Here is a 57,151-nt window from a genome sequence, read left to right as displayed (position 1 = left end):
CCAGCATGCGACAGCTTGCGCAACCAGAAGTGGTTTTCAAGCCGATTCATCCGTCACCGCCAGAGATCCCATTATACGCGACCTATCGCGCAGGAGACACGTCACCAACACTTAAGCGTTTTCTGGCGATAATTGGTGAACTGATAACCGAACACCAGATAAACACGGCCTCCGATGAATCAGACCGACAAATCCAATCGGTTTTTGAGGCGCAGGAGAGCAACACAGATTGAAGGCAACAGCATCCTTCATACCAGGGCGCTGAGATGCTAACGCATCACGCCCTGAAAATGCTCAATCGCCGCACAGGCTTAACCAAAACTCGATGAGCCAAACTCATCGAGTTTTGGTATTAGAAGGACGCGCAAAGAGATGGGGCTGAACAATGTCCAGCCCCGCTTGTTCGTTCTTACTTTGCTTCGATAGCCTGAAGACCGGCAAGGGCGCATTCCGCATCGGTCGCACCCGATGGTGCGCCGCCGACGCCAATGCCACCGACCAGCGCGTCGCCGATCTTGATCGGCAGTCCACCCGCCTGAATAACGAAGCGAGAATCCATGTCCCGCATGCCATTATTAGCCGGCTTCGACGCGATAAACTCTGCAAGTTCACCGGAATCGCGACCCAGAGCTGCTGACGTGAATGCTTTTCCTTCAGCGCTTTTACCGGTATGCGGACCGGAAAGATCGGCCTTGAGCAGAACCTTCGTTGATCCATCGCGTGCTACGACTGCGACGCTCACATTGTTGCCCTTGGCGACACAGGCATCCAATGCAGCCTGCGCTGCCTTGGTTGCGAGATCGAGCGGCAGATAAGGCGTGGTTGGAAGCGTTTGAGCAAAAGCGGTAGCGGGAGCCATAGACAGGGCGATTATTGCAAGTTTACGGATCATGGTCGTTCCTCGGTTGTGATGGGGAACACTTAGTCGCCGCCAGCATCCAGCGGAATCCGTAACATTTACGATCTCATCGGTAGTTCTACGGATTCGACTGCCCCTCCAGCCACAAACGCGTCATTTCCGCTTGCGAAGTCGTGCCCAGTTTCGCCCCTATGGCCGCACGATGGCTGTCTATCGTACGTGGCGATACTTCAAGACCATCAGCGATTTGCTTGGTCGTGAAACCTCGCGCAATACGATCGAGCACCTCGCGTTCACGCGCAGTCAACGTGTCCAGCAGTGCCAGCGTTTCGGCTCTTAGCGCCTTGCTCCCGAGCCTATGGTCAAGCAATTGCTGAGCCTTCTGGATTGCGTCGATCAGATCCTGCTCATCGACGGGCTTGGAAAGATAGTCCACTGCACCGTTTCGAAAGGCGCGACGACAGGCTTCGATATCGCCGTGGCCCGAAATGATGATCACCGGCCAGTCAATTTCCTGTTCGGCCAACAGCTCCTGAAGTTTCAGGCCTGTCATGACCGGCATACGAATATCGAAGATCATGCATCCCGGCTTCAGTCGTGGTAGCTGCCCCAGAAACACAGAAGGATCAGCAAAACTCCTGACCTCGATGTCTATGGTCGACAGGAGAAGGCTGAGCGACTTTCGTACTGCTTCATCGTCATCGACGAGATAGACCGGCTGAACCATCCTCTTAACTTCCCGTGTCTTGAGCGATTGGGAGTGCAACGCGAAACAGCGCGCCGCGCTCCTGTGGAATATAGGAAATCTCGCCGCCAAAACGTTCGACCAACCGCTGACTGAGTGCCAGACCGAGGCCGGTTCCTTCAGGGCGACTTGTGGTAAACGGGGTAAACAGGCGCGGCAATAGTTCCAGTGCTACGCCAGGACCATTATCCGCAATTTCCAGAATGGCTATCGGTCCGTCAGCTTTCAGGGATGCATTGACCCGTCGGTCCCGATCTTCGTCATGAAAGGATTCAATCGCATTACGGAGAAGGTTAAACATCACCTGCTCCATTTCCACGGGATCAACCGCAGCCATCAAAGGCGTTTCGGGCATCACAAGTTCAACTTTGACGCCCCGCCGAGTCGCTTCCGAAGCCAGCAAGGTCTGCACATTTTGAAGCGACAGGCGTAGATCGGCGGGTGTCGTCTGCCGACGCTGTGGGCGAGACCAGTTGCGTAGTCGATCCAGAATGGCCGATGCACGGCGCGCCTGGTCCACCATATCGTCCAGCGCTCCAGCGAGAGCCACCGTATTGTTGCGGTTCAACAAGCGGCGCCCTGCCTGCGCGCCAGCGAGAAGTGCCGTCAGAGGCTGTGTCAGTTCATGCGCCATGCCGCTTGCCATCTCCCCCATCGTGTTGACTCGCGAGGCATGGGCCAACCGGGCCTCAAGGCCGCTCAGTTCTGCGCGGCGTTCCGCATGGCGTGTGCGTTGTGTCTGGCGGACGATGACCAACCCACCGAAGAACAGCAGATTGGTAAAGACAAAAATGGCGATCAACTGGTCAAAAGGCAACAGATCGGTCCAGCGCATGGCGAGCGCAGTCTGGAAAAGAAGCGGCTGCGTGGCGCTGCCCAGTTTCTTGGAAAAACGCGCTTCGCCGAACGAGACCGGGCTACTGAACAGAACCGTTCCATCGGGCATGAGAACGCGTCGGGCAACGCCTTTACGGCTCCAGAATGCGTCATCAGATGTAATCAGGCTGCCGGCATTGATCGCCAGCGCCAGGCCGTCGTGAGGATTATCCGTATTCGGACTGCGTTTTACGATCAAATAGTGTCCCGGCCGTGCTGTGGGTGCCAGCAGTTCGGGAACACCGCGTGATGAAAGGGCCGCCGCACGCATGGCATCGGCCAGTTCCGGTTCCAGCTTTCTGGTGCCAGTCACCGAGACGGCCGGGTCCATCGGCACCAATTGAATCTCGTCAATGCGCGGATAGAAACGAACGATCGTTGCCGCCACTTCAAGGAAAACATCGTCCTGAGAGATATCGGCAGTGCGCGCCTTGGATTGAGCAATCGTCGAAAGCGCCGTCAGATGGGCATCGTGCTGGTCGGCGCGCTGCGAAGCCTCACGGTGTAAAGTAAAGCTGGCCGCTTGAAGTTCGGACAACAGGGCGGCGCGCTGATAGACAACGAGGCCACCTATCGCCAGAAGATTGAACAGCAACCACATGAGGATCGGAAGTGCGGCAGACCGGATGCTTCTATTGTGGAGGTTCATAAATTACATCCCGGTATCAGCCGCTGTTCAGACAGAATATCGACCCAACTGACAATCATAGTTCGAACAAGTCTTGCGAAGTTATTGGAGTTTAACAAAGCTGGCAAATGCAGTGTCGGCTGGAGGGCCTATGGCTTCGCGACCGCGCGAAAAGCCGCCGCCAGCTTTTTGAGCGCGATCTCGATTTCCGTCGGTGTGTAAGCTGCAAATCCCATCAGAAAGCCAGCCTTTCCACCACCCTTAGCATAAAGCCCGGACAAGCCAAGGAGCTCGATTCCGACGCGCTGGGCAGCCGTTACGGCATTGCGTTCCGATAGGTCGCCCTTGAGACGGCAAGACATTTGCAGCCCCCCGGCAGGTACATGCGGTTCGACAAAATCCGCAAGATGTCTTTCGATCAAGTCGGCCAGCAGGTCGCGCCGTTCGGCATAGATGCCGCGCATAGACCGGACATGTGCACCGAAATGTCCGCCCTCCATGAACCGGGCAAGCGTCAACTGCGCTATTGGTGCGGAATGCCCGTCGAGCAGAGTGCGCGCAACGGTCATCGGTTTGACCAGTTGCGGCGGCAAGACCATGTAGCCGATACGTAGGCCCGGAAAGAGTGATTTGGTGAAAGTGCCGATATAGATTGTCCGATCATGCCGGTCTAGGCCTTGCACGCAGGCCATCGGCTTGCCAGCGTAGTGAAACTCGCTGTCATAATCATCCTCGATAATCCATGTCTGCTGGCGGGCAGCCCATTCGATCAGTGCCAGGCGACGATCCAGCGACAGGGTCGCACCGGTTGGAAACTGGTGCGAAGGCGTGAGAAACACGGCCTTGGCTTTGCTCGTTTCGCTTACCATCCGCTCGATCACAATGCCCTGGTCATCCACACCGACCGGGATGGCTTCAAGTCCAGCGGCATCGAACGCCTTGCGTGCGCCGTAATAGGCAGGATCCTCGATGAAGATCCGGTCACCGGGATCGAACAGCATGTTTGCACATAAAGTCAGTGCCTGTTGCGAGCTGGTGAGGATCAGCACCCTGTCGGGTGTCGCGCGTCCGCCGCGTTCCAGATTCATGTATTCGGCGACAGCGCGCCGCAAGGGCCCTGTCCCCTGCGGATCGCCATGCAGAAGCACCTGCGTGCCGGTTTCCTTCAACACCTGCCGCTCCAGACGCTCCCAAAGCTGAAGCGGGAAGTTCCGGGTTTCCGGGACGCCGTGGGCGAAAGGCCGTGGCGCAAGGAGCTCGCGCACGCCACCGCTACGAAACATGATCGCTCCGCGCTTGCTTAGATTGGGTGCCTGATTGCGCAAAAGCGCATCGCGCCGGGAAACGCTGTGTCCCGGCGTAAATTCCGTTATCTGCGCCACAAAACTTCCGCTGCCCACCCGGCGGTCGATGAAACCCTCGGCATGCAACTGCGCATAAGCCGCTTCGATCGTGTCTCGGGACACGCCCAGCGATTTGGCGAGACTACGCGAAGCCGGAAGTGCTTTTCCCGGCCCGAGTGCGCCATCGACGATCAATTGCCGGATTGATCGCTGAATGCGGGCGTGGAGCGGCATGGCCGCATGGGCAGGATGGGCAATCCAAGCCTTAACAGATTCAAGTTGGGCGTGCTTGAACAAATGGACTGATCCTGACTGGCAAAATGGATGGGACCATCAGTCCATTAAACGATTAATTGTCAAGACGTCTTGTCGGCCATGCGCCCCGAATCCCAGGAGGTTTCTCAGGATGATGTCATCCCGTGCTTCAACGTCACCGATCCGCTTGAGCGATCTTACCCACCCCATCGTGGCAGGACTGATCTCCGTTGTCGTCAATTATGGCGGCACGTTCATCCTGGTTTTTCAGGCTGCAAAGATTGCGGGATTGAGTCCGGAACTGACTGCCTCCTGGGTCTGGTCGGTCTCCATCGGCGTCGGGCTCACTGGTCTTTATCTCAGTTGGCGTTACCGCGAGCCGATCATTACCGCCTGGTCGACGCCAGCTGCGGCTTTTCTTGTCACAGCCCTTGCTACCACCTCCTACACCGAGGCAATCGGCGCTTATATGATTTCGGCGCTCGCTTTCGTCATCCTCGGTGTGTCGGGTTATTTTGAGAAAGTCATCCGGCTGATACCGCCAGGCATAGCGTCAGGCCTGCTGGCTGGCATTTTGTTGCAATTCGGAATCGGGGCCTTCAGCGGCACCACCGTCGATCCATTGCTGGTCGGGCTGCTGATTGTCGCCTACCTCGTTTTGAAACGTCTATCCGCCCGCTATGCCGTGGTTGGCATTCTCGTGCTCGGACTTGCTTTTCTGCTTCTGCAAAACCGGGTCGACCTGTCTGGATTGAAGCTCGAATTCGCAGCTCCGGTCTTCACCATGCCGGAATTTTCTCTCAATGCGCTGCTGTCCGTCGCTCTGCCATTGTTTCTTATCACGCTGACAGGGCAGTATATGCCGGGAATGCTGGTTCTGCGCAATGACGGTTTCAAGACCAGCGCCAATCCAATCGTTACCGTAACAGGTCTCGGCTCACTCATCATGGCGCCTTTCGGATCACATGCCTTCAACATTGCGGCAATCACGGCGGCGATCGCGACCGGGTCAGCAGCACACGAGGACCCATCAAAGCGCTGGATCGCCGGTTTTGCGGCGGGTATTTTCTACGTTTTCGTTGGCGTGTTCGGCGTAACACTCGCTGCAGTCTTCATGGCATTTCCGGCAAGCTTCATCACAACGCTCGCAGGTCTGGCCCTGCTGGGCACGATAGGCAGCAGCCTGGCTGGCGCCATGTCAGATCCCGCACATCGTGAGGCCGCGTTGATCACTTTTCTGGCCTCGGCCGCAAACATCAATCTTTTCGGCATCGGCGGCGCTTTCTGGGGACTGATAATTGGGCTGGTTGCACATATCGTTCTCAACGGTCGCCTGCCGCATCGTGAACGGGCCGAACTGAGCGTGAGCGAAGGAGCTATGAAATGACGGCCAAAAATATTGGAATGACCACCTCTATTATTTCAATCCAGAGTCAGGTCGTTTACGGGCATGTTGGCAACAGCGCAGCCGTTCTGCCGATGCAAGCCCATGGGTTGAATGTTGCCGCGGTTCCTACGACCTTGCTGTCCAACAATCCGCATTTTGAAACCATGCGTGGGCGTGTTCTCGAATCCGAGCTGGTCGGCGATCTGCTGCGCGGCGTCGAAGAACGCGAGCTGATTGAAACAAGCCGCTATATCGTTTCCGGCTATCTCGGCTCTCAGGCGAACGGGGATGTGGTCGCAGCGTTCGTCGAACGCGCGCGCCAGATTAATCCGGACATCAAATACATTTGCGACCCGGTAATGGGCGATACCAATCTCGGGATTTTCGTCGCCGATCAGGTGGTGGAATGCATCGTTGAGAGGCTTGTTCCACTCGCCGATCTCCTGACACCCAATCAGTTCGAGCTGGGCCTCATTGCACGGACGGATACGACCTCCTGGTCCGCACTTGAAGTTGCGGCTGCTCAAGTGCAGGCAATTCGCGGCGCCAAACTGGTCGTGACAGGCTGCAATCTGGCCGACACACCTGAAGGCTCGCTGGAAAATATCGTCTTCGACTGCACGGCCCGCACGCGCCTGACGTCACAGCGCCTGCCGATCGTACCAGTCGGAACCGGCGACCTTTTCACAGGCCTTCTGACCGCCAAACTGACGCGGGGCAACACGCTGGTCGAGGCAGCGCGCAGCGCCGCTGCCACCGTATCCGAAGTGCTCAAGCGCACCATGGAGGCGGGTGCGCACGACATGCAGCTTGCCAGTGTCATCGATGCGCTCAGCTCTTAGGCACGCAGGAAGCCTCGCCGTTCCTCCAATCCTCCCTGACAAAGGTTCCCGATCCATGCCGACGCGCGACAATCCCGGCAAATACCAACATGCCGATCGCCTCTCTCAAGGTTGCGCGCGAAACCTTGAGATCGTCGGCAAGATCGGATTCATTTGGCAGACGTTCACCATTGCGCCACTGCCCTCCAAGGATCGCAAGCCGCACTTTCTCCGCGACTTGTATCGCAAGCGACTGTCTGTCTAGCGGGCGCAACCATTCTGCTGGCCTGTCGTGTGCCACTTTGTCTTTTGCCATGCTCAGCCAGTCTGCGTGGCAGCGTCAGATGTGGAAAGCTGGATTGCATAGCGGCGCGCCAGAACAGCGCCCACCAAAATCTGGATCTGGTTATAGAGCATGATCGGCAACACGATCATGCCGAAGCCGGGCAGGCCAGCAAACAGGACCTGAGCGAGTGGAAGCCCGGATGCCAGGCTCTTCTTGGACCCGCAGAACACAGCCGCAATCTCATCTTCACGGGTAAAGCCCAACCAGCGCGAGCCAACCATCGTAAGGCCAATCACGCCCGCCAGAAGAACGACGCAAAGCACAATTGCCACGATGAGCCCCGATGGTGGCAGTACCTGCCAGAGTCCGGCGGTGACCGATTGAGAGAAAGCCGAATATATGATCAGCACAATCACCGACTGATCGTAATTCTCCAGCCAGTGCTTGCGCGTCGAAAGGAACGGCCCGAGCCAGCGATGGCTGGCTTGTCCCAGACCGAACGGCAACAGCAATTCAATCACTACATCGCGCAAAGCCTGCCCTAAATCGATAGACCCGGATGAACGCATGAAAATCGTCATCAGAAGCGGCGTCAGCAACAATCCGAAGACATTCGACCCGGCCGAATTGCAGACCGCAGCAGGCACGTTGCCCCTGGCCATGGCAGTGTAGGCAATAGAACTTGAAATTGCCGAAGGCAGAACACCCAAATAGATGAAACCAAGGACCAGGTCAGACGGCAGGATGCTTTCAGGAACGAGCCGCAAAGGCTGCACGATCAACGGGAAAACGATAAATGTCGTCGCGAAAATAAACCCATGCAATTGCCATTGCTTCAAACCCGAAACGATCGCCTTGTGAGACAGGGCCGCTCCGTGGCCGAAAAACAGCAGGGCAACACCGATAGTTCCCAGCATACTGACAATGTCTGCTGCGTTGCCGGTCGCGGGAAAGAGAGTTACCAGAACAACCGCGGCAATCATCAGAATCAAAAAAGGATCAAGGCGCATCTATTCATCCACTATTCGTTCGTCGGCTTGACCGACCGTTGTTTGGGGGGATAGGTCTTTGCGCAATTGGTCTACAAATTGGTATGGATAGCTGCCGGATGACAGATCGCATTCCGACCGCCGAAGCGATGCAACGCATGCGGAAGCTGCTCGTGGAAAAGAATTTCGGCCCGCAGGATAAGATCCCGCCCGAGCGTGTTTTGTCGACGACACTCGGCTGCAGCCGCGAAACGACGCGAAAGGTGCTGCGTCAGCTTGAGATCGAAGGCGCGGTGTGGCGTCATCAGGGCAAGGGCACCTTCATGGGCCCTCCCGAGTCGAACATCGAACGGCCAATAGACCGGATCATCGAATCCGCGTCCGCTCAGGACCTCATGGATGCTAGACTCGTCTATGAGCCAGCCCTTGCCGCGGCGGCGGCCCAACATGCCACGCAAGATGACCTCGCCACCTTGCGCAAGCTTGCTCTGGCGACTGGTACAGCTCGCGATTGGCGGGAATATGAACGTTTGGACGATGCCTTTCACAAGGCAGTTGCGCGCTCGAGCGGAAATGCCCTGCTCGCCGCAATCTTCAGCTCTCTCGCCTCGGTTCGCGGACGCTCAACCTGGCAGCGGAGACATGATGCGATCTTTCGCGAGGCACGCAAGCGTGAATACGCGACCGAGCAAAGCGTGATGCATCTGGCAATCGTCGATGCAATTGAAGCCCAGCAAAGCGACCGTGCCCACCACGCCATGCACACACATCTGGAAGCAATCCGCACGCTGGCCCTTACATCCGGCTGATAAGAGCTACCCGCCGCCAGTGATCGATGGCGACGGGTTTGAAAAATGGCAGTCGCGCCTGATTAGAGACTGTTCACCAGACGGTGCGAAATATTTTTCACGACCGTATAATGATGCAATCCTTCGGCTCCGCCCTCGCGGCCAAGTCCGCTGTCCTTGACACCGCCGAAGGGGGTTTCGGGCACAGACGCTTCGAGCGTGTTGATCGAGACGTTTCCAGCTTCCAGACCCGACATGAGTCGGTCCACATTTTCCGCTGAACTGGCAAAACCATATGCCGCCAGACCGAACGGAAGCGCATTCGCCTTTTCAATGGCCGCATCGAGGGACGCAACCGGATTGATCAGCGCCAGCGGGCCAAATGGCTCCTCCGACATTGCACGGGCATCATCCGGCAATTCAGCCAACGCCGTTGGCGGGAAGAAATAACCATTGTTCTTCAGGCGCCTGCCACCGAAAAGAAGTTTTGCACCTTTGGCTTCAGCATCACCGACCAGTTCTTCCAGCGCCATGACGCGACGATCATTGGCGACTGGGCCCATCTGAACCCCTTCATCCATGCCGTTACCGACGCGGATTGATTGCGCCGTCTCGATGAAAGCAGCAGTAAAACGTTCATAATGGCTTTCATGAACAAAAAAGCGCGTCGGCGATGTGCAGACCTGACCGGAGTTGCGGTATTTACGACGTGCCGAGGCGATACCCGCGACGACCGGATCGGCATCCTCGCAAACGATGACGGGAGCGTGGCCGCCAAGTTCCATCAGCGCTGGTTTCATGTGGCGTGCAGCGATCTCGGTCAGATGTTTGCCAACGACAGTCGATCCAGTGAATGCAATTGCCCGGATTTCGGGACGCGGGATAAGAAATTGCGAAATATCTCCTGGAACACCGAAAACCAGATTCAGCACACCGGCTGGCAAGCCCGCATCTTCGAATGCACGTGCGATATATGTAACCGCCGTCGGCGTTTCCTCGGAAGCTTTCAAGATGATGGAGCAACCGGCAGCAAGAGCCCCCGCAATCTTGCGCGCTGGCTGGCTCATCGGAAAATTCCAGGGTGCGAACGCTGCAACCGGACCGATCGGCTCATGCATAACGATATAACGGATACCGGGTGCACTCGGGATCACACGGCCATAGAAACGAATGCATTCGCCAGCATCCCATTCGAAGAATTCGCAGCCGCGAATAACCTCAAGCCGGGCTTCGGTGATCGGTTTCCCGTTTTCTAGCGTGATCGCACGCGCGATCTCTTCGTGCCGTTCGCGCATGAGCGCCGACGCCTTCATGATGATCGCTGCACGGGCCGCAGGCGCAGTATTGCGCCAGATCTGGTACCCATTCCACGCCGCCTGAAGTGCCGCCTCCAGATCCTCTCGCTCGGCGACTGCAACCTGCCCTATTTCGGTCTCGTCCGCAGGATTGATAATGGGAAGCGTATCGGCGGTCTTGCGCCATTCACCGCCTATGAAAAGCTGCACGTCGGATTTTTGCATCAGAAAGCCTCTGCAATCTAAAAATTCGGGCCCACGCCCAGATCATCGTTACAGTCAGAATGGGATGTTTTAATTCATGCGACAATTCATCTTAAAACTATATATCCATGAGTAATATCACATGAGTTACAATGCGCACTGGTAGGCTTTGCACGTGCGAAACCGCCAGTCGCGTACTGCCACGCGGCTGCAGGATTGCTTTCTGGCATCCAGTCAACCGATGTTGCGAATACCGGCGAGTAGCGCTTGCGACATTTCGGTTTCAGGCGAGCACCAGTCCATCAGAATATTGTAATGGTTCCGGTTTGCCACCTCGATTGCTTTCACCTCTCCACCCGCTGCAGCCCAGCAACCGGCATAAGCGCGCGACTGACGCTTGAAGCCGTCCGCCTCAGCTTGCGACCATGCCACCGTAATCGGACAACCGCGCGCCGGGATGTGCCGTATCGGGCTCAGCTGATGGACATCAGTAGGACTGAGATTCAACCACTCCTGCGGGAAAGTTGCAGCCAGTGGCGCAAGCTCGAAAAGCCCGCTGACCGGCATAGCAAACTTCACAATATCCGACGGCAAACCAAAATCGGCATGCCAGCCTTCCGCAAGAAGCGCACCGGCAAGATGGCCGCCCGCCGAACTTCCTCCAACCGATATCCGGTCCGGGTCGAGGCCGTACTCCCGTCCGTGATGCCAGACGAAGGCAAGAGCAGCACGCACCTCCCGCGTGATTTCCGCGAGCGATACTTCCGGCGCTAGACGATAATCGACAGCAACGGTAGTAATACCTTCGGCTGCAAGCATTGCAGCCATCATGGCGGAATCTTCCTTTGACAGAGCCCGCCAGTAACCGCCGTGAATGAACACGAAAACCGGACTTAGCTCGCTTGGGGAAGGTGGGCCGAAAATATCGATCCGTTGTCCGCTTTCTTCGTCATAAACCACATTGAAATGCCGGCCCCAATCGGCCCGCGGCGTGACACTTGCCTCGCGATAGCGCACCATCTCGGCGGCAAAGGCTTCCGGTGAAACGGTAGCCTTGGCATTGTAATCGCGATCAAGTCGTGCAGGGTTGAAACCTGCTTCTTCAGCCAGTTCTATCATACGTGGAACACGCTAATAACGTTTGCCACATTAGCTGGCTGTTCAAGTGTCGGGAAATGGGTCGTACCAGGCAGCTTCTTAGGCTGGAACCAGGGATTACGCGCCGCAAAATCCACCTGTGCCTGCGTATACTCTGGTTCGAATGGCTGCGAATAAATATGAGTGATTGGTCGGGTTTCGACCATGGCCGCCATGCGCTGCATCGGGCTGCCCCATTTGCGATAGGCTTTGCCGATCTCCCGCCCAGAGCGTGCCCACATTTCATAGGAATAACCCGCCATCTCGTTGTTCACGTGATTGACGATATTGGTATTCTTGGTGTCGCCGATCCAATAATCGAAGAAGCCGGTACGTCCATTCTCCCAGACTTGTCGGTCCTGAATACCGTCGATCAATTCGAAGAAGGTTTCGTTCGGCTGGTTCATGATCCAGTCGATAACGACCGATTTCGGTACGCGGTTGGCCCCCAGCCGATCAGTGACTTCGATATTGGCCCAGCCACCGTGGGAAGTCGAAACTGTAAGGAAGGTCTCAAGTCCCAGTTCGTCAACGAAAGCGACAAGATCGTCGGCTTGCTGGTTGATATCGAAATCGCCGTCGTGTTCGCGATGGTCACCGTGACCGCGCCAGTCGAAGCGGATTACGCGATGATCTTTCGCCAGTTCTGGCACCAGTGACTTGAACAAACGGTGATCCTGGCACCATCCAGAAAGCAGCACGATGGCCGGGCCGCTTCCGGTTTCATCCCATGAAAAAACATTGTTTCCAATTTTCATCGAGTTCATAGAAATCTCCATTGTCCGGTGTTTCAGGCTGCGCCTGTTGGAATATGCAACGCGGTCTTCATACGTTCCGCACCAAGCTGAGCGCATTTCCCGGTAATTTTCAGCACTTGCGACCGTATATCATCGGGCCAGTAATTCATGTCGCCAAGCCGCTCCGCAGTGTCCTGCGTATGTTCGGTCATCGGACGCTCTCGCGCCTCCCAGGCGGCCAGCGCTTTGGTCACGTCCGCATGTTCATCCAGCGCAACGGCCAGCCCCAGCGCGTTCATTAGAGCGCAACCGCCGCCTTGCCCGAGATAGGGCGGCATTGCATGAGCGCCATCACCAAGGATTGCAACTCGCCCCTGGCTCCATGATTTGAGCTTCAGAATATCGAATGCATCCCATCGCCCTGCATCGCCGAAACGAGCGATCAAAGGAGCCAGATGCGGAAAACTTTCAGTCCAGAGCGTCATATCGACAGGCGTGCGATAGGCCATCTCGTCTTCGACCGAAGCGCAAAGCGCTATATAGAGATCGGTCTCACTGGCCGGTGTATAAAGGATACGGCGTGAACCTGAAAAATGCTCAATGTAGCGTGGTAGATCTTCACTTGGTGCATCTGCTGCGTCACGCTTTATCATCATGCGCACGGCTCCATAGCCGAGCGGTTTGCGATACATCATGAGATCGAGTGAATCCCTGACTTTCGAGTTGATTCCATCAGCCCCGATGACCAGATCGGCTGCAAATCGCTCACCGTTGGCCAGTAGCAATTCACCTTCGGGCGTCGCACCGACAGCCTCCGTGCCAGTAACGATCTCGACCCCAGCACCACGCGCAGCATTGAGCAATGCCGTCAACAACGTCTCGCGCAGAATTGTTATGAGACGCGCGGGTCCATTGCCATTAATCGGAATTTCTTCCATCGTTTCATTGAGGTGGTTGCGCGTATGGAACTCCGGTCCCTCATGAGCGCCGATCACGGCCTCATCATAAGCACCTATGGCCTTGAGTACATGCAGGCCATTGCTCCAGATATAAATTCCGGCGCCGAAAGTGCGCAGATTGGGCGAGCGCTCATGCACCCGTACACTCCACCCGCGCTGTGCAAGTGCTGCAGCAGAAGCCAGCCCCGCAATTCCCGCGCCAGCAATCTCTGCGTGACGTTTCGTCATTCCTATTCTCCTCAACCCATTCCCGGCAGAGATTTTCAAGTCCTGCCGACAAAGGAAAGTGAATTCTAACCGCGACAGATATGAGGAAATAGAATATCTGTGGGGAGACATATCCTTGAGGAGGCGATATGGCATTGCTCGCCAACCATCTGACGATCCGGTACATCCGCATCATCGATGCAATCGAGGAGGAGCGCAGTATTGCGCGCGCTGCCGACCGGTTGAACGTTACCCAGTCCGCAGTCACCAAAGCATTACAGGAAATCGAGGCTCTAACCGGATTGCGGCTTTTTACACGCACGAACAGAGGTGTCGTACCAACCCATGCGGGCACTCAGCTAACAACAGATGCCAGGCGGCTCCTTGCGCATCTTATGGTGGCCGAGCAAAATCTTGCCGACCTACGCGATGGCACAGGCGGGCGACTGGCCATCGGAACTCTGCTTTCAGCGTCGGCCGATTTGCTTCCCAGAGCCATCGCCAAAGTCCGTCGCGACAATCGCCGCATCGTGGTCAAAGTCGTGACGGGGACCGATGACGTCTTGATGCCAGCGCTGCGGGCCGGTGAGTTGGACATGGTGATAGGCCGCCTCTCCGAGCGACATGAGCCGGTCAACCTCGTGCAGGAAGTCCTGATTCCGGATAACGCGGTCGTCGTTGTACGCCGCGATCATCCCCTGACGCTGCGCCCCACTCCTCGTCTCCACGATCTGATCGAATGGGATTGGATATTGCCACCCAAGGAAACCAATCTACGCCTTCAGATCGACCGTACCTTCCGCGAGGAAGGCGTGCCACCACCCGCGCAATCCGTCGAATCCGTCTCTCCACTCATCAACAAGGGCCTGCTTTTGCAGGCGGACTATATTTGCGTCATGCCCGCACAGGTAGCGCGGATTGAAGAAGCCTCCGGTCAGCTTGCCATCTTGCCTGTCCAACTTGGTGCCACTTCCGGCTTTCTGGGGATTACCACTCTTCCTGAAAGTAACCGTTCCGCCACTGCAAATCTGTTTATTCAGGCGCTTCGGGAGATTGCACGGACGAGCTAACGACAAGCCTCCTCCCACCAACAATATCTGTGCACCCCATCCTGATATTCCCAAGCTTCATAGCAGTGCGAAGAGTGTTCAGTTTACGGGCTTCAAGTTTCAGCATGAAATGACCGGCAAGACCTCCTGTCCGAAACCGCGCATCCAAGCACGGGACAGAGAAAAGGTCGTGAAGGGCAATCAAGAGAGGAACTTTCATGCTCAAGCTTTCATTGCTTGGTGCTTCGGCACTCTATCTAACGTTGGCCGGGACAGTTGCTGCCTTCGCCAAGGAACCCGTTACTATCGGCATGATCACCACCCTGTCCGGCCCTGCTGGTTACCTCGGGCAGGATATTCGTGACGGTTTCCAGCTGGCAATCGATCAGAATGGCGGTGAACTGGGAGGAAAATCAGTCACGCTCAAGGTCGAGGATGACGGCCTCAAGCCGGGCAATGCCAAGCAGATCGCCGAAGCCATGTTGACCGAACAGGGCGTAAAACTCTTTACCGGCATGGTCTTCGCCAATGTCGCTGGTGCAGCTCTCGCCGATATTCTCGATGAAGGTGGCATCTATGTCAGCCCAAACACCGCCTCTGCCGAATTTGCAGGCAAGGAATGTCATCCAAATTACTTCGTCAGCTCATGGCAGGATGACAGCCAGGGCGAAAGTGCCGGCGCGCTGGCGCAATCGATGAACTATCCATCGGCATTCCTGATTGCTCCTAACTATCAGGCCGGTCGCGAGACGATGGATGCTTTCAAGCGCTTCTACAAGGGCAATATCGTAGGGGAAGTCTATACTCAGATGGACCAGACCGATTTTGCCGCAGAAATCGCCCAAATACGCGCCGCAAAGCCAGCTATGGTCTATGAATTTGAACCGGGCGGCATGGGCATTGCATTTTTGCAGCAATATCAGCAGTCAGGCCTGCTGAAAGAAATCCCGATGGTTGTTCATCCGGCATCGCTCGATCAGGTCATCGTCAATGTGGTGGGAAAAGCAGCCGAGGGCGTGCGGGTGACAAGCCACTGGAACGACGATTTCGACAACCCGGAAAACAAGAAATTCGTTGCAGCCTGGAAAGCGAAATTCGCGGACCGCCCGATCACCTATTATGCTGCACAAGGCTATGACGCAGCGTTAATGATGGGTGCTGGTCTTGCAGGCGTCTCCAGCGATGACATTGATGCCAAGGCGTTCCGCAAGGCATTGCTTTCCGCGCAAATCCCTTCCGTACGCGGGGAATTCAAACTGGGACCAAACCAGCATCCCGTTCAGGACTGGTACGCGCTCGGCGTCGCCGAGAATGCCAACGGCAAGCCCTATCTGAAGACCGAGAAAAAAGTCTTGACCGCGCATGGTGATATCTATGCCGCGCAATGCAAGATGGATGCGGAATAGGATTTACCGAGTAGAAAGCCCCGGCGCTATACGGGGCTTTTCACTTGCGGTAGGCGCATCAAATCACCGTGGTAACAGCCCGGTTCTCAATCAAGCGCACAAGATTAAGTGCCGTCATCTCGGATGATTTCGGATTGGTCGCCAGCGGACCATTTTCGAAACGCAGATGCATCCTGCCGAAAGCGCCTTCGGCAATGATCTCATGTGTGTTGAGGCGCGCTGTTGGATCTGCGACCAATGTGACACGGGTATGATCGATACCAATCCCTGCTAGCGAGGTAATCACGGCGACATTTGCATTTTGCGGAAAGGCATCCGCGGCCTTGCGAGCGGTATCCGTGAAGAAGACCGTGGCTTCACTGATTTCATCGAGCGGTATCAGTTGGGCCGCCGGTGTCCCCTCCCAGGCTTTTGCAGGCTTGATGATGCGATGCTCGACGCTTGCAATCGAAAGTCGGCTTGCTGCCGAAAGCGCATCAATACCGCCCAGCGCGCCGGGTGGAATAATCAGTTTCGCACCACTGGCCGCTGCGACGTCCTTCAGCCTTTGAAACAAAGCATCGTCGACGAAAGCCGATGTCGACGAAACCGCGAAATCCATTCCGGCAGCAAAAGCTGCTTCGCCCCATGGCAAGACGCTGGGGCGGCCTGCCGCCTCCACGACGAGACTTGCACCGGTGGCAGCAAGCTCTGCAGGATCTTCAATAAGCACTGCGCCAGCAGGTATTCCTTCACGAGAAGCAGACCTGTCGCGCACTGCGATGGCACCAATTTTTACACAACTTTTCCGTTCGGCCAGAAGCTCTGCAACCCGCTTGCTGATAGCACCCCATCCAACGAACGCGACTACCTCAGATTCCGACATAGGCGTGCACCTGGTCACGGTCACGATCAAGGTCGGCACTTGTCCCACGCCAGACCGTTCGGCCCTTCTCAACGATATAATGCCGATCCGCCAGCCGCTTCAAAACGGCTATGTTCTTGTCGATCAGGAGGATCGACTGGCCCATTTCGCGCAATTGCATGATGCAGTGCCAGATTTCCGTGCGGATGACAGGGGCAAGACCTTCCGTCGCTTCATCAAGGATCAGAAGATGCGGGTTCGTCATCAGCGCACGCCCGATGGCCAGCATCTGCTGCTCGCCGCCCGAAAGCGTGCCCGCCGTCTGGTCCGCCCGTTCCTGCATGCGTGGGAAAAGCGCATATATCTTGCCAAGATCCCATGGAGACTGCCGCTTGCAGCGGTTCGATGCAGTTGCGACCAGATTTTCCCGCACCGTCAATGTCGGGAAAATCTGCCGTCCCTCCGGTACAAGACCGACACCAAGACGTGCTACTTTTTCCGGGCTGTAGCTGGTCGTGTCGCGCCCTGCGATCTGGACCTGCCCCCCTTTGGCGGTCAGCAGCCCCATCAAAGTGCGTATGGTGGTTGTTTTGCCCATACCGTTGCGGCCCATGAGGGTTACCAGTTCTCCCTCATTGACTTCCAACGAGACGTCAAACAATACTTGCGAATGCCCGTAAGCGGCCTGAAGTCCTTCGATTTTCAGCACAGTTCCTCCTCCCCGCCGAGATAGGCTTCGCGCACAGCTTCGCTTGCCCGTATATCTTCCACGGTACCCGTGAGGATGACGCGGCCATAGACCAGCACCGATATGCGGTCGGCGAGCGCAAACACCGCCTCCATGTCATGCTCGACAAGCAGCATCGAAACCTTGCCGCGCAACCCTTGCAAAAGCTCGATCATTTCCTGGCTTTCAACGTGGCCGAGACCAGCCATCGGCTCGTCGAGAAGCAAGAGCTTGGGCTTTCCGGCCAGCGCCATCAGCAGTTCCAGCTGCTTGCGCCCGCCGCTCGACAGGTCCCCTGCCAGTTTTTCTGGATGATTGGCCAGACGACTTCCGGCAAGGATGGCGTCAACCTCACGCCAGATGGCGCTGCGGCCTTTCAGACTGTCTAGAATCCGGAAATTGTGCCCCTCGCGCGCCTGCACTGCCATAGCGATATTCTGACGCACACTCATATCGTTCAGAAGCGTCGAAATCTGGAATGTACGCCCCAATCCGCGTTCAACACGCGTGGCCCCTGGGAGTTTCGTGATATCTTCTCCCATCAGGCTGATCGTCCCCGATGTCGGCGTCAGTTCACCGCAAAGCTGATTGATGAGCGTGGATTTTCCTGCCCCGTTCGGGCCGATCAGGGCATGGATATGCCCTTCGGTGACGTCGAGCGTCACATGGTCCGTCGCGACCAGTCCGGCAAAGCGCTTCACCAGATCGCGGACCTGCAATATCACAGTCATGCTGGCACCTCCACTTTGCGGTCTTTGCGGAACGGACGGCAAAGCGCGCGCCAGCCGCCGACAATGCCGCCTTTAGTTCCCAAAACGACGACAAGCAGAATGATGCCCAAGGCGAGCTGCCAATGTTCGGTCCAGGAGGCAAGATAGGTCTGGAGGATCAGGAACGCAGCCGCTCCCCAGATCGGCCCGAAGAACGTGCCGACACCACCTAGAATGACCATCACCATCAACTCGCCCGATTTGGTCCAGTGCAGCGTATCGGGGCTCGCAAAACGCATGAAAATGGTGAGAAGTGCTCCAGCCAGACCTGCGCCCATTCCGGCGAGGACAAAGCCATAGAGCTTGTAGCGATAAGTTTCGATCCCCATAGCTGTCATGCGTCGCTCGCTCTGGCGAATGCCCGAAAGCACCGCGCCATAGGACGAATGCACGACCCGCCAAAGGAAGCCAAAATACAGGATCATAGAGACGAGGATGACATAATACATCGTCGTCTTGTCACGCAGGCTGAGGCCAAAAAGATCGTTTGCCCGACGAACGATGATACCATCTTCACCGCCATAGGTTTTGAGCGAAACGAAGAGGAAGAAGAGCATTTGCGCAAAGGCGAGCGTAATCATGATGAACTGCACGCCCGAAGTGCGCAATGCAAGCGCCCCAATGACCAACGCGGCAAGGCCTGCCATCAGCATTGCCGCTGGCACGGTTATCAGGAACTGGTCGGAACCCGGAATAAAGCCGAAAAGCAGTGTCTCCTCAGCGTGGTGAAAATAAAGGATGCCCACGACATAGGAGCCGATTCCAAAGAATGCAGCATGACCGAAGGAAACCATCCCGCCATAGCCGAGGATCAGATTGAGGCTGGCTGCGGCGATAGCATAGATCATAACCCGGGCGACAAGGCTGGACGCGGCAGTCTGACCCAGCGCTTCCGCTCCAAAGGGGAATAATGCAAGCGCCACGCAGCCGAGAAAAACAAACAGAAGACGATATGACATGACTCAAGCTCCCACCGTAAATAGGCCTCTCGGGCGGAACAGAAGAACGATCGCCATCAGCAGATAGATACCCATGGACGCAATCCCCACACCCAGAGCGTCGGCTTCGGCCCCTGCCATGAAGTGGCGCAGAATGGAAGGCAGAAAGGCGCGCAGGCAGGTATCGATAACACCAAGTGAAATACCGGCGATGAATGCTCCCTTAATCGAGCCGACGCCGCCGATAACCACGACCACGAAGGTGGCAAGCAGAATCTGCTCACCCATACCGACCTGAACGGCCAGGATCGGCCCAGTCATGAAGCCCGCAAGGCCAGCGAACGCCGCGCCTAATGCAAACACCAGCGTATAAAGAAGACGGATATCCACGCCGAGCGCACGCACCATATCGCGGTTCGTCGATCCTGCTCGGACCAGCATACCGATCCGAGTGCGGTTGATGAGCAGATAAAGACCGCCAGCAACCAGCAAACCGGCCACAATAATGAGCAGTCGGAACGGCGGATAACTTAGACCGGAAAAAAGCTCGATCGGCTGAGAGAGTGATGCCGGCAGCTGCGTGAAAATCGGCTGGCGACCAAAGATCAGCACGGTCAACTCATTGAAAATCAGAATAAGCGAGAACGTCGCAAGCACCTGATCCAGATGGTCACGCTGATAAAGCTTACGCATGATGCCAAGCTCGATCACGATGCCGGCAATCATGGCTCCCAGAATTGCGGCAGGCAGACCAAGCCAGAAATTCCCCGTGTGCACGGCCACCCATGTGCCGATGAACGCGCCGATCATATAGAGCGAACCATGAGCGAGATTGATAACGCCCATAATCCCGAAGATCAGCGTCAACCCTGCTGCCAGAAGGAACAACATGACGCCGTAGAGAAGGCCATTCAAAAGTTGCTCAAAGATGAGTGTCATTGGACGAAACGACCTTCATAAGAAATGGAAAGAAGCATGGCGCGCACTTTCGGGCGCGCCGAAGGATTGTTGTCAGAGTTTGCACTCTGCAGAATAGGAATCACCGTAATTTTCGATCAGCTTCTTCTTGATCCTGGTCGTCGGATTGCCATCCTCACCCTTAACGACATCAAGCAGATACCAGTCCTGCAGGGGATGCTGGTTAGGACCGAAGGCAAAGTTACCCCGGACTGACTGGAAATCCGCCTTCCGCAGAGCTTCGCGCACAGCATCGATATCTTCAACGCCACCGGTCTGTTTCAATGCCGAGGCAATCAGTCGGGCCACATCATACCCTTGCGTGCCGTAATAGGTCAGGGGCCGGTCGGGATAAGCAGCCTTCCACTTTGCCACGAGTTCCTTGCTCGCAGCATTGTCGAAGTCCGGGCTCCAGTGACTGGTGGCCAAGAGTCCGATTGATGCATCACCCAACGATTTGAGGATCACGGCATCGCTGGACGGTTCTGAAAGAACCATGGGAATCTTGCCGAGAAGACCGGCTTGCTGGTACTGGCGCATGAACGCAATGCCCATACCGCCTGGATGAAACTGGAAGACCACATCTGGATTGGCGGCGCGTATCTGGGCCATCTCTGCCGAATAGTCGGTCTGATCGAGCTGGGTGTAGATTTCACCTACAACTTCGCCCTTGAACCGGTGCTTGAAGCCCGCCAGCGCATCCTTGCCCGCCTGGTAGTTCGGTGCAAGAATAAAGACACGTTTGAAGCCTTCCTGCTCCGCAGCGATGCCCGATGCCTCATGCAGCGAGTCATTTTGCCAGGAAACAACGAAGTAATTGGCATCGCAACCCTTACCTGCCATGCTCGATGGCGCGGCGTTGGCGCTGATATAGATGCTGTCATTGTCCACGATATCCGGCACCGCCGCGCCGGCTACATTCGAGAAAATAATACCTGTAAACAGTTTGACGCCATCTTCAGACATGAACCGCTCGGCGATCTGTCGTCCGTTTCCGGGCTTGGCCGCATCATCCTCGACCTTTAGTTCGACCGGCACGCCGCCAAGTTTGCCGCCTTCTGCATCGATAGCAAGCTGCATACCATCACGCACGTCCTGTCCGAGATATCCACCCGGACCTGATAAGGTCGTTATCACACCAATCTTGACCGGTTCAGCAGAGGCGCCCGTTGTCAGCCCAGCCAGTAGGCTCATCATCAGGAGTTTCTTTTTCATTTCATTTCCCCGTGTCTTTTTATGCTTCTGCATAGACGCCCGGCAGTTTTGCCGGGCGTGCCTATCAAAGCGCGACCCAGCCTTCAGGCGGGTTCTTGCCTGGATGAATGGTTTTGCAATGTGGGCAGGTCCGCAGTTTCTCATCATTGTAGAAAGCAGCGTAGAGCGGCGGCAGATCATCGACGATGGATTCAAGGTCCACCTCGGCTCGATGAACCAGACCGCTGCATTCGAAACAGTACCATTCAACCGCATCGAGAACGCCTTCAGGACGAGCTGGTTCGATCACCAGACCGATCGACCCTTCCTGCGGACGCTGCGGTGAATGACGGACATGCGCCGGCAAAAGGAAAATATCACCTTCACGGATTGGCACATCATAAAACTCGCCCGTGGACGTATCATGCAGCTTCAGCAGCATGTCGCCCTTGAGCTGATAGAAGAACTCCTCTACCGGATCGTCATGGTAATCGGTGCGCTTGTTTGGGCCACCGACGACGGTGACCATCAGATCCGCATCTTTGAACACCAACTGATTGCCGACAGGCGGCTTCAGCAGATGTTTATGTTCATCGATCCATTTTTGAAAATTGAAGGCGCTTAGTTTTGTCATTCTTGTTCCCCTTTTCGGTTCGATCAGGATAGTTTGAGACCGCAGCTATCAAATGCCTCCCGGATAGCCAGTTTTTCGACATCGGTCAGTTCAAGCATCGGCGCACGAACAGGTCCACCAACCTGACCAAGCAGCTCCTGCCAGTATTTTTGATGCGAAGTGGGTTTTTCAGCCGGTCGCGTCGACTTGAAGGCATGGCGGACAGGTTCCAGACTTTGCCAGACGGCGCGCGCCTCAGTGGCTTTGCCCGCAAAGGCCAGATCGGTATAATCGCGCATACGGCGATCAACCTTGGTCTGCAGCGTGTAGGGCGGCGAAGAGCAAAGATAAAGCTGCCAGCCGAGCTCGAGAATATTGTCCAGCCACTCGTCTTCCGATGCCGTCGAGACGAGAATGCGGTCGCCTGCAAGTTCCGTGAGCTTGCGATACATGTCGCGCGGGACCGAATATTTGATCGCGACGACCGTTTCGATGTCGGCCAGACGATTGCAGAGCTCAGGGCTCATCAGATAGCCGCTATCGGGATGCGACCAAAGCGCAAGGCCGATATCCACCTTCGAGGCGATTGTTTCATAGTAGCGTAGCAGTGTTTCATCCTGCGCGCGTAGGAAATGCAGAACCGGCGCATGGACGACGATATAGTCGGCGCCGCTGGCCTGCGCATGCCTGGCCAGATCTATAACCACATCCATGTTCTGGTCCGAGCAGGACATGATTGTCTGCGCCTTGTCACCGACTGCCGAGACAGCCAGATCGAACATGCGCTTGCGCTCGTCAACCGACATGGAGAAGAATTCGCCCTGCTTTCCCGCGACGAAAAGTCCGTCAATGCCCAGATCGTTGATCCAGTGGTCGACATTCTTGCGAAAGCCGCCTTCATCGATCGATCCGTCCTCGTTGAAAGGCGTGTTTGCCGCAGCCCAGATACCGCGCATCGTAGCGCGCGAATGGGCCTTGGCGTTCTGACGGTCATACTTCATCGGAATCCTCGCTTCGGGGGCGGGTCACTCCATACCCGCGTCTTCCTGATCGAGCCTGACTTTCTTTCATTCGGGAAGTCTTGTAAGTAGAATATATTCATAAACAAAAACTCATAAGTGAGCCGATGCGCCCCACTCTCCGCCAGATCGAATGTTTTCAGGCCGTGGTCGAACTGGGAAATTTTTCCCGCGCAGCCGAGCGCGTCAGGACGACCCAGGCCAATCTTTCCCACACCATCCGCGATCTGGAGACGGTGCTGGATACGCGTCTGTTCGACCGGACGACGCGGCGTGTCAGCCTGACCGATGCGGGGCGTGCCTTTGCCGAAGGCGCACTTGCCGGTCTTGCCGAAATTGATCGCGCCGCCGAAGTGGTGCGCGATCTGGGGAAGTTGCGGCGCGGTCAGGTCAGCATTGCCGCCCCGCCATTGCTGTGCACGACAGTGCTTCCGCGTCTGGTTCGCCGTGTGGCCGATGAACACCCCAACCTCGTCATCAAGATCGAGGATGTCGGGCCTGAAATCGTCATCGAACAGGTTCGCAACGGGCGTTGCGATCTGGGCGTCGGAACTTTTTCCGGTGAAGACTCAGACGTTGAAAGCCAGACGGCACTACGCGATCAGCTGATGATTTTCGTTTCGCCCGATCACGACTTCGCCGGATATGAGCAGGTCGGCTGGTCCGAACTCGACAATCAGCCGATCATCACGCTCACGCAGAAGAGCAATATCCGGCTTTTAACCGAAATCGGCTTCGAACAGGCAAAACTGGCACTTCGACCGCATATGGAAGCCAACCAGATTCATACGGTACTGTCACTGGTGGAGGTCAATGCTGGCATCGCAGTTCTACCCGCCTATGCTTTCACCGCCTTGCGTGGTCGCGGCATCGTGGCCCGCCCCCTGACGGACCCCGCCATTGTACGTGAGGTGCGCCTGATCACGCCTCGTGACCGCGAACAATCGGCAGCCACCGTCGCTGTGCGTTCGATCTTACGGAACCTGCTTCGCCAGATGATCCCCGAAATTCCCGGAACGGGCAGCGCGAGCTAGGGTCTTTTGAGCTTGCTTCACGAGCCTTTGCGCGCTCATATAAAGCTGCACCGCTGTTTAGAATCATCTGAAAAAGTCGATACTGAACAACACACCGCCGAAGGTCGGTCGCGTCGCCAGCAAGGGAATGCAGCCTCATGAATACATACGGAAAACTATTTTCAGCCGCGCTGGTCGCGGCTGCGCTCAACAGCACGGCAGTTGGACAAGTCTTTGCCAAGACATTGATCTATTGCTCCGAGGCATCTCCTGAAATGTTCGATGCTGCGCAGACGACATCCGGCGCCGTGTATGACGCATCGGCGCGCAATGTTTCCAACGGGCTTATCAAGATCAAGCGCGGCTCAACGGAGCTGGAACCCGGTCTCGCGGAAAGCTGGGACGTTTCTGCCGATGGCAAGGAATATACGTTTCATCTGCGAAAGGGCGTGAAGTTTCACACCACAAGTTTTTTCACTCCGACGCGTGAATTCAATGCGGACGATGTGATCTTCACGTTCGACCGTCAGGGAAACAAGGACAATCCTTACTACAACCAAGGCACCTGGCCGCAATTCGGGGCCTATTCCTTTCCTTCGCTGATCGAGAAAATCGAAAAGATTGACGATCATACCGTCAAGTTTGTGCTGACGCATCCTGAAGCAACCTTTATCTCGACGCTGTCGCTGACATTCGCTGTCATTCAGTCCAAGGAATATGCCGACAAGCTCGTCGCGGAAGGCCGCATTGCGGAGTTCAGCCAGCAGCCCGTCGGAACCGGCCCCTATCAGTTTGTCGCCTATCAGAAAGATAGCGCCATCCGCTATCAGGCCAATCCCGATTACTGGGCAGGCAAGCAGAAGATCGACAATCTCATCTTTGCGATCACGCCGGATGCAGCCGTACGCTATCAGAAGCTGAAGTCGGGCGAGTGCCACGTCATTGCCGCTCCCAACCCTGCCGATATTGCGGAGATGAAGAAAGACCCGGCCGTCGAAATGCTGAATAAGGAAGGTTTGAACCTGTCCTTCCTCGCATACAACACCCAACAGAAGCCGTTTGACGATGTGCGCGTCCGCAAAGCGCTGAACATGGCGGTCAACAAGGCTGCGATCATCGATGCAGTCTATCTGGGCTCGGCAGTCGTTTCGGTCAATCCGCTGCCGCCAAGTGTCTGGGGCTACAACAAGAACGTCAAGGATGATCCTTATGACCCCGAACAGTCGCGCAAGTTGCTCGATGAAGCGGGCGTCAAGGACCTGAAGATGAAAATCTGGGCCATGCCCGTGCAGCGGCCCTATATGCCGAACGCGCGCCGTGCGGCCGAACTCATTCAGTCCGATTTCGCCAAAGTGGGCGTAACAGCAGAAATCGTCACCTACGACTGGGGTGAATACCTCAAGCGTTCGCTGGACAAGGACCGCGACGGCGCCGTTATGCTTGGCTGGACCGGCGGCATTGCCGATCCCGACAATTTCCTCGCAGCACTTTTGAGCTGTCAGGCCATCGGCAGCGCCAATCGCGCAAACTGGTGCGATCAGGATTTCGAGAAGCTCATTCAGACAGCCAAGCTGACCACCGATCAGGCAGAACGCACCAAGCTCTACGAGCAGGCGCAGGTCGTCTTCAAGGAACAGGCTCCCTGGCTGACAATCGCCCATCAGATCGTCGAGCAGCCGATCAGCAAGAAAGTCAAAGACTTCCGCATCGATCCCTTCGGCGGCTATCTGTTCGAAGACGTCGACATCGAGGAATAAACCCCGTCCCCGCCGGTTCGACAACTGGCGATGAATTCCGGGTAGCGGGCATAGAGCATAATCCGACCGGAGTGAAACGAGGATCGATAAGATTATGCTTTGAAAAGAAAAGTTTAGAGCGCCGATCTGATTCAATCAGATCGAAACGCGCTCTAAGCGCCCGCTATTCTTTTTTGGTGCTCAGATGAAATCCGAGCCAAGTTGACCAATAGAGCATTTTCAATTTAAGCCGAATTGCTGAAAATACTCTATCTATTTGTTTTTACGCATTATCCGACGCAAAACCGCTTCGCACTTTTGCTGGAAATGCTCTAGCCGAGACAATAAGATGGATATCGTAGACCGCTTTCTAGCCTATACCCGCATCAACACCACCGCTGTGCCCAATGCGGGCCAACTCCCGTCGAGCGCGGGACAAACCGATCTCGCAAAGCTGCTCGCTAGCGAAATGCGCGCCATGGGCATGGAAGTTGAAGAGCGCGATCATTCGATCGTTGTCGGCACGTTGCCTGCCAATGTCTTGAATGCCGATCGGCAGTATCCGACGATTGCATGGGTCGCCCATCTCGATACGTCCAGCGAATATACGACCGACACCCGCGCTCATGTGGTCGATTATAAGGGTGGGGATATCCTGCTCAATGAAGCGACCGGCGCCGTCATGCGGCTTGCCGAATTCCCCGAGCTGGAACGCTACGTCGGGGACAGGATCATCGTGACGGACGGCACCAGCTTGCTGGGTGCCGACAACAAATCCGCCATCGCCGAGATCATGCATGCCATGCAGATCCTGACCACTCACCCCGAAATCGAGCACGGCACGGTCAAGGTCGTTTTCGTTCCTGATGAAGAAATCGGACTGCTCGGAGCCAAGGCGCTCGACGTTACTTCCCTGAAGGCCGATTTCGCCTATACGCTCGATTGCTGTGCGGTTGGCGAAATCGTGTATGAGAACTGGAACGCAGGCGAATTTCGCCTGACCTTCAAAGGACAGCCGGCCCATCCGATGTCAGCCAAGGGCAAGCTGCGCAATGCCATTCTCTATGCCCAGCAATTCATTGCAATGATGCCGGGTGGCGAACGCCCGGAATATACGGAAGGCACTGAAGGCTATTATTGGGCCAAGGGCATTCAAGGGACCGTTGCCGAGACAAGCCTGATTATCGATATTCGCGATTTCACGAAGGACGGTTACGAAGCACGTCGTGCCTTTATCGAAAACCTTGCTCAAAGTTTCAACCAACTCCATGGCGACGGCACAGTTCACGTGGACTACAAGGCCGTCTATCGCAACGCTGCCGAAAGCCTGCAAGGCGAGAACCGTTATCCGGTCGTGCTTGCCCTTCAGGCCATGAAGGCCATAGGCGTTTCACCGACGCCCCTGCCGATGCGTGGCGGTTATGACGGTGCGGTGCTGTCGGAAAAAGGACTGCCATGCCCCAATCTGTTCTGCGGCGCGCACAACTTCCACTCGATTTACGAGTTTCTGCCGGTCGGTTCGCTCAACAAAGCCTCAGAAATGGTCATCGAAATACTGAAGAGAGCACGAATCACCGACAAAAGCGCTGATTGATCTAACCCAAACGGAACATTGAGGAGACGTGACGTCATCTCGTCTCCTTGCTTCTTGTCTATGTCCTCGGCTACCGCCAGAGTGGTTCCTTTTTAGTATCCTATGGCAGCGCCAGCGACGGCACGGCTGTCGATAGCACCATAATAGCGGTTGTCGCCGCCCTTTTCGATGGCCGCCATATCCTTGCCTCCGACAAGAATGCCTGCCGCCTCACCCCAGACCGGCCAGTCATGGTCCTCACCGACGGTATAGCCCATGCCGGTCAGCAGCCGGATCGTATCCGGCGAAAGCGCATTCGCCTCCGTGTAGACCCGGTCAGGCAACCACTGGTGATGGATGCGCGGAGCGTCAATCGCTTCCTGAATGTCCATGCCGTGGTCAATGACATTCATGATCGCCTCAAGTGTGATCGTGATGATGCGCGAACCGCCGGGGCTGCCTATGACCATGAATGGTTTTCCGTCCTTCGACACGATGGTCGGGCTCATCGAGGAAAGCGGTGACTTGCGCGCTTCGATGGCATTGGCTTCACCCTGTATGAGACCGTAGAGATTGGCCACACCCGGCTTGATGGTGAAGTCGTCCATCTCGTTGTTGAGGAGAATGCCGGTGCCTTCGGCCACCTTGGCCGTGCCGAACGATCCGTTCAGCGTATAGGTCACGGCGACCGCATTGCCGTCCTTGTCCACGATGGAATAATGCGTGGTTTCGTTGGACTCCTTGAATTCGGCTGGCTTCAGCGCCTCGCTGACACCGGCGCGATAAGGATCGATACGACTGCGGATTTCTGCGGCATAGGCCTTGCTGGTGAGCTTCTCGATTGGATTATCGATAAAATCGGGGTCGCCCAATGCCGTGTTGCGGTCCACATAGGCGTGGCGCATCGCTTCCACCATCAAACGCGTGGTTTCTGCCGAGCCGTAGCCCAGATAGGAGATCGGATAACCCTCAAGCACGTTCAGGATTTCGCAGATGATCAGCCCACCGGAAGAAGGCGGCGGCGATGAGACGATGTCATAGCCGCGATAGCTGCACTTGACCGGTTCCAGCTCACGGACCTTGTATTGTTCAAAATCGGCCTTTGCGAGAATGCCGCCATTTTCCTTGCTTGATTTGACGATCAGATCGGCAATATCGCCCTGGTAGAAAGCCGATGTGCCCTTTTCCGAAATGGCCGAAAGCGATTTCGCCAAATCCGGCTGAACAAGCTTCTCGCCCAAGCCAAGCGGCTTTCCGTCTTTCAGGAAGATTTTCGCAGCAGCCGGGTCTTTCGCCAGTCTTTCATTGCCATCGGCAAAGGAGAGAATATCACCCAGCTCGAGCGTGAAACCGTCCTTGGCAAGTTTCAGTGCCGGGTCGATCAGCTCCTCGCGTTTGCGACTGCCATATTTTTCGCGTGCTTCCTCGAGGCCGGCCACCGTACCTGGCACACCGATGGCGAGATAAGTTTCTGTACTGGCTCCCTCGATGGGATTACCATTGTTATCCAGATACATGGTCTTGGTGGCGGCTAATGGCGCACGTTCGCGAAAATCGAGAAAAGTGCTCTTGCCATCCTTGAAGCGGATCGTCATAAAACCGCCCCCGCCCAGATTGCCCGCAGTCGGATAAACGACTGCCAGCGCATAGCCGACCGCGACAGCCGCATCGACGGCATTGCCGCCGTTCTTCAGCACATCAATACCGATCTGCGAGGCGAGATGTTGGGCCGTAACCACCATGCCGTTTTGGCCTTCCGCCGGGGCTGGTGATGCCGCGTAGGCCGAAGGCAGATGACCAGCAACGGCAATAGCAGCGGCAAGGGAAAGCGATTTCAGTCTGTAATGCTGCATGTCTTTCCTCCCATGTGTTCTCCCGAATGGGAGCTCAGGCAACAACGTCCGCAATATCTTGCACAAAAGCAAGCGTGAGAAATTCTGTTTAATCGAGGTTGCGGTTAGAACTTCAAGCGGTAATAATATGCAGTATTCGGTTCAGATATTGCCAACGTTGCAACTGAAACCCAAGATGGGGCTGGCACCGAACGACTGCACGTCAAAGCCAGAGCCTCCACCAGCTTCCACCCGAGCCACATGCCCCTTCGGGCTGTGTTCCAATTCCATTTCAACTGGTGCAATCTCACCATGCAGGGGAAATCCATGACCTATGCTCAATGTGCTTGCGGAAATCTTAGAGTAACGCCGCATGGGCCACCACAATTGACGGCACTGTGTCACTGCTTCGCCTGTCAGCGACGGACAGGATCGCCGTTCAGCGCTAATGCTTTCTATGCATCAGATTGCGCTGAAATTTCCGGCACATCGACTGAATTCGTTCGGACAGCCGAAAGCGGGCGCAAGGTCCGGATGCATTTCTGTCCAAACTGCGGCTCAACCGTTTATTGGCTGCCCGAAGCTGCTCCCTCCGTGATCGGAGTGGCAGTCGGTTCGTTCGCCGATCCGGCTTTTATAACACCCACACTATCTGTATTCGAGCAATCGAAACATGAATGGGTGCTCCTTGATGAAACGATGGAACATTTCTCGCGCTTGCCGGATCGCAAATAGCCACAACCCGTTAACGTTGCAATCTTCGCATTTTGCTCCGATTTGGTAAGCCTAACGCCCAATTGTGAGCTATATTTTCAAGCGAATTCTGAAACAGGCTTTCATGAAACCTGCTATCAGCTTGTTCCAGTCAATCTCCGATCGGGGGCGGAACCGGCAAGACAAAGATCAGCCGTTCCACCACATTCGTCTCTGGCGCGGAAGCAAAAGCAGAGACTGTCATCGTCAATCGCGAGAATCTCATACATAGCCATAGCCGCGGACGTTTTTTCACGCATATGACTGGCTGTTTGCGACGTACAGTCTAGCGCAATTGAGTTGAGCGAATTTTGCGAGCGGTTGCTTGCAATAGCGTGAAAGCCTCAAAACGCCTGTCGTGCCATTTGGCTCGCCCGGCATCGGGCCTGTTCACCTCCCCAAGTTCCGACATGGAAAGCATTGCTGAAGCAAGATCAGGGTAAGCACCCGACGCCAGCGCACCCAGCATGGCAGAGCCGAGCAGAACAGGTTCCGGCGACGTTGAGGCGGCGATGACAAGGCCTGTCGTGTCGGCAAGCACCTGTCGCACCAGATGCGAACGCGCTGCTCCGCCCGAGACGACGATAGTGTCTGTCACGATGCCCTTTGCCTTCTGCGCCTCGACGATCTGTCGCGCACCATAGCCAAGGCCGCACAGCCCAGCGAGATAAAGCGCCGTCAGGCTGTCGATTCCGGCATCAAGGTCCAGCCCGGCAATGATCGCGCGCGCATCGGGATCGGCGAACGGTGCACGATTGCCGAGGAACTCCGGCACAACATGAATGTCACCGATGATGGCAGCCGCATTTTCAACACCCCCTCTAGCCTCGACTTCGGCTGCAAGACCGTCAGCCAAACCCATGCCTTGAGCTACCGCCATCTTTTCGGCTTCGATCGCAAAAGGATGCATGTGGATCAGGTGATCAATAGCAGCACCCGCTGCCGACTGGCCACCCTCGTTGAGCCACAGACCCGGCACCATCGCGGAATAATACGGACCCCAGACACCATCCACAAAGACCGGCTGTTCGGTGGTGGTCATGGTGCAGGCCGACGTGCCGAACACATAGGCCATGCGTGATAATATCCGGCCTTCCGAACCACGCGCTCCGACAGTGCCTATACCGCCTGCATGAGCGTCGATCAATCCGGCGGCAATTGCTGTCCCCGGCATCAGGCCAAGTTCTGTCGCAGCCTGTTCGCTCAAACCGCCAAGTTTCTCGCCACCCGCGCGAACGTCAGTACCGATGCGAACGAAACTTTCATCCGCCAATTCGCCAAGGCCGACTTCACGGAAATAAGCCTCGTCCCAGCGCTTTTCATGACTGAGATAAGTCCATTTGCAGGTAACAGTGCAGGCCGAGCGGGCAAGACTGCCGCAGGATTTCCATGTGAGAAAATCGGTGAGGTCGAAAAACTGCCAGGCAGCGGCGAACGTTTCCGCCTTATTTTCCTTCAGCCACAACAACTTCGGCGTTTCCATCTCGGGAGAAATGGTGCCGCCAACATAGTCAAGTACCTTGGCGTTGGTCGCGTTGATCCGCTCTGCCTGTTCGACGGCGCGATGATCCATCCACACGATGATATCGCGCTCAGGATCGTTGGATGGCCCTACGGCAAGCGGCTTGCCCCCCTCACCCAATACGACCAGCGAGCATGTCGCGTCATAGCCAATACCGGCAATGTCGGCCGAATTGACACCGGCAATCCTGACTGCTTCGCGCACGCTTTCGCACACGGCCTGCCAGATATTGGCGCTCGACTGCTCGACAACGCTGCCGGCTTCGCGCCAGATGGTGATATCGCGCTTGGCCGAAGCAAGCATGGTACCGCTGGCGTCAAACAGACCGGCGCGGGCACTACCGGTGCCGACATCGACGCCCAGATAATAACTGGTCATGGTCGCTCCCATTTACAGATCAAGGCTCTGCGGAAGGATGACCAGATCGCGAATGGTGATGTTGCGCGGGCGCGTCAGCATGAACATCACGGATTCCGCAACTTCCTTCGGCTCCATCAGACTGCCATTGGCGAGCGCTTCATCGAGCTTGGCCTTCGGCCAATCACTGATGAGTGCGGTCACGACTGGGCCGGGCAAAACGCCGCCAACGCGGATTCCATGCGGGGCAACTTGACGGCGAACCGTGTGCACGAAAGCCTGAACGGCATGTTTGGATGCCGTATAGATCGGCTCCCAGATCACCGGCACGACGCCTGCAACGGAGCTGGTCATGATAATATCGCCAGTCTTGCGTTCCATCATATGCGGCAGCACCGCATGAATGGTGCGAAAGGCCGCGTTGATATTGAGGTTCAACATGCGGTCCCAGGCGTCTGGATCGCCTTCCCACAGAGGGCCGCCAATATAAGCGCCGGCATTGGCGTGAAACACGTCCAATTGGCCGGCCTGTTCGAGAATCTGCGGCATCATGGTGGCGACGGACGCCGGGTTGAGCAGATCAATGACCAGAGGCCTGGCCTTGTCGCCAAGCTCTGCGCATTTTTCCTTCAGCGCCTTCTCGTCACGGTCGACGAGAAACACCATCATGCCCGCTTCGATCATATGCTTTGCACATTCGAAGCCAATGCCTGAGGCAGCACCAGTTACAGCGCCAACTTTTCCGTTGAGATCCTGAGCCATTTTTCAGTCCTTAAAGTTTTAAGCGCGACCGTGCGACTGGCGCGAGCGGCGGGCAAGAGAATCGACGATCACCGCGATTGCGAGCACTGCGCCTGTGATCATGTAGCGAAGCGAAGACGACAGATCGAGCAGGGTTAGACCGCTGGCGATCGACTGGATGACAATAATGCCGAGCAGAGCCGACCAGGCGCTGCCGCGGCCACCGAAAAGACTAGTGCCACCAATGACAGCTGCCGCAATGGCATTCAGGTTGACGTCACCGGTGCCCGCCTGCTGACTGGACGATGCCAGACGAGATGCTGCCAGGATGCCACCGGCTGCAGCAAGAACAGAACAGGTCATGAAAGCGGACATATAGATGAACTTCACATTGATACCGGCACGGCGCGCTGCTTCACGATTACCGCCGACCGCCTGCATGGCGCGCCCCCATTTTGTGCGGGTAAGCGCATAGTTCATCGCGATGACTAGCGCCACGAAGAGGCCAAACATCCACGGCACACCGCGCGACTGGTTAAGGTAGAACACCGCACCACCGACAATGATCGTGATGATGATGGCTTTGAGCGCGATCCCAACTGACGACGGTGTCGACAGACCGGCTTCGCGGCGACGCTGCGCCGAACGAAAACCAGTGAAGAAAATGGCAAGCCCGGCAATCAGCACCAGTGCATAGGAAAGCGGACGCGGCATCACCAGAAGTTGGCCGAAGCTCACGAGCCACGAGCCGTAAGGCAGATTGATTGAGCCCGTATTGCCAAGGAGGTAAAGCTGAAGGCCAAGCGCTGCCAGCAGACCGGCCAGAGTTGAAACAAAGCTTGGCATGCTGAAGCGGTTATAGAGAAATGCATAAAGCAGGCCGATCAGCGCGCCAGCACACAGCGCCGCCAGCATCGCGATCCCGACAGGCCAGCCGTGATTGACCCAGAGCACGCCGACGATAGCCGAAGCCAGACCGCTGACCGAACCGACCGAAAGATCTATTTCGCCCAGCATCAGGATGCAGACGATACCGAGTGAAATCACACCGATGGTCGAGCAGTCGAACAACAAGTTGACGAGGTTGTTGCTCGATAGAAAGACCGGGTTCAACGTCTGGAAAACGGTCCAGATGATGATGAGACCGACTATAACCGGCAGCGATCCAAGATCGCCCGACCGAACACGATCAAAGAAACTGCGCAACGCGCCTGAAACGCCTTCATCATGGCGCACCCGCGTATCCTGGCGATCAAGAGGGGTATTTCCGGTTGCCTGGTTCATTATGCTTCTCCCCGATCATGGGTCTCACCGGCATCATGCTGCGCCTGACGCCGTTCGGCGCGGCGGGAAACGGAATTGCTGCTCGCGCCAGTAATGGCTGCGACCAGTTCCTCATTCGAGGAATCCGGATAAAAAACACCATTATTACGGCCAAGCCGCAGAACGACGATGCGGTCTGCCACCGCGCGCACGTCTTCCATATTGTGGCTAATCATCAAGACGCCGAGCCCGCGGTCACGGACACGCTCAATAAGATCGAGAACTTCAGCCGTCTGTGCGACACCCAGCGCGGCCGTCGGTTCATCGAGCATGATTAGCTTTGGATCGAGCAGCAGCGAACGCGAGATCGCAACCGTCTGGCGCTGGCCGCCTGAAAGAGAGGCGACGGGCTCACGCACGCTCGGAATACGTGCGGAAAGCTCGTTGAGAAGCTTCCAAGCCTTGATTTCCATCGACACTTCGTCGAGGCGGTAGGGGCTCAACTCACGGCCAAGGAAGATATTGGCCACGACATCGAGATTTTCGCACAGCGCCAGATCCTGAAAGACCGTCGCAATGCCGAGGCCGAGCGCATCACCCGGCGATGAAAGCGTAACCTTCTCGCCATTGAATTCGATTGTGCCCGATGTCGGCTGGTGGACGCCTGCCAGCGTCTTGATGAGGGTGGACTTCCCCGCGCCGTTGTCGCCGACAAGGGCGACAACTTCGCCCGGAAAGACTTCCAGATCGATATCGGTGAGCGCTGAAACGGCGCCGAAATTCTTGGATATGCCGCTTAGGCGCAGCACTGGTTGCCGCGACGACGTAGCGGCTTTGTGATCTTGGGACATGTTTGCTTTTTCCCTGGGTGTCGCAATTTTCCCCAACGTCCTCCGCACATGATAACACGCACGGGGAGAGAATGCGTCCGGCCGAGGCCGGACGCGATGGTTGGGTTACTTTGTGATACCGAGCTTCTTGCAGCCATCGGCATAACGGTCGACGCACAGCGTTTCGGCTGAAACGATGTTCTTGTCGATGATCTCCGCCTTGAGGTTTTCAGCCGTCACAACCACCGGAACGAAAAGCTTCGATGGTGTGTTGTAGAGCGTGGCTTCAGCCTTCGGGGTTTCACTGTTGAGAAGCTGGCCAGCCACGCGCGCGGCTTCAGCAGCAACGATTTCAGATGGCTTGTTGATTGTGTTGTATTGATCACCCGAAATGATGAGCTGAAGTGCGGCAATCGTCGCATCATTGCCCGTGACCGGCGGAAGCGGATCGATACCAGCTGCCTTCATGGCTGCAATCGCGCCGCCTGCAGTGCCGTCATTGGCAGCCACAACGCCGACGATCTGGTCATTGAAGCGAGTGATCTGGCCGCTCGCCCACTGCTGAGCCTTGCTTGGTGCCCATTCAGGCGTGTCGTATTCGGCAAGCGTCTTGTAACCGCTATCCTTCAGTCCGGCATGGATACCCTTTTTGATGAGACCAGCTGCGGCATCAGTCGGTGAGCCGTTGATCTGCAGCACGCCACCTTTGTCACCCGCAACTCCTTTGTCCTTCAGGTGCTTAACCAGCGATTCCGCAATTGACTTGCCGATGGCTTCATTGTCGAACGACACGTAGAAATCGGAGGTCGCATCCGGGATCGGACGGTCGTAAGCGATGACCTTGATATCCTGCGACTGGGCGAGCTTGACTAGCGAAGCTGCCGCTGCCGTGTCGACCGCGTCAAGCACGATCACCTTCGCACCTTGCGAAATGACCGAGTTGAACTGCTGCTGCTGCTTGCTCGCATCGCCATCGGCGTTGAGATAAAGCACCTTGCAGCTTTCGCATATTTTTTTCATCTCGGCTGCGAAACCTGGATAGTCGCGCTCCTCATAACGTGTGGATGCCTGATCCGGCATCAAAAAGCCGACCACTGCATCCTTCACTTCCGCCTGTGCGCCACTGCTTGCGAAAGATGATAGCACAACCGCAGCAAAAGCGGCCTTACCAAGTAAATTCTTCATGTCTCACTCCCACTGTTTTCAGTTTCTGGTTTGCACAACCTTGCAGGCGAATTTGATCCCCCGCTCCACCCATATTTGTCCCCGTAGCGGCCTCCCACTCCATGAATGCCACTCCTAAGGCGCTGCTTCGCATTGCTGCTTATCGCATCACCTGGGGTATAAACATGTTGCACCATCGATAGTGCAGCATTACCATTGCTCAACACCCGGCATGTGGTCAAGAGGAAAATGGCGGAGGAATAGATTGGATTGCGCCCCGCTCCTACTTGCAGCGAACGGTATCAGCCCGCTAAGATCGGGGCCCAGTTCAGACGGATAAGCGCACTTAATGAATACTCCCCGGAAAGTAACCATCTATGATATATCGGAGAGAGCTGGTGTATCCGCCTCGACCGTTGCTTCAGTTATGAATGGATCTTGGAAAAACCGAAGAATTACTAAGGCGACGGCCGATAAAATACAAGGTATAGCGGGCGAACTTGGATATACAATCAATCTTCAGGCACGCGGACTTCGCATATCAAATTCCGGCCTGATCGGCATGATCTTGCCGATGCTGGACAATCGCTATTTCAGTTCTATGGCAGCTTCGTTTGAAACGGTGGCGCGCTCACGCAATCTTGTCCCCGTCGTGGCCAGCACATTGCGCGACCCACAACAGGAACGCAGTACCGTGGAAACACTGATCGCCCATAACGTCGACGCCTTGTTGATCGCTGGCGCAACTGACCCGGACAGTGTCGCCAGGCTTTGTGAAGCGGCTCACCTGAAACACATCAATGTAGATCTCCCAGGCAAACACGGCGCTTCCGTTATCAGCGACAATTATGATGGCGCCCGTCAGCTCACACAACAAATTGCCAGTCGCAGGTCACGTCGGGAAGAAAACAGTTTCTACTTCATCGGCGGGGTGGACAGCGACCACAACACACGTGCGCGGGTGCAGGGCTACCAGGATGAGCTGGCTGCGCTAAGCCTTCCGGTTCACGCTGACGGCATCATGACGAATGGGTATAGTCCCGATATCGCTGCAAAGACGATCCGTGATATTTACAACAAATTGAACGGGCTACCAGAGGCACTATTCGTCAATTCGACAAGCCCTTTTGAGGGCGTCGTCAGCTTTCTCAAAACGCTTTCGGTTGATGAGGTTAGAGAGTGTTCCATCGGATGTTTCGATTGGGATCCCTTCATTGAAGTTCTCCACTTCCCGATTGTGATGATCCGTCAGAATGTCCAGGCGATGATCGAGCGTGCATTTGAGCTTCTAGACGAACCCGTTCAAACAACCGACCTACCCGAAATGATTTCGACGGAGCTGATCGTTCCCCGCGACCTTTGAGTTTCACGAGTAGAATGAAAAGGTTCCTTCCAGACGATCACCGTGCGTTCTGTTTCCTCAGACAAATGAGCTGAACCGTCAGCCCCACAATGAGAATGAACAATAAACCGGCCTGGGTGCCAAGCAGTAATGGTGACTTGAGATCGGTCACGAAAGGATGACCGTCCGGCACGCGACGCAAAATCTCGCTTACCGCCGGCACCATCAGCAGAAATGCCGTAAAGCTTAAAAAGATCGTTTCCAGATAGCCAACTGCACGGCCAAAAATCGATATGTATCCAACCGCATATCCCGCAATCAACAAAACCATCGTTGCCGCACCGATAATGTAGCTGATCGGCTGGTGTGCGACGAGAAACGTCGTGGCGGCACCAATAAGCATTGAGACAAAATAGGCGGCACCGGATTTCGACCGCGGTACGATTCGCCCATACCGGGCAAGCATGTAGATGGCCAAAGGTATGGCAGGCAAACTCCCAATTGTGTGTAACCAGCCAAGCGGGGAAATCCCAAACATATCAAGTGCTCCTATCAAGCTTCAAACCTACTAGTAGGTAGTTTTTTGAGGCGGTTTCTTCCATCAGCCACCCAGGACATCAAACGAGTTGCGAATAAATCAAGACCGTACTGACGGTAGCAACGACATCCACCCACTTTACCATTGCAACATTTTCCAAGAATACACCGATCACCCCGACAACTGCCGCTACGAGGAATAGTGTCGCACCTGCGATAGTCGCCCTATTCGAGATGTTTGCCGCATGCGCGACCAGCACGGCAATAGCGAATGGGGTTAGGTACGCAGGATCGCGATCCCGAGATATCCGGGATCGTTTCAGTCGAGGAATGTTAAAAAATAGTAACGCCAGAATGCTGGACGCAGCCAGACATCGCAGTTCAATCGTCACAATTGCCTCCCTACCAGTTGGTAGTTTTCGTCGCCAAGCCCATCCATCGTTGAACCAGAATTACTATGCTGCCGATAATCTGCCCAACAATGGCTCAACTATCAGCGAGAACGTTTTCGGATCTCCGTAGGCTCTTGCCGACAACATCGCACCATGGACGGTAGCCATAAAGGCTTCGGCTTCGATTTCAGGCCCCTCCATCAAGCGGATACGACCTAGTTGTTCACCGCGAGTGAGAACCGACGTCAGCCACCTTGATAAGGCTCGGAAATAGGCCTGAATCTCGGGAATGAGTTCCTGAGGTAACACCGGAAGCTCGCTTGCCAAAAGCGCACCCACACAAAAGGACGCAGTCCCGTCCGTGATGCACGCACTCCAATATTGAGTATAGGCGTGCAACTGCTCAAGCGGATCGACGACCTTGCTCTCCAGATTGGCAAAACCGGCTTCCGTGTCTTCGCGATGCCGCACAATCAGCGCTTTCACCAAATCGACTTTGCTCGGGAAGTGATGATGGATACTTGCCTTACGGATGCCCACGACACTAGCGATGTCCGCATAGCTGAACCCATTGTACCCACCCGATATGATCAGGGTTTTGGCGCAACTGAGAATATCGTCAGAGGTTGTAGATAGATTGCTCATGAGCTAAACCTACCTTCTAGTAGGTTGATTGTCAAGAAGCATCAGAACGAACATTATCGGCATTGGCCCGTTTTACGCCATACCCAGAAGTTCGCACTGGCATTGTTAAAAACCTGCCGCGACCCGAACCTGCGGTCAAGGCATGGGAAGGGCTCCCAGCTCTTCCAGATACTCAATGTTTAATGTCGTGACCGCGGTCAAGCGCCCGACTTAAGCTACGCTGCCGACGTTCAGCTACGATCTGCTGGCTTTGGTGGTTGCGAACCGTTTGCTGAACAATCTTCAACTTGCCCTGCAGCGCCTCGAAGGCTGGTCGCTGTGCTGACGACAGGCGATTGATGAGATCCTTTTCGCCTCGCAGGATGGCGTTGCGCCCGAATCTGAGATCGAGTGCCTTACTCACCGTTGCAAATTCCTGAACTATATGAGGTTGAAGCGAACCCGTTACGTCCTCAAGCCTGACGCCCTTCTTCTTCATCACCTCTGTTATCTTCCGCAGCGCGCCGTCGGCCGTTGATGACAATCCAGGAATGGCAACCGCCATACGCTCGCGCTCCTCACGGATTGTTCTCGTCTCCACATCAAGTGCCCGCGTCCACGAGGATCCCAGTGAGCGAACACAGCCTCCCACCTCCGATACGGCTTGAAGCGCGGCCTTTCGTTCACGACCGGTGGCAAGAAGCTTGTCCATGATGCGGCCGGAACCGCGCAGGGCACCATAGGCAGCCGGGTCATTGGCAATGGCTGCCGCGATCCGCTCGCCTGCAATGCCTTTCTGGATCAGGTCCTCGATCATGTCGACAGCACCGGCGGGATCGCGCCAGATACGAGAGGCTGTCTCAGCAAGTGCTGCTCGGTTACGGCGGTAGTGGATTGCGGCAACTGCCCTCTCGCGCGCTTCAACCTCCACCGATGTCTTGAACGTTGTCACGGCAGCAAGCAGCGGCGGTACGGTACGAGCTTCCTGGCCCTCATCGCCATTGTCCGGCAGGCGGATTTTGGAGGAACGGAGAGAACTTTGAATTACAGGCGTTGAGGCTCCTGGTTTTTGCAGGGCGAAGCTTTCGGACCGCTCCTCATGATAGGAAGTGTTTCGTTCCCGCTCTATGGCAAAACCGAGCGCCACGCCTGCCCGCTCCCACAGTTTTGCGACCTGTTGGCGCTTTTGCGCAAACCACGCCAGTTGACGGGTTGCCCCCGCCTCGATGCCGGCTGCAACTTCGGCAAGTGTGCCGATACCACGCCTGCGGGCAAAGTCATCAACATGGGCCTGATAGCCAGCCTCGCTCCTAAAATCGAGCGTGGTGGTTTTGGCGCCTGAGCGAGCAAGGCGGTCGGCCAGTTGCCGGAACAATGCCGGCCGGTGGCTTTCACTTGCAATCCGCTCCCGACGCACGTCCGCGGTTTCAACCAGTTTTGCCGTCCAGACATTGCGTTCGACTGCGCGTTCCTCAACCCGCTTTTTGCCGCTCTCCCCGTCAACGACAGCAGTCTTCACCATGACGGTCTCGACGCCGTCTTTGCGCAAGAAAACCGTGTCACCTCTGGAAGCTCCCGCTTTGGACAGTGCCCCGGGCAGACTGACACCCCAAAGGCGATGGACCTTACCGTCGTTTGTCTTCACATCGACATAAGGGCTTTTGGCTATATCTTCATCCTGCGCCCCAAACCTTGCCTGGCCGGTTGCGACCAGTTCACCGGTCATACCGGTCGCGTGGTCAATACGGGGTTTCTCCCACCATTCCGGTTTGTGCCAAAAATCCTCGCGTGCCGCATAAAGATCAGCCCGATCGCGATGACGGGTCATCGATACATAGGTCAGGTGCTGATCCATCATGCCGGTGGCAAGGACGAACGTGCGATCGACGGTCGCGCCTTGCGACTTATGGATCGTTACGGCATAGCCATGATCGATATGACGATAACTGTCTTCACTGAGGACGATTTCGTTTCCACTATCGAGCCGGACAGACAGAAGCGGATGACGCAGTGCATGGCCAGTGGATACCACCGTGCCAAGCATGCCGTTCCTGACATATTGTGGGCCAGAGCCTCTTGCACGTGGTTCAAGGAAGCGGGCATTTTCCAGGAAGATGATCCGGTCGCCTGCAGCGAACTCCCGCATACCTCGCTCGGTGCGGAAGCTGCGCGCAGCAGTGAGTGCGCCATCCTCCATCATTACCTTGCGCAAGGCTTCGTTCAGCTTGCGGACGTCCTTGTTGGTGTGCGCCAGCACCAGCAAGGCGTCACCGCGTAGCTCGGCACCCCGTTGCTCGTCACCCCGGCCTTTTTGTCCGATCCTCGCCTCGGGCCGCACGCCCGATCCTGACGGTGACTGCGCGATCGCTTCTTTGCGCGCCTCTGCCCAGTCGCTGACCAGCCGGTCGATAAGCGCGTCGCGGGTTTGCGCCTCGATCAGATGTCCACGCCTGGCATAGACATCCAGTCCCGCCTCGACCTTGCCACGGGCGAAGAGTTGCGAGGCATCGCACGCCCATTGTTCCCTTTGCCGGCGCACACCGGCAAGCTCGGCTGAACCGATCCGTTCCGCTATTGCCCGGAAGGCAGCACCTGCCTGGATTGGCTGAAGCTGCATCGCATCACCCACCAGAACGACTTTTGCACCCGCCTCCTCTGCTGCCTTCAGCACATGCGCCATCTGCAACGAGGAAACCATGCCAGCCTCGTCGACCACGAAGACGTCACCACGTTTCAGCTGATCGCGCCCGTTTCCCCAGGCATGTTCCCACGCGGCAAGCGTGCGCGATCTGATACCCGAACTCTTTTCCAGTCCTTCGGCCGCCTTACCGGAAAGTGCGGCACCAAAGACGCGATGAGGTCCACTTTCCCAGGCAAGGCGCGCTGCCGCAAGCAATGTCGACTTGCCTGCACCGGCAAGGCCAACCACGGCTGCAATACCACTATCGCCGGTCACATGGCCAATGGCGTCGATCTGTTCGGGATCAAGCTTCAACGGCTTTAGTGGATCGCCCGTTTCGACGCTCCGTATGGCAGCCAGCCGTTTTGCTTCAACAATCCCGAACCCTTTCTTCTTCGATAAGACATCGGCTGAACAAACCATGTCATATTCAGTGCGCAGGATCTGGCGGGTGGTGAAGATTGCAGGTTCGGTCGCCTGACCAGTCAGCCGCCCGACCTGCTGCGGCTTCAACAGCACCAGATCATTCGATGCCATCAGCCGTGCGCGGATATTGGCGAAGTCGGCCGGATCGTCGACATAGCGGTGGATTACCTTTGCGATATCCTTCTCATCAAAGGTGGAGCGCTCATTACCGATCCGTTTGAGGAGAAGCCCCGGATCGGCAAGCAACCGATCGGCCATTTTCCGCCGCCGTGCCAGATCGGCAGGTGCAAAATACATTTCGACGCCCTGACGCATCATGGCAGTCTTTGCCGGCCCCAAAGACTTTTGAGCGAGACCGTCAAGACCCTGTTCGGCGTAGGAGCGCCCATCCAGACGGATCCCATGGCCAGCCAGTGCCAGATGCCGGTTGGCTGTTTGTCCCCAGGCGATCTTCCATGCCTTCATCGTCTCCTTGTCACCAGCCCAGAGCGTGTAGACGATCTGGCCCTTGGCTCGACCCGTTACTGCAATACGTAGCGGCTTACCATCACGGTCCAGTACTGGAACCTTTTTGAGCCCAAACCCCTCGTCAGTTAGCGGCCTCAAAGCCGTCATCAGATGGATATGCGGATTGCCGTCCTTGTCGTGATAGACCCAGTCGGCGACCATGCCCCTTGAGGTCAGGTTTTCCTTCACAAACTCACGCACCAGGGCAATATTCTCCGCCCGCGTCAGTTCTTCCGGCAACGCGATGATTATTTCACGGGCTAGCTGTGCGTCCACCCGCGTCTCAAAAGCATCGACCGCATTCCAGAGCGTCTCGCTTGCCGCGGCCACACTCTTCCCCTCAATAGCGGTCCGCAGCCAGACTGGAACCTGGTCAGGTAGTGCCAGTTCTTCATGCATCAGTTCCTCGGCACCGTCGCGAAAGCTGACCGACATCCCGGTCTGTTCGTCCATCATGCGAGTGCGATGGCGATAGGCGGCAGCCGAGATGACATTGCGCCCCGCTCCCCTACTGATCAGCTGCGCTCTGATGAACATGATTGCCACGACTTTCCTCCTGACCTTCCAAGCACACAGCGCAAGCGACGCACTGTTACCCTCAAATCATCCGGTAGCGGACCCGATGCCGCTCTTCTGGAAGAAAACCCGCTCAAGGTTTCCAGCATCGGCACAACGAGACTTGCATACGGTAGTTTATTTAACTATTATTTTCTAGTTAGTTAAATTTCGGATCGGCAAGATTCTTCGTCGAGGAGGAACGGCACATTGGTCATCAAATTGTTAATCACGGATATCGACGCGCAAATTGCAAAGCTGCGTAAACGCAGAAAGTTATTAATAGTAAAATTAGCAGGCCGTTTTGCACGCGCTGCGACAAAGGAAGGGCTAGCGGATATGGAAATCACCGATGAGGAGATCGATACCATTTTCGAAGAGATCGCTGCGGGATTTCGCGAAACGGAGAAGAGGAGCGTTGGCAGGACAGCTTATCCGCCGCGTGGAGAGCCAGATTGTGGCGCTGGAGCGGCGGCGAAAGTTCCTCATGGCGGCTGATCGGAAACAGGAAGCGCGCAAGAAATTCATGCTCGGGGCAATTGTCGTTCGTGCAGGATTGTCGGCGGTCGATCGGGCCTTCCTTTTGGGCGGACTGCTGGAACTGGCGAAATTATCAGCCGACACGTCCGAATATCGGCGCTTACATTATATTGGCGAAATTGCTTTCCGAGCTGAAGCGTCACGGGCCAATCTCAGCTCACTCGGCGAGGCTACCGAATGATGGCCAGAACAATACCGCATCCGGGTCGGTTGTTCGTTTTTGTGCCGATCGTTATTTCCAGTTTTGCCTTTTACGTCACGAACTGGCATTGGCCGGAACTGGCCGATGACTTATCAGGACAAACCCAATACTGGTTCCTGCGGGCTTCACCTGTGCCAGCACTCTTGTTGGGGCCACTCGGCGGGCTCATGACAGTTTATATATTGCCGCTGCACCGGCGGCGACCAGTCGCCCTGGTCAGCCTCTTGTGCTTTTTGCTGGTCGCGGGTTTTTACACACTGCGCGAGATCACCCGCCTCTCTCCGTTCGTTGAAAGCGGTGCGTTGCGATGGGACCAAGCATTATCCTTTCTCGATATGGTGGCCGTCGCGAGTGCTGCGATTGGTTTCATTGTTGTGGCGGTATCGGCACGCATCTCAAGCGTCGTGCCCGAAACAGTGAAGCGTGCTCGGTTCGGAACCTTGGGAGATGCAGACTGGCTACCCATGTCAGCGGCAGCACGGCTCTTTCCAGGAAATGGTGAAATCGTTGTTGGCGAGCGCTATCGCGTCGACAAGGAACTCATCCATAAACTGCCATTCGATCCAAACGATCCGTCTACATGGGGGCGCGGTGGAAAAGCGCCCTTGCTAACCTACAACCAGGATTTTGATTCAACCCATATGTTGTTTTTTGCGGGATCAGGTGGATATAAAACCACCAGCAATGTTGTTCCGACAGCACTGGTCTATACCGGTCCAATCATTTGCCTCGACCCTTCATCCGAGGTTGCATCAATGGTGATCGATCATCGCCGGAAAGAGCTCGGGCGCGAAGTCATGGTGCTCGATCCGACTACTCCGAGCACGGGTTTCAACGTTCTTGACGGCATTGAAACTTCGACCAAGAAAGAGGAAGATATTGTCGGCATTGCACATATGCTTTTGTCGGAGAACGTGCGCTTCGAAAGTTCAACAGGCTCTTTTTTCCAGAACCAGGCGCACAATCTGCTGACCGGGCTTCTGGCGCATGTAATGCTTTCGCCAGAATTTTCCGGTCGACGCAATCTGCGCAGCCTGCGCCAGATCGTTTCCGAACCGGAGACATCGGTTCTTGCCATGCTACGCGACGTTCAGGAACATTCGGCCTCGACATTCATTCGCGAAACGCTTGGCGTTTTCGTCAACATGACCGAGCAAACATTTTCTGGCGTCTACTCTACGGCATCGAAGGATACCCAGTGGCTATCCCTCGGCAATTACGCAGCCCTTGTCTGCGGCGACAGCTTTAAACCTGCCGAGATGGCCGCGGGCGAAAAGGATGTATTCCTCAATATCCCCGCATCGATCCTTCGCTCCTATCCGGGGATCGGGCGCGTAATCATTGGCTCTTTAATCAACGCAATGATCGAGGCAGATGGCGCATTCAAGCGTCGGGTTTTATTCATGCTCGATGAAGTCGACCTGCTTGGCTATATGCGCGTACTGGAAGAGGCACGTGATCGCGGCCGAAAATACGGGATCAGCATGATGCTGATGTACCAGTCCGTTGGCCAGTTGGAACGCCATTTCGGTAAAGATGGTGCGGTATCATGGATCGATGGATGCGCGTTCGCGAGCTACGCGGCGGTTAAAGCGCTCGAAACCGCGCGTAACGTATCTGCGCAATGCGGAGAGATGACGGTCGAAGTGAAGAGTAGTTCTCGTAACATCGGATGGGATGTAAAAGGCAACGCCTCGCGAAAATCTGAAAGCATCAACTTCCAGCGTCGACCGCTCATAATGCCGCACGAAATCACGCAGTCGATGCGCAAGGATGAGCAAATCATTATCGTACAGGGACACGGCCCGATCCGCTGCGGTCGCGCTATATATTTTCGACGTAAAGAAATGGAAGGAGCAGCTGCAGTCAATCGGTTCGTCAAATCGGGTGAACGTAAAGTCCCTTGAATACTATCATCACTAATCAGAGAGGTGGCTGGGTGTTGCAAGAACTTCAGCACCTGGAGGTGGCGAACCAACCAACAAACTTCAAGCAAGCCAACTCGCCCATCAGATCCGCCACGATCAACTGGACTCGCTGAGCCAGTAGCCTCTCCGAGCGCCTATTCCTCGACAATCAAATTGATCTTTCACTCTGTGCAGGGTCATCGCTCGGTTTACGTCCATCGTGGCCATACAGCGTCGCGTCTTTCGTGCCCACATCCACAGCGTGAATCAGGCCCCCCAGACAAAAGAAACCAAATTCTCAAACGGATTCTCAAGAACGAGCTCCTGGTATTAATTTGTGATATATTAATTATATCAAAATATTACAGAAGATGTATTCTTTATAATTCTTCTCGTCAACAAGGAGAACGGTTATGGAAATGTCTACATTTAGTTCTATGGCTGACTTATTCTGCGAAGGAAAGAACATTGGAACCATTATAGCATTTCCATAGCCACTGAAGGCGATAAGAAATTTACAAAAGGTGTCATGTGGGCAAGCATGGACATGCTCAGGCAGGCCTATGCAGGCGAACTTGTTCAATTATCATCAGAAAAAGGCGATGGCCTGTTGAGTGTCGATGTGCGGAATATCGGCATACATGGAAGTGCAGACTTCATCCTCGTTGGAGCGCTGACGTTCTAAAATTCAAACTCTCTAAATTCCCCGAAACTAGTTAAGGTACACGCCAACAACCCAGGCTACCAATCCGATATCGATGCATACTATGAGGAATGCAATCAGATATACGCGCGTCTTACGATTTACAGATTGTTGAACTATCATTTTCTGAGCACCGAATATTTTAACCATCGTTGAGACGATACCAGCCTCGAAAGACCCTCACGAAATAAGCTTCGCGATCACGCTGAGAAATCGCCGCGTTCATGCTCAAGTAGGTTTTCAACCCAGTTATATGCGTCGCAGGCATATGTTTTGCTAAACACCTTGCACTGAACGGTTCCCGGACCCGGTTTTCTATCCGCACAATATTCCGGATGGCCGGATATAGCTTGTCACGGCGAACCTCATCAGCCCTATGATCTCTCGCAACATCGCCTATTGCGCGGGGCCTCATCATATCAACCATGAGCCAACCTCAATCGGAGCGTCTTTCTAGGGGGCCATCGCAGTATTGACGATTTTGATGTGATTTGCGGGGCCGTTTGGCCACCTTCATTCTCCCAGGCTTCCAACTCCATTTGAATAGATTGAGATAACCGTTGGGCACGAATTGCCAGAAGCATGTCCAGCATCTGCACAGGATCATGGCGACCGTTGCTGAATATCTCACAAAGGTGTTTGGCGGCTTCCAGACGGGTCTCCGGCTTGTCGCTCCTGTCCAACGAATAGCCTGAGCGTTGCAGAAAAGCGCGAAGCAAAGGGAAATCTTCAGGTCCAAAGTACGGCAGGCGTGAAGCGGAAGACATAACGTGCCCCTTCGTTTTGGGGCCGGAGTTTATCTTCTCCCAACGACAGCGCCCGTTTTAATTGCTGTTGATAATAAACTGTGCACCCATTTAAATTAAATCACAAGAAGAGATTTAATAATTATTATATTAAGAAATATTCATCTCAAAAAATTGGCTTAATATTCGGGACTTTATGAAAATCAAAGCGCCAATTTATACTATTTAATTTTCTCTATTTCATGAATGAACTAATGGCATACTGCGCTGTATTAAAATAGTTCTGTTCATTTGAATCGAGACCATGATGGCGCGTGAATACAGCCTTCAGCCGATCTAGAAAGTTGGGTTCGGTTTCGGCCAAATGCCCGATGAGAACCTGAAGGATCTGCTCGTGAGCCAGAACCTTCCTTTCCAGAGCCGTGGTGTCATTGGCCATTGCGTTTACTCCTCGGCAGGACATGACGCGGCGACCGTGAACGTGAAAATCCACCGCAAGCACGTCGTAGAATATTCGCCAGCTTGGTCCAATCCTTTGATGGCGACGTCATCTGTTGACGGGCACTTGTGAGGTCGCTTTTGCTGGCCGCCCTATCCTCATCGTGCCGTGGGCGCATGGTATTTTTTTGCTGAGCACTGTTAGAATTATGTTCTTTTCTCATTATAGCCTCCTCATTCGGTGACCCAAGGCGCTTTAAAGCGCCTTGGCCAGTTCGTTACCGCATGCAGTTGCGAGCGCGGTATTTGGCTGTTCCGTTCCCAGCGGCGTTGCCCATCCCGACTTTTCGATAAGGCTACGCCGAGAGTAAGCTGGCGCGGCCTTGAACTCGGCAAGGATGTTCACAACCGCCGGATCGTTTCTGGATTTTTCAAGACAGTAAGGCGTTAGGGCAATCGCTACGCCGTCAGACATATTGGATGCAATCAGACGCTCAGAAGTACCTTGCGTGATCCATCCACCTGCGGAAAAGCCGACAGCGATTGCTGCAATGGCACCAACCAACGCTCCGCCAAGGGCGGGCTTTACCCATTCAAACTTGTTCATGATGGTATCCGATCTTCAGCGATCGAACGCACTTAATTATGCGTTAGACATCGAGTATATCACCACCGATTTCTATTTGCGCGCGATTTTATCATCGAGTAGTAATTTTTAGTTGCCGCCCTGGCGCGACTATGAGATTTGGTCGCTGCATAATTTTTTGAAACAATCAGACTGACCGTCGCGGGTTTAGTTGCGCCGCAAGAACAGCAATTCGCGCAAGTCCGCTGCATTTCTTGGAAGCTTGCGCGGCCCTACCCCCTTGTCACCAGGGCTAGGGAATCTATCTCGGGAGGAAACGATGGTTGCGTTGAGCTTTATAGTGTCGGGAATTACTGTGTCGTGCCAGACAAGTCGATGACGGCAAGAAATATGACGATGCCCTACCGGCTTGCTGTGCCGACCTTAAAAGGCTTTGCAACACCGCTCGTAATCCTTATGCTTAAGTCACGGAGGCCGCAGGAATAACAATTCGGCCCTGCCGGTGGTACTGAGATCGTGCTGAATGCAACGTCAGGACTTACTACCTCATCTGCCGCGCGCAGTTGCGATCTATCGAAAGTGTCGCCTTTAAGTGACCTTAATTGTTCGCTTGCTATCAAAAAACAATCAGTCCACCCTTGATTATCAGCGAATTATTTGAATACGGGCTACGCTGACCAGGACTGAATTGTCCGTGCCCGCAATTTGAAAGGAGGACGCCATGTCTTCCAATATCTATAATGTGGATTTTCACACAAACCATCGCATACTGAAGCAGATGATGACTAAGGCAGGCTATCTCACTTCCAAGATGAAGCCATTGCCCGGCCCTTATTATAATCAATCTGCGTTAATTCTACGGAATTTCATGGCAGGGGCGATGGGCGACGTTCAAACGGATGCAGATCCGCAGACCGAGGGAACGTCGGCTTACGTGCCGCTTGATAGATACTGTTCCAAGATGGTCCCCGTGGTGACTTCTAGAACATAGGTCGAAAATCATAATCTTCTGCAAAAACAAAGGTAATATTGTTAAATTGAAATCGCCGTCAACTCAAAATACAATTATTACTAATATTAATTTGACAGAATATAATTATCGTTGTATAAAATAAAAATCGATATTTTCTTGCTGAGATTTGCTTATTGCACATTTAGCACCGTGCGCTGAACGAACACTCCCTTTAAAAATCGTTTCATCATCGCGTTACTTTAGTGCGCGATCATTAATATTTCTATGAAAGGGGTTCAAATGAACACCGGTACAGTTAAATGGTTTAACGCGACAAAAGGTTTTGGTTTTATTCAGCCCGACAATGGCGGCAGTGATACGTTCGTTCATATCTCTGCAGTAGAACGCGCAGGTATGCACTCGCTAGATGAAGGCCAGAAGCTGACCTATGATCTGGAACAGGATCGCAAATCTGGCAAAATGACGGCATGCAATTTGCAGGCCGCCTGATTGAAGCTTCTCCCATCTTGTGACCACGGATGTACTGGCACAGACGAGGGAAGTTTACTTTGAGGGTCGGGCAGTTGCCCGACCTTTTTTATTTAAGCCGCTCACCAGAGGGTGATAAATCCGAAAGAGATACTCAGAATGAATAGCCATGAAAAAGGTAACCATTCCGATATCAACTCGAATAGTGGTCCGAGCATTTTAAATCACTTAACTGCAACTCAGCGTGACATGAAAGATGCCCGCAACCAGATGGAGCCACCATCAGAAGACTGGTCAAAACTTTCAAATATACTGAGACGATCTTGTGGCGGCTCATCACGAAGGCGCTCTTTGCGCACATAGGAATTCATTTTCATTGGAGCCTACCATGCTTGAACAAAAGCCTATTGAACTGACCGAAGATACACTTTCCAAGATATCCCGCCCGCACAGGGACGCCAAAAGTGCGATAACAGACAAAACTGTAAAAAGGATCCTCCATACAGAAAAGGTTGCGGTGGACGCCAAAACAGAACGGCTTAAGGCCGCCCGGTTGGAACGCGATAGTAAAGGATTAGGTTCGTTAAAGGTAAGCCGGCGCGCTAAAAAGGCAGAAAAGAATTAAGCGAAGCGGGGTGAATTGCTGTTAATGGGTAAAACGGCCTGCACATGGAAGAAGCATGCCATTACCCGCTCTAGATAGTAACACAAAATCATCGCGCGTGATTGTTGCCCGCTGTTCCTTGGGGCAGTTGGGACTTTACTTTTATCGCCCCTAAATAACATTTGACCTACCGATTGCATATGCCTTTCAGCTACGCTCGGCAATGCTGCCGGCTCTTTTGTGACATCAAACGTTCATCCGATAGGGCGAGTAAGGATAAGGTTCCGCGCTTGATACATTGAAAACCGAACAGACGACAATGACGCTGAAAATCAAGCTTTGGAGCCATCGCTTTCCAGCTCCGTCTGGGAGCACATGGCGAAAGCGAGCCATCGCGGCGGCCCCTAAGAGGCAGATAGACCCAACTTAATCAATGACCTCGGCATACAAGCCGTAAAATGTAAAAAGCTGCGCCTGAGCCAGGCCACGGCACGCTTCGATCTGCTTTTAAACAGATCGGCGCTTTAAACCTTTCTTCCTAAAGCATAATCTTATCGATCCTCGTTTCAATTCGGTCGGATTATCCTCAAAAGGCTGACTTGCATATCAGCCATGTAGATTTAAACATTGTCGGTTACCATCAATCATACCATTTGCGCTGAAGTTACAGCACAATGGATGATTCCATGAAACCGAACACATATGTGGCCACGGTCATTGTTGCCTGCGCGCTATTTTTAGCCTGGTCTATCGTGGAGCGAACGCGGTTGGAACTTGCTCGAGCCGAAACGCTTCAAACGATTTTTACCGATGTGCTTAAATAAACTCAGCGCTTCGGATTTTGGAGGCTGTTCCTCGAATTACCGGTTGCGCGCCTTCATCAGCACCCAGATCAGAACGATCATAATGACGAGCCCGGCAGCCAAGCCAATAAGGGCGCCATAGGCGGCGCCGTAGTTACCACCAGCTAGCGCGCCAATGCCGGCCCCAAATATCAGTAAGGTAAGCGGTGGCATGCATCCGATCATTGGTAAGTCCTTGAAATCAAAAAACAGCAGCTAATTCGCTATCATTGCCATGGTCGTTTATTGTGCGTTAGTGAATCCTATCGTCCAGTGATCCTGACTATTGTGGAACCAAGATGTGAAAAAACGGAGCAGAAACCCGGCTTTCTCAACCGCTAAACGGCGCATATATGACATGCAGCCTACTCTAGAATTTCGCACCTACCCGCAGCGCAATCGCTAAGTCTCTGGCGCCGGAACCACCGAAACCGGTTCTATACCCAGTGGCCGTGGACCACGGCATTGTCGAAACTGAAATCGAGTGACAGCCCCACATTACCGCTATCGGTACTATCGCCTTTTGCATCAAGGGCATAGGGAAGCTTGCCAAAATCGCGATTGACTCTCATTCAGAATGAGAACATTTTAGGAACATCGGAAGGCGGCCCGATAACAATTACAGACACTTTGGAAGGTGTGTGTTTGCTTCACGGGAGCGGGACTATGAACGCGGTTACGCAGGAATATAAATACGACGACGAAATTGAGTTGGTTCTCGCCTACCACAAAGGCGATGTGCAGGCTGCGATAGGCGCGCTTCTTAAGGACCGAGACTTTCTCGTTAAGGAAATCGAATACGCCAGTCTGGCTATGTCGATGGGCTTTGCACGTGGATGGAAGCCGACGATATTTGTGAAATGAGCAGATCGCACGGTGAGCAGCCTATGACACTAGTCAATAGGAAATACCCGTTTCAGGTCGTGCTTTTCTTGACCGAATGGCACCGAACTGAAGAAAGCCAGCAAGAGTTCATCCGGCTGTATGGCGGCGTTCCCTACGGCCCAACGGACAAGAAGTCCAAGTCGTGGGAGACATCTATTGATCGATGAAACCGCCGCCACCTTATTTGACCGAAATTCCGATATCGGCTCGGATTGTGGATCTGTTCGCCTGGTACGAGTTGTACGGATATTGCTGCTGCTGCGGACACATCGGGGCGGTCGACAGAACCATGCTCATACGCAAATACGGAACACATACCTACTTCGTTGACCTGCATAGGCGCATGCGCTGCAAAACCTGTACGGCAAAAGGCGATGCCCAGTTCGGAATTACGAAGATGCCGAGGTGATGAATGGCTGGATATAAGAACGACAACACGCACGTGGCCAAGGTCGGAAAGTCGTTCGAACACTTTTGCAATTCGAAGGACTGCAAGGAATGGGGATCATTCGGTTACAAACTGCCGAGCGGCCAGCTTTGGGTCTGTTGTTCTCATAAACAGGAAGGCGAGGATGCTCTAGCTGGACGGCGCAAATAAGAGCGCTAGTTATCTCATACCCCCTGAATGCTTTCGAAAGCGAAGCAACCATAGGGCGCAATGAGGAGACGCCTTAATGCCTGAACCGAAAGAAGCCGGCCAATCAGCAGAGGTTCTAAAAGAAAGTCTCCCCTCAAAAGCAGCGGCTATTCATGAACTCATTCGTCGTGAAGGCGAAAAGGAAATGAATAGAGAGGCGATGGCGCTGTTGTGGTCGGCTATTGCCGGTGGAATATCGATGAGCACGTCGATGATCGCACGTGGCATCCTTGAGACCTACCTTCCTGACGGCGATTTGTTCTTTCTTCTCAGCTCAGCTGGCTACACCGTCGGCTTTATAATTGTGATAATTGCCAACCAGCAACTATTCACTGAAAACACGATAACCCCGGTTCTGCCCTTTATGACAGAGCCTACAATGTCTCGCTTTTTCAAAGTGATACGCTTGTGGTCCATCGTACTTCTAGGAAACCTTATTGGCGGAGCGATCGCTGGCTTCGTTATGGCGTCGATGCCCATTTTTTCTGAAGAGGTAACTCGAACATTTATCGAGATGGGCAAACACCTTATGGAAGGTACAAGCAATGAATTGTTCAGCAAGGGCATCATGTCTGGATGGCTAATTGCGACGTTGGTTTGGATGCTTCACAGTACCAAACAAGGCCATATATTTCTGATATTCTTGATCACCTACCTCATCGCTATCGGTGACCTAACCCATATCGTTGTGGGATCGATTGAAGTCCTCTTTCTGCTTTTCATTGGCGAAGTTTCCCTGTTCGACAGCATCTTTAAATTCGGACTACCTACACTTTTCGGGAACATTATCGGCGGAACATTCATCTTCGGGCTGATCTCTCATGCGCAGATCCGGGCAGATGAATAGCTGCGACAAGGAGGAGCGCATGTGCAATCTTTATAATTGCACCGCGACATATGGGCGATGCACCGCCTATTTCCAACGGTTGGAGGCATGAAGCCAAGGACATGCAGAGGCCCTGCCCGACGCCGATCTGATCGACCCCAATCCAGACAATGATGATGAGGAAGTACCAGCAAGCTTGATTTAAGGCGACCAGACTTCGTCCTTCGCGTGACTTTTGTACTGTTCCCAGCCATTCTGATCGTGGGGCAGCTTTTAAAGTGTGCAGGATTGGGCGGATGATATGGTATTTCATAGTTGAGGGCGCGCTCATCATAGCGCTACTAATTGTGGTTGTGATTATGATCGTGCAGATGAGGCGTTGATTTTCGCGCCCTACCTCAAGCGGTAAAATACGATGTGAGGCGCAGTCAATACGTCAGAACGATAGACACTGGCAAGGATATCTGACATATCCGTGCCGTGAGAACATTTTAGCAACATTGGCAATTAAAGGTGCGACGAGCTTCATGGCGATTAAATTTACAAGCACTCCTGACCGTCCAGTAGAACCAAAGGTGGGCAAAGCGCCAAAGAAAAAGGACAAAAAAGTTGCAAACAATAATCCAGAGTTGGATCTGAAAGCCGGTGCAAGTTCACCTGAATGACCATAGCGCAGCTCGTTGTCGTTGTGGCGTTCGCTTGCAATGATGCCGGTAATCCACACCAAGCAGCCTCAGGTCCCATCCGTGACCGCGTTCGACCAGAGAGTAATAGATCTGATTGGCAGCGTTGCGCGGCCAGACATAATGGTCGGCCGCAGCCTGTGACTTCAACACTTGCCAGCTAGCGGAATTGTAGACGCGAATAACGCGAATCTTGCCTGCTCACCCGAGCGTGTCGAGCGGCGACAGCACTTCCTCTCGACCGATGTTGTTAACCTCGAAGGTATGAAACTGGTGGATGTCGATGAGGTGACGCGCTCGGTAGCGCCCAAATTGCCCACTTGCTGAAGAGCGGGCCAACGGCACCGAAGGTTCTGGCGCCAAGACCGGGGCAGGTTCCCCAATGAACCACCCCGGCGCTGATCCTCATGGCTTCAAGGAACTGCCTAGCAGAGCATCAATGTCGATCGCGGCTGCCATCGCTTTGTATCCAGCATCGCCTGGATGCAAGTGGTCACCAGAATCCAGTTCAGCCTTCATCCGGGCGGGATTTGCCGGGTCGCGCAGGACTGCGTCAAAATCGACAACGCCGTCAAACTCATCGCTTTCACGGATCCACTGGTTCACCGCCTGTCGGATCTTGTCTTTTTCAGGCGAGTGGTGACCTTCGATTATAGAACCTTTCGCTACGCCTTCATTAGGAGCAATCGTGCCCCCGATAATGCGCACATTGTTGGCGTGCGCCATTTCGATCAGTTCGCGATAGCCCTGAATTATGTCGTCAGCGCTCACCATAGCCTCGTCAGGGGCAAAACCACCACCAGGCCAACCAATGTCATTGGTTCCGAACTTTACAATAACAGCTTTGACGCCGGGTTGCGCAAACACATCGCGGGCTGCGCGAACCAGACCGGCGCGCCCCATTCCATCTTTCAGCAGCCGGCCACCGGAAATGCCGGCATTAAGAACGCCGACACCGCGTTCCGCCAGTCGCTCAGCCAACGCATCCGGCCAACGAGTATTGGCTCCGGGGGTGGAACCGTTCCCATCGGTCAGTGAGTCACCAAGAGCTACGACAGTAGTCGGCGTCTTTTCCGTTTCCACGATCAGGCCACTGAAAAAAACACGCGTGCTGTATTGAGATGCAGTACCAGGCAGGCGCTCGGCTCCAGTCATATCACCGTCCACGACGTATGCGGTATCGCGCGCATCGAAGTGGAAACCGGAAGGTTGAGTGTTTTTAGGTAGATAAAGCGATACCGCAACTTCAGTTAGTGCCGGCAGTGACAGATTGATCGGGTCGCTGATCATACGCCCACCAACAGGAACAACGACCTCCTGTTTTCCGCCGAAGTACACAATGCTATCGGTACTAGCGACGATGGCAGAGCCGTTGTCATGACGAGCCAAATGGGCAGCGCCGATATGCAGCGGCGCAATTCCGTCCTCATTGCTGATGACCACACGCAGCTTGCTACCGCCGATGCTCAGCCGTGCCGTCTGGCGTATGGTTTGCTGATTGTACTGAGAAGGAACGCCAAGCGGTAACACGAATTTGTTGTCCCACATCGGCTGGGTTGCAGCCATCCAGCTCGGGCTCCAATAATCACCCGGTTGTGCAGCAGATGCCGTGGAAACCGCGATGGTGCCAGCCAGTGTCAGAGCGATGGCACCAAGGCGGAAGATCGATTGAAGAGATTGCGTTTTCATGGTGAGTTTCCTTTTTGTCAGACGATGTAAAATTGGGGGCAACGGTGGGGCTCAAGCAGATTCACGGGAATGAAGCAGGAGGCGCATTCACGTCGCCTGCAGATATCGGCTCAGCGAAGACTGCCTCGAGCAACGGCCCACCCGGCGCGCGAAAAAACAGCCGCCGCTCCTGAATGTCAGCCAGATCCATCGTGCTGTAACGGATGTCGAGCCGTTCAAGTCTGGATCGAAAATCGGCATAGCCGTTCAATCGGAATCCGACGTGGTCTATCGCCTCGGAAGCGCAATCGAGATGGCTGCCAAACGAACCAATAATATGAACTAGCGGATGACCTTCGCTGTACAGCCAGCAGCCTGGTATGCGCTGTATCTGAGCCGGGCGCTCGCCAGGCATCATTCCGAATAGTTTGATGAAGAAGTCGCGAGTGGCGGGAATATTGCGGGTGCGCAGGGTAACGTGGTCAAGTTGCATATCCATTTCCTTTCGGAAACTGGTTTACATCATGCAGAAAATCCGGATAATTGAGAAAAAATCGAAATATTAATTTGGAAATTTCAAATAATGGTTCTGGACAATCTCGCACTCTTCCTGCGGATCGTGGAAAAAGGCGGTCTGGCTGCCGCTGGACGAGAAGTGGGGCTATCACCCGCGACAGTCACAGAGCGGTTGGCTACGCTCGAAGCCTATTATGGTGCAACCCTGCTCACCCGCACGACGCGCGCGATAAGTCTGACCGAAGAAGGCCGTTTGCTCGTGGCAGGCGCCAGGCGTCTACTGGCCGAGGCCGAAGAACTGGAAAGTCGTATCAAGCTCGGCACAGAAACCATTTCTGGGCCAATTCGATTAAGCGTTGCCGAGGACCTCGGGCGGACGCATATCGTGCCGATTATCGATGCATTCCTGACAGAGCACCCGAACGTCACCGTCGATCTTCATTTGAGCGATGGTTATGTCGATCTTGTCGGTCAGGGGTTCGATTTTGCAATCCGCCACGGAGTTCTTGTCGATAGCTCCCTTCGCAGCCGTTCTCTTGGCACCAACCGTCGGCTAGTCTGCGCCTCCCCGGCCTACCTTGAAGAAAAAGGCACGCCGCTACACCCAAATGACCTCACCGCCCACGATTGTCTGATCGTGCGGTTTGGTCAGGATCTCTATGCAGAGTGGCCGTTCCGGATTGACGGTGAGGTCAGGCATGTCATGGTTCGCGGGCGACGAGCGGCTAACGATGGTGGGCTTGTTCGCGAATGGTGCGTTGCCGGTCAAGGTATCGCTTTGAAGTCCTTTCTCGATGTGGAGATGGACCTTGCCTCAGGTGTGCTTGTAGAAATTCTGGAAGAGTTTTCGCCAGGTAATACCGATCTTCGGATCGTCTATCCGGCAGGCCCCGTCCAACCGCGCCGCGTTCGTCTTTTGATAGATCTTATTGGCGACAGGCTAAAACGAGATCGATGATGGTCGCCGTAATGTCCGACATCAGGGCCTTTGAGACAAAACTGGTTTAATTAAGAAGAGAGGATTTTCGGCTCATCATAGCTTTATCA

At 54.7% G+C, this 57,151-nt stretch carries 56 protein-coding genes and 1 pseudogene (1 of these 57 cut by a window edge); 23 read left to right on the top strand and 34 right to left on the bottom strand.

Annotation, left to right across the window (positions count from 1 at the left end):
* A protein-coding gene (locus FIB18_RS16375; RefSeq protein WP_140021720.1) for a LysR substrate-binding domain-containing protein crosses the window boundary here: on the top strand, window positions 1-233 show its 3' end. It extends 751 nt beyond the left edge of the window; only the last 233 of its 984 coding nucleotides appear in the window; the start codon falls outside the window, past its left edge; it ends in the stop codon at window positions 231-233.
* Between the two features lie 176 nt (window positions 234-409).
* Here the strand turns inward: FIB18_RS16375 and FIB18_RS16370 are convergent, their stop codons facing one another.
* The 4 genes from FIB18_RS16370 to pdxR all read right to left on the bottom strand — a co-directional run bounded on the left by FIB18_RS16370 (window position 410) and on the right by pdxR (window position 4,748).
* Entirely contained in the window at window positions 410-892 is a 483-nt protein-coding gene (locus FIB18_RS16370; RefSeq protein WP_140021719.1) for a GlcG/HbpS family heme-binding protein, read from the bottom strand.
* Between the two features lie 85 nt (window positions 893-977).
* Complete coding sequence (locus FIB18_RS16365; RefSeq protein ID WP_140021718.1) at window positions 978-1,586, bottom strand: response regulator transcription factor; 609 nt, start codon at window positions 1,584-1,586, stop codon at window positions 978-980.
* A 4-nt stretch (window positions 1,587-1,590) separates the two neighbouring features.
* Window positions 1,591-3,129 (bottom strand): sensor histidine kinase, encoded by a 1,539-nt coding sequence (locus FIB18_RS16360; protein WP_140021717.1) that lies wholly within the window; start codon window positions 3,127-3,129, stop codon window positions 1,591-1,593.
* Between the two features lie 128 nt (window positions 3,130-3,257).
* Complete coding sequence (pdxR, locus tag FIB18_RS16355) at window positions 3,258-4,748, bottom strand: MocR-like pyridoxine biosynthesis transcription factor PdxR (protein ID WP_140021716.1); 1,491 nt, start codon at window positions 4,746-4,748, stop codon at window positions 3,258-3,260.
* Between the two features lie 109 nt (window positions 4,749-4,857).
* Here pdxR and FIB18_RS16350 point away from each other — a divergent pair, with 109 nt between their 5' ends.
* Together FIB18_RS16350 and pdxY are read left to right on the top strand one after the other, a co-directional pair.
* The gene (locus FIB18_RS16350) at window positions 4,858-6,093 is read left to right on the top strand and encodes a benzoate/H(+) symporter BenE family transporter (protein ID WP_140021715.1); all 1,236 of its coding nucleotides are present in this window, start codon (window positions 4,858-4,860) and stop codon (window positions 6,091-6,093) included.
* Window positions 6,090-6,935 (top strand): pyridoxal kinase, encoded by an 846-nt coding sequence (pdxY, locus tag FIB18_RS16345; protein ID WP_140021714.1) that lies wholly within the window; start codon window positions 6,090-6,092, stop codon window positions 6,933-6,935. Before FIB18_RS16350 ends, pdxY begins: the two co-directional genes overlap by 4 nt.
* Here pdxY and FIB18_RS16340 read toward each other — a convergent pair.
* Together FIB18_RS16340 and FIB18_RS16335 are read right to left on the bottom strand one after the other, a co-directional pair.
* Entirely contained in the window at window positions 6,925-7,230 is a 306-nt protein-coding gene (locus FIB18_RS16340) for a FadR/GntR family transcriptional regulator (protein ID WP_140021713.1), read from the bottom strand. The two genes, pdxY and FIB18_RS16340, sit on opposite strands and share 11 nt — an antisense overlap.
* Window positions 7,231-7,232: 2 nt before the next feature.
* Window positions 7,233-8,210 (bottom strand): bile acid:sodium symporter family protein, encoded by a 978-nt coding sequence (locus FIB18_RS16335; RefSeq protein ID WP_140021712.1) that lies wholly within the window; start codon window positions 8,208-8,210, stop codon window positions 7,233-7,235.
* Between the two features lie 98 nt (window positions 8,211-8,308).
* Between FIB18_RS16335 and FIB18_RS16330 the strand changes: the two genes are divergently transcribed.
* The gene (locus FIB18_RS16330) at window positions 8,309-8,998 is read left to right on the top strand and encodes a FadR/GntR family transcriptional regulator (protein ID WP_140021711.1); all 690 of its coding nucleotides are present in this window, start codon (window positions 8,309-8,311) and stop codon (window positions 8,996-8,998) included.
* Between the two features lie 62 nt (window positions 8,999-9,060).
* On the opposite strand, the gene FIB18_RS16325 is transcribed toward FIB18_RS16330, so the two are convergent.
* The 4 genes from FIB18_RS16325 to FIB18_RS16310 form a co-directional block, all read right to left on the bottom strand.
* A complete protein-coding gene (locus FIB18_RS16325) occupies window positions 9,061-10,497 on the bottom strand; it encodes an NAD-dependent succinate-semialdehyde dehydrogenase (protein WP_140021710.1) in 1,437 nt (478 codons plus the stop codon).
* Between the two features lie 213 nt (window positions 10,498-10,710).
* Window positions 10,711-11,595, bottom strand: coding sequence for an alpha/beta hydrolase (locus FIB18_RS16320; protein ID WP_140021709.1), 885 nt, complete (start codon window positions 11,593-11,595; stop codon window positions 10,711-10,713).
* On the bottom strand, window positions 11,592-12,380 hold the full coding sequence (locus FIB18_RS16315; RefSeq protein ID WP_140021708.1) for an alpha/beta hydrolase: 789 nt from the start codon (window positions 12,378-12,380) through the stop codon (window positions 11,592-11,594). Before FIB18_RS16315 ends, FIB18_RS16320 begins: the two co-directional genes overlap by 4 nt.
* 23 nt (window positions 12,381-12,403) lie before the next feature.
* On the bottom strand, window positions 12,404-13,537 hold the full coding sequence (locus FIB18_RS16310; protein ID WP_140021707.1) for an FAD-dependent oxidoreductase: 1,134 nt from the start codon (window positions 13,535-13,537) through the stop codon (window positions 12,404-12,406).
* 128 nt (window positions 13,538-13,665) lie between these two features.
* On the opposite strand from FIB18_RS16310, the gene FIB18_RS16305 reads away from it, so the two are divergent.
* Entirely contained in the window at window positions 13,666-14,586 is a 921-nt protein-coding gene (locus FIB18_RS16305) for a LysR substrate-binding domain-containing protein (protein WP_140021706.1), read from the top strand.
* A gap of 197 nt (window positions 14,587-14,783) precedes the next feature.
* Window positions 14,784-15,971 carry an ABC transporter substrate-binding protein gene (locus FIB18_RS16300; protein ID WP_140021705.1) on the top strand — a complete coding sequence of 396 codons (1,188 nt, stop codon included), beginning with the start codon at window positions 14,784-14,786 and terminating at the stop codon, window positions 15,969-15,971.
* A gap of 58 nt (window positions 15,972-16,029) precedes the next feature.
* Here the strand turns inward: FIB18_RS16300 and FIB18_RS16295 are convergent, their stop codons facing one another.
* The 8 genes from FIB18_RS16295 to FIB18_RS16260 form a co-directional block, all read right to left on the bottom strand.
* Window positions 16,030-16,836 carry an aspartate dehydrogenase gene (locus FIB18_RS16295; RefSeq protein ID WP_140021704.1) on the bottom strand — a complete coding sequence of 269 codons (807 nt, stop codon included), beginning with the start codon at window positions 16,834-16,836 and terminating at the stop codon, window positions 16,030-16,032.
* Entirely contained in the window at window positions 16,823-17,524 is a 702-nt protein-coding gene (locus tag FIB18_RS16290) for an ABC transporter ATP-binding protein (protein WP_140021703.1), read from the bottom strand. Before FIB18_RS16290 ends, FIB18_RS16295 begins: the two co-directional genes overlap by 14 nt.
* Window positions 17,518-18,273: an ABC transporter ATP-binding protein gene (locus FIB18_RS16285; RefSeq protein WP_140021702.1), complete on the bottom strand. Its 756-nt coding sequence runs from the start codon at window positions 18,271-18,273 to the stop codon at window positions 17,518-17,520. The genes FIB18_RS16290 and FIB18_RS16285 overlap by 7 nt, the downstream gene beginning before the upstream one ends.
* Entirely contained in the window at window positions 18,270-19,271 is a 1,002-nt protein-coding gene (locus tag FIB18_RS16280) for a branched-chain amino acid ABC transporter permease (RefSeq protein ID WP_140021701.1), read from the bottom strand. The genes FIB18_RS16285 and FIB18_RS16280 overlap by 4 nt, the downstream gene beginning before the upstream one ends.
* Before the next feature lie 3 nt (window positions 19,272-19,274).
* Complete coding sequence (locus tag FIB18_RS16275; RefSeq protein ID WP_140021700.1) at window positions 19,275-20,189, bottom strand: branched-chain amino acid ABC transporter permease; 915 nt, start codon at window positions 20,187-20,189, stop codon at window positions 19,275-19,277.
* 72 nt (window positions 20,190-20,261) lie between these two features.
* The gene (locus FIB18_RS16270) at window positions 20,262-21,422 is read right to left on the bottom strand and encodes an ABC transporter substrate-binding protein (protein WP_140021699.1); all 1,161 of its coding nucleotides are present in this window, start codon (window positions 21,420-21,422) and stop codon (window positions 20,262-20,264) included.
* A gap of 64 nt (window positions 21,423-21,486) precedes the next feature.
* Window positions 21,487-22,035 carry a 3-hydroxyanthranilate 3,4-dioxygenase gene (locus FIB18_RS16265; RefSeq protein ID WP_140021698.1) on the bottom strand — a complete coding sequence of 183 codons (549 nt, stop codon included), beginning with the start codon at window positions 22,033-22,035 and terminating at the stop codon, window positions 21,487-21,489.
* A 23-nt stretch (window positions 22,036-22,058) separates the two neighbouring features.
* Window positions 22,059-23,015, bottom strand: a complete 957-nt coding sequence (locus FIB18_RS16260; RefSeq protein ID WP_140021697.1) for a dihydrodipicolinate synthase family protein — start codon at window positions 23,013-23,015, stop codon at window positions 22,059-22,061.
* 125 nt (window positions 23,016-23,140) lie between these two features.
* Between FIB18_RS16260 and FIB18_RS16255 the strand changes: the two genes are divergently transcribed.
* From FIB18_RS16255 to pepT, 4 genes and pseudogenes are all read left to right on the top strand, one after another.
* The gene (locus FIB18_RS16255) at window positions 23,141-24,067 is read left to right on the top strand and encodes a LysR family transcriptional regulator (RefSeq protein ID WP_140021696.1); all 927 of its coding nucleotides are present in this window, start codon (window positions 23,141-23,143) and stop codon (window positions 24,065-24,067) included.
* 137 nt (window positions 24,068-24,204) lie between these two features.
* Window positions 24,205-25,803 carry an ABC transporter substrate-binding protein gene (locus tag FIB18_RS16250; RefSeq protein ID WP_140021695.1) on the top strand — a complete coding sequence of 533 codons (1,599 nt, stop codon included), beginning with the start codon at window positions 24,205-24,207 and terminating at the stop codon, window positions 25,801-25,803.
* A 50-nt stretch (window positions 25,804-25,853) separates the two neighbouring features.
* Window positions 25,854-25,958, top strand: a pseudogene (locus FIB18_RS25460) (invasion associated locus B family protein); the annotation flags it as partial.
* Window positions 25,959-26,131: 173 nt separating this feature from the next.
* A complete protein-coding gene (pepT, locus tag FIB18_RS16245) occupies window positions 26,132-27,376 on the top strand; it encodes a peptidase T (RefSeq protein WP_140021694.1) in 1,245 nt (414 codons plus the stop codon).
* Window positions 27,377-27,468: 92 nt separating this feature from the next.
* Here pepT and ggt read toward each other — a convergent pair whose 3' ends face one another.
* Window positions 27,469-29,208: a gamma-glutamyltransferase gene (gene ggt / locus FIB18_RS16240; RefSeq protein ID WP_140021693.1), complete on the bottom strand. Its 1,740-nt coding sequence runs from the start codon at window positions 29,206-29,208 to the stop codon at window positions 27,469-27,471.
* Window positions 29,209-29,514: 306 nt separating this feature from the next.
* Between ggt and FIB18_RS16235 the strand changes: the two genes are divergently transcribed.
* The gene (locus FIB18_RS16235) at window positions 29,515-29,922 is read left to right on the top strand and encodes a GFA family protein (protein ID WP_140021692.1); all 408 of its coding nucleotides are present in this window, start codon (window positions 29,515-29,517) and stop codon (window positions 29,920-29,922) included.
* Window positions 29,923-30,226: 304 nt separating this feature from the next.
* Here FIB18_RS16235 and FIB18_RS16230 read toward each other — a convergent pair whose 3' ends face one another.
* The 5 genes from FIB18_RS16230 to FIB18_RS16210 form a co-directional block, all read right to left on the bottom strand.
* A complete protein-coding gene (locus FIB18_RS16230; protein WP_140021691.1) occupies window positions 30,227-31,840 on the bottom strand; it encodes an FGGY-family carbohydrate kinase in 1,614 nt (537 codons plus the stop codon).
* Window positions 31,841-31,852: 12 nt separating this feature from the next.
* Window positions 31,853-32,581 carry an SDR family oxidoreductase gene (locus FIB18_RS16225; RefSeq protein WP_140021690.1) on the bottom strand — a complete coding sequence of 243 codons (729 nt, stop codon included), beginning with the start codon at window positions 32,579-32,581 and terminating at the stop codon, window positions 31,853-31,855.
* Between the two features lie 18 nt (window positions 32,582-32,599).
* Entirely contained in the window at window positions 32,600-33,844 is a 1,245-nt protein-coding gene (locus FIB18_RS16220; RefSeq protein ID WP_105543664.1) for a sugar ABC transporter permease, read from the bottom strand.
* A complete protein-coding gene (locus FIB18_RS16215; RefSeq protein WP_140021689.1) occupies window positions 33,844-34,674 on the bottom strand; it encodes an ATP-binding cassette domain-containing protein in 831 nt (276 codons plus the stop codon). The genes FIB18_RS16220 and FIB18_RS16215 overlap by 1 nt, the downstream gene beginning before the upstream one ends.
* 105 nt (window positions 34,675-34,779) lie before the next feature.
* Window positions 34,780-35,838, bottom strand: coding sequence for an ABC transporter substrate-binding protein (locus tag FIB18_RS16210; protein ID WP_140021688.1), 1,059 nt, complete (start codon window positions 35,836-35,838; stop codon window positions 34,780-34,782).
* A 328-nt stretch (window positions 35,839-36,166) separates the two neighbouring features.
* Between FIB18_RS16210 and FIB18_RS16205 the strand changes: the two genes are divergently transcribed.
* The gene (locus tag FIB18_RS16205; protein WP_140021687.1) at window positions 36,167-37,180 is read left to right on the top strand and encodes a substrate-binding domain-containing protein; all 1,014 of its coding nucleotides are present in this window, start codon (window positions 36,167-36,169) and stop codon (window positions 37,178-37,180) included.
* A gap of 37 nt (window positions 37,181-37,217) precedes the next feature.
* On the opposite strand, the gene FIB18_RS16200 is transcribed toward FIB18_RS16205, so the two are convergent.
* The 4 genes from FIB18_RS16200 to traA form a co-directional block, all read right to left on the bottom strand.
* Window positions 37,218-37,697, bottom strand: coding sequence for a hypothetical protein (locus FIB18_RS16200; RefSeq protein ID WP_140021866.1), 480 nt, complete (start codon window positions 37,695-37,697; stop codon window positions 37,218-37,220).
* Window positions 37,698-37,776: 79 nt separating this feature from the next.
* Window positions 37,777-38,088 carry an MAPEG family protein gene (locus FIB18_RS16195; RefSeq protein ID WP_140021686.1) on the bottom strand — a complete coding sequence of 104 codons (312 nt, stop codon included), beginning with the start codon at window positions 38,086-38,088 and terminating at the stop codon, window positions 37,777-37,779.
* 63 nt (window positions 38,089-38,151) lie between these two features.
* A complete protein-coding gene (locus FIB18_RS16190; protein WP_140021685.1) occupies window positions 38,152-38,733 on the bottom strand; it encodes a TetR/AcrR family transcriptional regulator in 582 nt (193 codons plus the stop codon).
* A gap of 172 nt (window positions 38,734-38,905) precedes the next feature.
* Entirely contained in the window at window positions 38,906-42,871 is a 3,966-nt protein-coding gene (gene traA, locus FIB18_RS16185) for a Ti-type conjugative transfer relaxase TraA (protein WP_140021684.1), read from the bottom strand.
* 219 nt (window positions 42,872-43,090) lie between these two features.
* Here traA and FIB18_RS16180 point away from each other — a divergent pair, with 219 nt between their 5' ends.
* Genes FIB18_RS16180 through traG form a run of 3 tightly spaced genes read left to right on the top strand, consistent with a single transcriptional unit; the run spans window position 43,091 to window position 45,529 of the window.
* On the top strand, window positions 43,091-43,378 hold the full coding sequence (locus FIB18_RS16180; protein WP_140021683.1) for a TraC family protein: 288 nt from the start codon (window positions 43,091-43,093) through the stop codon (window positions 43,376-43,378).
* A complete protein-coding gene (locus FIB18_RS16175) occupies window positions 43,368-43,601 on the top strand; it encodes a conjugal transfer protein TraD (RefSeq protein ID WP_140021682.1) in 234 nt (77 codons plus the stop codon). The genes FIB18_RS16180 and FIB18_RS16175 overlap by 11 nt, the downstream gene beginning before the upstream one ends.
* Window positions 43,598-45,529 carry a Ti-type conjugative transfer system protein TraG gene (gene traG, locus FIB18_RS16170; protein ID WP_140021681.1) on the top strand — a complete coding sequence of 644 codons (1,932 nt, stop codon included), beginning with the start codon at window positions 43,598-43,600 and terminating at the stop codon, window positions 45,527-45,529. The genes FIB18_RS16175 and traG overlap by 4 nt, the downstream gene beginning before the upstream one ends.
* Before the next feature lie 1,684 nt (window positions 45,530-47,213).
* Here the strand turns inward: traG and FIB18_RS16165 are convergent.
* Window positions 47,214-47,417, bottom strand: coding sequence for a hypothetical protein (locus FIB18_RS16165; RefSeq protein ID WP_140021680.1), 204 nt, complete (start codon window positions 47,415-47,417; stop codon window positions 47,214-47,216).
* Between the two features lie 255 nt (window positions 47,418-47,672).
* Window positions 47,673-48,023 (bottom strand): hypothetical protein, encoded by a 351-nt coding sequence (locus FIB18_RS16155; protein ID WP_140021678.1) that lies wholly within the window; start codon window positions 48,021-48,023, stop codon window positions 47,673-47,675.
* Between the two features lie 700 nt (window positions 48,024-48,723).
* Here FIB18_RS16155 and FIB18_RS16150 point away from each other — a divergent pair.
* The 4 genes from FIB18_RS16150 (at window position 48,724) to FIB18_RS24845 (ending at window position 50,871) form a co-directional block, all read left to right on the top strand.
* Entirely contained in the window at window positions 48,724-48,993 is a 270-nt protein-coding gene (locus tag FIB18_RS16150; protein WP_140021677.1) for a hypothetical protein, read from the top strand.
* A 261-nt stretch (window positions 48,994-49,254) separates the two neighbouring features.
* Window positions 49,255-49,464: a cold-shock protein gene (locus FIB18_RS16145; protein WP_140021676.1), complete on the top strand. Its 210-nt coding sequence runs from the start codon at window positions 49,255-49,257 to the stop codon at window positions 49,462-49,464.
* A 367-nt stretch (window positions 49,465-49,831) separates the two neighbouring features.
* A complete protein-coding gene (locus FIB18_RS16140) occupies window positions 49,832-50,068 on the top strand; it encodes a hypothetical protein (protein ID WP_140021675.1) in 237 nt (78 codons plus the stop codon).
* A gap of 665 nt (window positions 50,069-50,733) precedes the next feature.
* Window positions 50,734-50,871 (top strand): hypothetical protein, encoded by a 138-nt coding sequence (locus FIB18_RS24845; protein WP_158295714.1) that lies wholly within the window; start codon window positions 50,734-50,736, stop codon window positions 50,869-50,871.
* A 36-nt stretch (window positions 50,872-50,907) separates the two neighbouring features.
* Here the strand turns inward: FIB18_RS24845 and FIB18_RS24840 are convergent, their stop codons facing one another.
* Both FIB18_RS24840 and FIB18_RS25365 read right to left on the bottom strand, forming a co-directional pair.
* The gene (locus tag FIB18_RS24840) at window positions 50,908-51,063 is read right to left on the bottom strand and encodes a hypothetical protein (protein WP_168436628.1); all 156 of its coding nucleotides are present in this window, start codon (window positions 51,061-51,063) and stop codon (window positions 50,908-50,910) included.
* Between the two features lie 263 nt (window positions 51,064-51,326).
* Window positions 51,327-51,461: a hypothetical protein gene (locus FIB18_RS25365; RefSeq protein ID WP_268899006.1), complete on the bottom strand. Its 135-nt coding sequence runs from the start codon at window positions 51,459-51,461 to the stop codon at window positions 51,327-51,329.
* 94 nt (window positions 51,462-51,555) lie between these two features.
* Here FIB18_RS25365 and FIB18_RS16135 point away from each other — a divergent pair, with 94 nt between their 5' ends.
* The 3 genes from FIB18_RS16135 to FIB18_RS24835 all read left to right on the top strand — a co-directional run bounded on the left by FIB18_RS16135 (window position 51,556) and on the right by FIB18_RS24835 (window position 53,902).
* The gene (locus FIB18_RS16135; protein ID WP_140021674.1) at window positions 51,556-51,753 is read left to right on the top strand and encodes a CUE domain-containing protein; all 198 of its coding nucleotides are present in this window, start codon (window positions 51,556-51,558) and stop codon (window positions 51,751-51,753) included.
* Window positions 51,754-52,448: 695 nt separating this feature from the next.
* On the top strand, window positions 52,449-53,258 hold the full coding sequence (locus FIB18_RS16120) for a formate/nitrite transporter family protein (protein ID WP_140021672.1): 810 nt from the start codon (window positions 52,449-52,451) through the stop codon (window positions 53,256-53,258).
* 506 nt (window positions 53,259-53,764) lie between these two features.
* Window positions 53,765-53,902 (top strand): hypothetical protein, encoded by a 138-nt coding sequence (locus FIB18_RS24835; RefSeq protein WP_158295712.1) that lies wholly within the window; start codon window positions 53,765-53,767, stop codon window positions 53,900-53,902.
* A gap of 423 nt (window positions 53,903-54,325) precedes the next feature.
* On the opposite strand, the gene FIB18_RS16115 is transcribed toward FIB18_RS24835, so the two are convergent.
* Window positions 54,326-55,609, bottom strand: a complete 1,284-nt coding sequence (locus FIB18_RS16115; protein ID WP_140021671.1) for an SGNH/GDSL hydrolase family protein — start codon at window positions 55,607-55,609, stop codon at window positions 54,326-54,328.
* Window positions 55,610-55,670: 61 nt separating this feature from the next.
* A complete protein-coding gene (locus tag FIB18_RS16110) occupies window positions 55,671-56,081 on the bottom strand; it encodes a VOC family protein (protein ID WP_140021670.1) in 411 nt (136 codons plus the stop codon).
* 90 nt (window positions 56,082-56,171) lie between these two features.
* Between FIB18_RS16110 and FIB18_RS16105 the strand changes: the two genes are divergently transcribed.
* Window positions 56,172-57,062: a LysR family transcriptional regulator gene (locus FIB18_RS16105; RefSeq protein ID WP_140021669.1), complete on the top strand. Its 891-nt coding sequence runs from the start codon at window positions 56,172-56,174 to the stop codon at window positions 57,060-57,062.
* Window positions 57,063-57,151: the final 89 nt, after the last annotated feature.

This window comes from Brucella pecoris (assembly GCF_006376675.1).
Lineage (GTDB): Bacteria > Pseudomonadota > Alphaproteobacteria > Rhizobiales > Rhizobiaceae > Brucella > Brucella pecoris.
Note: the sequence above shows the minus strand (reverse complement) of the source record. Positions and strands in the feature narration are given on the sequence as shown.

Coding starts and splice junctions, on each gene's coding strand:
- FIB18_RS16370 (WP_140021719.1), bottom strand. CDS start 892: ATGATCCGTAAACTTGCAATAATCGCCCTGTCTATGGCTCCCGCTACC.
- FIB18_RS16365 (WP_140021718.1), bottom strand. CDS start 1,586: ATGGTTCAGCCGGTCTATCTCGTCGATGACGATGAAGCAGTACGAAAG.
- FIB18_RS16360 (WP_140021717.1), bottom strand. CDS start 3,129: ATGAACCTCCACAATAGAAGCATCCGGTCTGCCGCACTTCCGATCCTC.
- FIB18_RS16350 (WP_140021715.1), top strand. CDS start 4,858: ATGATGTCATCCCGTGCTTCAACGTCACCGATCCGCTTGAGCGATCTT.
- pdxY (WP_140021714.1), top strand. CDS start 6,090: ATGACGGCCAAAAATATTGGAATGACCACCTCTATTATTTCAATCCAG.
- FIB18_RS16340 (WP_140021713.1), bottom strand. CDS start 7,230: ATGGCAAAAGACAAAGTGGCACACGACAGGCCAGCAGAATGGTTGCGC.
- FIB18_RS16335 (WP_140021712.1), bottom strand. CDS start 8,210: ATGCGCCTTGATCCTTTTTTGATTCTGATGATTGCCGCGGTTGTTCTG.
- FIB18_RS16330 (WP_140021711.1), top strand. CDS start 8,309: ATGACAGATCGCATTCCGACCGCCGAAGCGATGCAACGCATGCGGAAG.
- FIB18_RS16325 (WP_140021710.1), bottom strand. CDS start 10,497: ATGCAAAAATCCGACGTGCAGCTTTTCATAGGCGGTGAATGGCGCAAG.
- FIB18_RS16320 (WP_140021709.1), bottom strand. CDS start 11,595: ATGATAGAACTGGCTGAAGAAGCAGGTTTCAACCCTGCACGACTTGAT.
- FIB18_RS16315 (WP_140021708.1), bottom strand. CDS start 12,380: ATGAACTCGATGAAAATTGGAAACAATGTTTTTTCATGGGATGAAACC.
- FIB18_RS16310 (WP_140021707.1), bottom strand. CDS start 13,537: ATGACGAAACGTCACGCAGAGATTGCTGGCGCGGGAATTGCGGGGCTG.
- FIB18_RS16305 (WP_140021706.1), top strand. CDS start 13,666: ATGGCATTGCTCGCCAACCATCTGACGATCCGGTACATCCGCATCATC.
- FIB18_RS16300 (WP_140021705.1), top strand. CDS start 14,784: ATGCTCAAGCTTTCATTGCTTGGTGCTTCGGCACTCTATCTAACGTTG.
- FIB18_RS16295 (WP_140021704.1), bottom strand. CDS start 16,836: ATGTCGGAATCTGAGGTAGTCGCGTTCGTTGGATGGGGTGCTATCAGC.
- FIB18_RS16285 (WP_140021702.1), bottom strand. CDS start 18,273: ATGACTGTGATATTGCAGGTCCGCGATCTGGTGAAGCGCTTTGCCGGA.
- FIB18_RS16280 (WP_140021701.1), bottom strand. CDS start 19,271: ATGTCATATCGTCTTCTGTTTGTTTTTCTCGGCTGCGTGGCGCTTGCA.
- FIB18_RS16275 (WP_140021700.1), bottom strand. CDS start 20,189: ATGACACTCATCTTTGAGCAACTTTTGAATGGCCTTCTCTACGGCGTC.
- FIB18_RS16270 (WP_140021699.1), bottom strand. CDS start 21,422: ATGAAAAAGAAACTCCTGATGATGAGCCTACTGGCTGGGCTGACAACG.
- FIB18_RS16265 (WP_140021698.1), bottom strand. CDS start 22,035: ATGACAAAACTAAGCGCCTTCAATTTTCAAAAATGGATCGATGAACAT.
- FIB18_RS16260 (WP_140021697.1), bottom strand. CDS start 23,015: ATGAAGTATGACCGTCAGAACGCCAAGGCCCATTCGCGCGCTACGATG.
- FIB18_RS16255 (WP_140021696.1), top strand. CDS start 23,141: ATGCGCCCCACTCTCCGCCAGATCGAATGTTTTCAGGCCGTGGTCGAA.
- FIB18_RS16250 (WP_140021695.1), top strand. CDS start 24,205: ATGAATACATACGGAAAACTATTTTCAGCCGCGCTGGTCGCGGCTGCG.
- pepT (WP_140021694.1), top strand. CDS start 26,132: ATGGATATCGTAGACCGCTTTCTAGCCTATACCCGCATCAACACCACC.
- ggt (WP_140021693.1), bottom strand. CDS start 29,208: ATGCAGCATTACAGACTGAAATCGCTTTCCCTTGCCGCTGCTATTGCC.
- FIB18_RS16235 (WP_140021692.1), top strand. CDS start 29,515: ATGACCTATGCTCAATGTGCTTGCGGAAATCTTAGAGTAACGCCGCAT.
- FIB18_RS16230 (WP_140021691.1), bottom strand. CDS start 31,840: ATGACCAGTTATTATCTGGGCGTCGATGTCGGCACCGGTAGTGCCCGC.
- FIB18_RS16225 (WP_140021690.1), bottom strand. CDS start 32,581: ATGGCTCAGGATCTCAACGGAAAAGTTGGCGCTGTAACTGGTGCTGCC.
- FIB18_RS16220 (WP_105543664.1), bottom strand. CDS start 33,844: ATGAACCAGGCAACCGGAAATACCCCTCTTGATCGCCAGGATACGCGG.
- FIB18_RS16215 (WP_140021689.1), bottom strand. CDS start 34,674: ATGTCCCAAGATCACAAAGCCGCTACGTCGTCGCGGCAACCAGTGCTG.
- FIB18_RS16210 (WP_140021688.1), bottom strand. CDS start 35,838: ATGAAGAATTTACTTGGTAAGGCCGCTTTTGCTGCGGTTGTGCTATCA.
- FIB18_RS16205 (WP_140021687.1), top strand. CDS start 36,167: ATGAATACTCCCCGGAAAGTAACCATCTATGATATATCGGAGAGAGCT.
- FIB18_RS16200 (WP_140021866.1), bottom strand. CDS start 37,697: ATGTTTGGGATTTCCCCGCTTGGCTGGTTACACACAATTGGGAGTTTG.
- FIB18_RS16190 (WP_140021685.1), bottom strand. CDS start 38,733: ATGAGCAATCTATCTACAACCTCTGACGATATTCTCAGTTGCGCCAAA.
- FIB18_RS16175 (WP_140021682.1), top strand. CDS start 43,368: ATGGCGGCTGATCGGAAACAGGAAGCGCGCAAGAAATTCATGCTCGGG.
- traG (WP_140021681.1), top strand. CDS start 43,598: ATGATGGCCAGAACAATACCGCATCCGGGTCGGTTGTTCGTTTTTGTG.
- FIB18_RS16165 (WP_140021680.1), bottom strand. CDS start 47,417: ATGGCCAATGACACCACGGCTCTGGAAAGGAAGGTTCTGGCTCACGAG.
- FIB18_RS16155 (WP_140021678.1), bottom strand. CDS start 48,023: ATGAACAAGTTTGAATGGGTAAAGCCCGCCCTTGGCGGAGCGTTGGTT.
- FIB18_RS16150 (WP_140021677.1), top strand. CDS start 48,724: ATGTCTTCCAATATCTATAATGTGGATTTTCACACAAACCATCGCATA.
- FIB18_RS16145 (WP_140021676.1), top strand. CDS start 49,255: ATGAACACCGGTACAGTTAAATGGTTTAACGCGACAAAAGGTTTTGGT.
- FIB18_RS16140 (WP_140021675.1), top strand. CDS start 49,832: ATGCTTGAACAAAAGCCTATTGAACTGACCGAAGATACACTTTCCAAG.
- FIB18_RS24845 (WP_158295714.1), top strand. CDS start 50,734: ATGAAACCGAACACATATGTGGCCACGGTCATTGTTGCCTGCGCGCTA.
- FIB18_RS24840 (WP_168436628.1), bottom strand. CDS start 51,063: ATGCCACCGCTTACCTTACTGATATTTGGGGCCGGCATTGGCGCGCTA.
- FIB18_RS25365 (WP_268899006.1), bottom strand. CDS start 51,461: ATGAGAGTCAATCGCGATTTTGGCAAGCTTCCCTATGCCCTTGATGCA.
- FIB18_RS16135 (WP_140021674.1), top strand. CDS start 51,556: ATGAACGCGGTTACGCAGGAATATAAATACGACGACGAAATTGAGTTG.
- FIB18_RS16120 (WP_140021672.1), top strand. CDS start 52,449: ATGCCTGAACCGAAAGAAGCCGGCCAATCAGCAGAGGTTCTAAAAGAA.
- FIB18_RS24835 (WP_158295712.1), top strand. CDS start 53,765: ATGGCGATTAAATTTACAAGCACTCCTGACCGTCCAGTAGAACCAAAG.
- FIB18_RS16115 (WP_140021671.1), bottom strand. CDS start 55,609: ATGAAAACGCAATCTCTTCAATCGATCTTCCGCCTTGGTGCCATCGCT.
- FIB18_RS16110 (WP_140021670.1), bottom strand. CDS start 56,081: ATGCAACTTGACCACGTTACCCTGCGCACCCGCAATATTCCCGCCACT.
- FIB18_RS16105 (WP_140021669.1), top strand. CDS start 56,172: ATGGTTCTGGACAATCTCGCACTCTTCCTGCGGATCGTGGAAAAAGGC.